Origin of the sequence: Peribacillus sp. NPDC096448, from assembly GCF_044762675.1 — a bacterium.
GTDB classification, from domain to species: domain Bacteria; phylum Bacillota; class Bacilli; order Bacillales; family DSM-1321; genus Peribacillus; species Peribacillus frigoritolerans_B.
Genome location: NZ_JBIWEU010000001.1, coordinates 1 through 57,671, shown reverse-complemented (window position 1 = coordinate 57,671; position 57,671 = coordinate 1). Strand labels below are relative to the sequence as shown.

At 43.0% G+C, this 57,671-nt stretch carries 54 protein-coding genes, 1 riboswitch and 1 other annotated feature; of the genes, 18 read left to right on the top strand and 36 right to left on the bottom strand.

The genetic code is table 11. From position 1 onward, the window contains the following. Positions 1-50: 50 nt before the first annotated feature. Entirely contained in the window at positions 51-3,410 is a 3,360-nt protein-coding gene (gene dnaE / locus ACIQ0C_RS00270; RefSeq protein ID WP_403055841.1) for a DNA polymerase III subunit alpha, read from the bottom strand. A gap of 183 nt (positions 3,411-3,593) precedes the next feature. Here dnaE and ytrH point away from each other — a divergent pair, with 183 nt between their 5' ends. Both ytrH and ytrI read left to right on the top strand, forming a co-directional pair. After that, positions 3,594-3,929, top strand: a complete 336-nt coding sequence (gene ytrH, locus ACIQ0C_RS00265; protein ID WP_034309135.1) for a sporulation membrane protein YtrH — start codon at positions 3,594-3,596, stop codon at positions 3,927-3,929. Beyond that, positions 3,926-4,429, top strand: coding sequence for a sporulation membrane protein YtrI (ytrI, locus tag ACIQ0C_RS00260; RefSeq protein WP_402835306.1), 504 nt, complete (start codon positions 3,926-3,928; stop codon positions 4,427-4,429). Before ytrH ends, ytrI begins: the two co-directional genes overlap by 4 nt. A 74-nt stretch (positions 4,430-4,503) precedes the next feature. Here ytrI and ACIQ0C_RS00255 read toward each other — a convergent pair whose 3' ends face one another. Further along, positions 4,504-5,448 carry a DHH family phosphoesterase gene (locus ACIQ0C_RS00255; protein ID WP_403055838.1) on the bottom strand — a complete coding sequence of 315 codons (945 nt, stop codon included), beginning with the start codon at positions 5,446-5,448 and terminating at the stop codon, positions 4,504-4,506. Between the two features lie 168 nt (positions 5,449-5,616). Between ACIQ0C_RS00255 and ACIQ0C_RS00250 the strand changes: the two genes are divergently transcribed. Then, complete coding sequence (locus tag ACIQ0C_RS00250; RefSeq protein WP_403055835.1) at positions 5,617-5,919, top strand: YtpI family protein; 303 nt, start codon at positions 5,617-5,619, stop codon at positions 5,917-5,919. A 27-nt stretch (positions 5,920-5,946) separates the two neighbouring features. Here ACIQ0C_RS00250 and ACIQ0C_RS00245 read toward each other — a convergent pair whose 3' ends face one another. The 3 genes from ACIQ0C_RS00245 to ACIQ0C_RS00235 all read right to left on the bottom strand — a co-directional run bounded on the left by ACIQ0C_RS00245 (position 5,947) and on the right by ACIQ0C_RS00235 (position 8,436). Next, the gene (locus tag ACIQ0C_RS00245) at positions 5,947-7,266 is read right to left on the bottom strand and encodes a DRTGG domain-containing protein (RefSeq protein ID WP_034311452.1); all 1,320 of its coding nucleotides are present in this window, start codon (positions 7,264-7,266) and stop codon (positions 5,947-5,949) included. Positions 7,267-7,337: 71 nt separating this feature from the next. After that, complete coding sequence (locus tag ACIQ0C_RS00240) at positions 7,338-7,562, bottom strand: hypothetical protein (RefSeq protein ID WP_133349657.1); 225 nt, start codon at positions 7,560-7,562, stop codon at positions 7,338-7,340. Between the two features lie 193 nt (positions 7,563-7,755). Further along, the gene (locus ACIQ0C_RS00235) at positions 7,756-8,436 is read right to left on the bottom strand and encodes a metal-dependent hydrolase (RefSeq protein WP_402835309.1); all 681 of its coding nucleotides are present in this window, start codon (positions 8,434-8,436) and stop codon (positions 7,756-7,758) included. Between the two features lie 120 nt (positions 8,437-8,556). Between ACIQ0C_RS00235 and ACIQ0C_RS00230 the strand changes: the two genes are divergently transcribed. Together ACIQ0C_RS00230 and ACIQ0C_RS00225 are read left to right on the top strand one after the other, a co-directional pair. Further along, entirely contained in the window at positions 8,557-9,654 is a 1,098-nt protein-coding gene (locus tag ACIQ0C_RS00230; RefSeq protein ID WP_403055832.1) for a M24 family metallopeptidase, read from the top strand. Positions 9,655-10,544: 890 nt separating this feature from the next. Continuing rightward, the gene (locus ACIQ0C_RS00225; RefSeq protein WP_076366253.1) at positions 10,545-10,979 is read left to right on the top strand and encodes a universal stress protein; all 435 of its coding nucleotides are present in this window, start codon (positions 10,545-10,547) and stop codon (positions 10,977-10,979) included. A gap of 59 nt (positions 10,980-11,038) precedes the next feature. Here ACIQ0C_RS00225 and argH read toward each other — a convergent pair whose 3' ends face one another. Together argH and ACIQ0C_RS00215 are read right to left on the bottom strand one after the other, a co-directional pair. Then, positions 11,039-12,418, bottom strand: coding sequence for an argininosuccinate lyase (gene argH, locus ACIQ0C_RS00220; protein WP_403055829.1), 1,380 nt, complete (start codon positions 12,416-12,418; stop codon positions 11,039-11,041). Further along, positions 12,415-13,620 (bottom strand): argininosuccinate synthase, encoded by a 1,206-nt coding sequence (locus tag ACIQ0C_RS00215; protein WP_402835313.1) that lies wholly within the window; start codon positions 13,618-13,620, stop codon positions 12,415-12,417. The genes argH and ACIQ0C_RS00215 overlap by 4 nt, the downstream gene beginning before the upstream one ends. Before the next feature lie 213 nt (positions 13,621-13,833). Here ACIQ0C_RS00215 and ACIQ0C_RS00210 point away from each other — a divergent pair, with 213 nt between their 5' ends. Continuing rightward, positions 13,834-14,148, top strand: a complete 315-nt coding sequence (locus ACIQ0C_RS00210) for a hypothetical protein (protein ID WP_402835314.1) — start codon at positions 13,834-13,836, stop codon at positions 14,146-14,148. 57 nt (positions 14,149-14,205) lie between these two features. Here the strand turns inward: ACIQ0C_RS00210 and ACIQ0C_RS00205 are convergent, their stop codons facing one another. From ACIQ0C_RS00205 to ACIQ0C_RS00190, 4 genes are all read right to left on the bottom strand, one after another. Then, positions 14,206-14,718, bottom strand: coding sequence for a MogA/MoaB family molybdenum cofactor biosynthesis protein (locus tag ACIQ0C_RS00205; protein WP_402835315.1), 513 nt, complete (start codon positions 14,716-14,718; stop codon positions 14,206-14,208). Then, complete coding sequence (locus tag ACIQ0C_RS00200; protein ID WP_403055826.1) at positions 14,715-15,557, bottom strand: EcsC family protein; 843 nt, start codon at positions 15,555-15,557, stop codon at positions 14,715-14,717. The genes ACIQ0C_RS00205 and ACIQ0C_RS00200 overlap by 4 nt, the downstream gene beginning before the upstream one ends. Positions 15,558-15,784: 227 nt before the next feature. Next, a complete protein-coding gene (locus tag ACIQ0C_RS00195; RefSeq protein ID WP_403055823.1) occupies positions 15,785-16,990 on the bottom strand; it encodes an acetate kinase in 1,206 nt (401 codons plus the stop codon). Between the two features lie 178 nt (positions 16,991-17,168). Continuing rightward, positions 17,169-18,155 (bottom strand): class I SAM-dependent methyltransferase, encoded by a 987-nt coding sequence (locus ACIQ0C_RS00190; RefSeq protein ID WP_403055820.1) that lies wholly within the window; start codon positions 18,153-18,155, stop codon positions 17,169-17,171. Between the two features lie 502 nt (positions 18,156-18,657). On the opposite strand from ACIQ0C_RS00190, the gene ACIQ0C_RS00185 reads away from it, so the two are divergent. Continuing rightward, complete coding sequence (locus ACIQ0C_RS00185; protein WP_095390785.1) at positions 18,658-18,969, top strand: hypothetical protein; 312 nt, start codon at positions 18,658-18,660, stop codon at positions 18,967-18,969. A gap of 169 nt (positions 18,970-19,138) precedes the next feature. Here the strand turns inward: ACIQ0C_RS00185 and tpx are convergent, their stop codons facing one another. The 5 genes from tpx to sppA form a co-directional block, all read right to left on the bottom strand. Beyond that, positions 19,139-19,639: a thiol peroxidase gene (tpx, locus tag ACIQ0C_RS00180; protein ID WP_034309176.1), complete on the bottom strand. Its 501-nt coding sequence runs from the start codon at positions 19,637-19,639 to the stop codon at positions 19,139-19,141. Positions 19,640-19,819: 180 nt separating this feature from the next. Beyond that, the gene (gene ytfJ, locus ACIQ0C_RS00175; RefSeq protein WP_403055817.1) at positions 19,820-20,320 is read right to left on the bottom strand and encodes a GerW family sporulation protein; all 501 of its coding nucleotides are present in this window, start codon (positions 20,318-20,320) and stop codon (positions 19,820-19,822) included. A 15-nt stretch (positions 20,321-20,335) separates the two neighbouring features. Next, entirely contained in the window at positions 20,336-21,028 is a 693-nt protein-coding gene (locus ACIQ0C_RS00170; protein WP_403055814.1) for a DUF2953 domain-containing protein, read from the bottom strand. Between the two features lie 99 nt (positions 21,029-21,127). Continuing rightward, positions 21,128-21,667, bottom strand: a complete 540-nt coding sequence (locus ACIQ0C_RS00165; RefSeq protein ID WP_402835321.1) for an RDD family protein — start codon at positions 21,665-21,667, stop codon at positions 21,128-21,130. A 13-nt stretch (positions 21,668-21,680) separates the two neighbouring features. Further along, positions 21,681-22,682, bottom strand: a complete 1,002-nt coding sequence (sppA, locus tag ACIQ0C_RS00160; RefSeq protein ID WP_403055811.1) for a signal peptide peptidase SppA — start codon at positions 22,680-22,682, stop codon at positions 21,681-21,683. A gap of 206 nt (positions 22,683-22,888) precedes the next feature. On the opposite strand from sppA, the gene ACIQ0C_RS00155 reads away from it, so the two are divergent. Beyond that, entirely contained in the window at positions 22,889-23,689 is an 801-nt protein-coding gene (locus ACIQ0C_RS00155) for an NAD kinase (RefSeq protein WP_402835490.1), read from the top strand. A 36-nt stretch (positions 23,690-23,725) separates the two neighbouring features. Here the strand turns inward: ACIQ0C_RS00155 and ACIQ0C_RS00150 are convergent, their stop codons facing one another. From ACIQ0C_RS00150 to ACIQ0C_RS00130, 5 genes are read right to left on the bottom strand one after another with little or no spacing between them, the layout of a single operon-like run. Then, positions 23,726-24,496, bottom strand: coding sequence for a TatD family hydrolase (locus ACIQ0C_RS00150; protein ID WP_403055808.1), 771 nt, complete (start codon positions 24,494-24,496; stop codon positions 23,726-23,728). A 17-nt stretch (positions 24,497-24,513) separates the two neighbouring features. Beyond that, positions 24,514-25,257, bottom strand: coding sequence for an ABC transporter ATP-binding protein (locus ACIQ0C_RS00145; protein WP_403055805.1), 744 nt, complete (start codon positions 25,255-25,257; stop codon positions 24,514-24,516). Next, positions 25,241-26,023: an ABC transporter permease gene (locus tag ACIQ0C_RS00140; RefSeq protein ID WP_402835325.1), complete on the bottom strand. Its 783-nt coding sequence runs from the start codon at positions 26,021-26,023 to the stop codon at positions 25,241-25,243. Before ACIQ0C_RS00140 ends, ACIQ0C_RS00145 begins: the two co-directional genes overlap by 17 nt. Then, complete coding sequence (locus ACIQ0C_RS00135; RefSeq protein WP_034309193.1) at positions 26,020-26,304, bottom strand: thiamine-binding protein; 285 nt, start codon at positions 26,302-26,304, stop codon at positions 26,020-26,022. Before ACIQ0C_RS00135 ends, ACIQ0C_RS00140 begins: the two co-directional genes overlap by 4 nt. An 11-nt stretch (positions 26,305-26,315) precedes the next feature. Beyond that, positions 26,316-27,311: an ABC transporter substrate-binding protein gene (locus tag ACIQ0C_RS00130; RefSeq protein ID WP_403055802.1), complete on the bottom strand. Its 996-nt coding sequence runs from the start codon at positions 27,309-27,311 to the stop codon at positions 26,316-26,318. Positions 27,312-27,444: 133 nt separating this feature from the next. Next, positions 27,445-27,554: riboswitch (TPP riboswitch) on the bottom strand. Between the two features lie 314 nt (positions 27,555-27,868). Here ACIQ0C_RS00130 and ACIQ0C_RS00125 point away from each other — a divergent pair. Then, positions 27,869-28,696: a protein-glutamine gamma-glutamyltransferase gene (locus ACIQ0C_RS00125; RefSeq protein WP_402835327.1), complete on the top strand. Its 828-nt coding sequence runs from the start codon at positions 27,869-27,871 to the stop codon at positions 28,694-28,696. Positions 28,697-28,772: 76 nt separating this feature from the next. Here ACIQ0C_RS00125 and rarD read toward each other — a convergent pair whose 3' ends face one another. The 7 genes from rarD to ezrA all read right to left on the bottom strand — a co-directional run bounded on the left by rarD (position 28,773) and on the right by ezrA (position 38,489). After that, a complete protein-coding gene (gene rarD / locus ACIQ0C_RS00120; RefSeq protein WP_403055799.1) occupies positions 28,773-29,702 on the bottom strand; it encodes an EamA family transporter RarD in 930 nt (309 codons plus the stop codon). Positions 29,703-29,782: 80 nt separating this feature from the next. Continuing rightward, complete coding sequence (locus ACIQ0C_RS00115) at positions 29,783-31,384, bottom strand: amidohydrolase (protein ID WP_403055797.1); 1,602 nt, start codon at positions 31,382-31,384, stop codon at positions 29,783-29,785. A 153-nt stretch (positions 31,385-31,537) separates the two neighbouring features. Further along, positions 31,538-33,121, bottom strand: coding sequence for an acyl-CoA synthetase MbcS (mbcS, locus tag ACIQ0C_RS00110; RefSeq protein ID WP_403055794.1), 1,584 nt, complete (start codon positions 33,119-33,121; stop codon positions 31,538-31,540). 811 nt (positions 33,122-33,932) lie between these two features. Continuing rightward, a complete protein-coding gene (locus tag ACIQ0C_RS00105; protein WP_309077266.1) occupies positions 33,933-34,139 on the bottom strand; it encodes an alpha/beta-type small acid-soluble spore protein in 207 nt (68 codons plus the stop codon). An 82-nt stretch (positions 34,140-34,221) separates the two neighbouring features. Then, positions 34,222-35,433, bottom strand: a complete 1,212-nt coding sequence (gene thiI / locus ACIQ0C_RS00100; RefSeq protein WP_403055790.1) for a tRNA uracil 4-sulfurtransferase ThiI — start codon at positions 35,431-35,433, stop codon at positions 34,222-34,224. After that, positions 35,430-36,578, bottom strand: coding sequence for a cysteine desulfurase family protein (locus tag ACIQ0C_RS00095; protein WP_403055787.1), 1,149 nt, complete (start codon positions 36,576-36,578; stop codon positions 35,430-35,432). Before ACIQ0C_RS00095 ends, thiI begins: the two co-directional genes overlap by 4 nt. A 216-nt stretch (positions 36,579-36,794) precedes the next feature. Continuing rightward, the gene (gene ezrA, locus ACIQ0C_RS00090) at positions 36,795-38,489 is read right to left on the bottom strand and encodes a septation ring formation regulator EzrA (RefSeq protein ID WP_402835332.1); all 1,695 of its coding nucleotides are present in this window, start codon (positions 38,487-38,489) and stop codon (positions 36,795-36,797) included. Between the two features lie 168 nt (positions 38,490-38,657). Between ezrA and hisJ the strand changes: the two genes are divergently transcribed. Continuing rightward, entirely contained in the window at positions 38,658-39,461 is an 804-nt protein-coding gene (gene hisJ / locus ACIQ0C_RS00085; protein ID WP_403055784.1) for a histidinol-phosphatase HisJ, read from the top strand. 12 nt (positions 39,462-39,473) lie between these two features. Here the strand turns inward: hisJ and refZ are convergent, their stop codons facing one another. Then, entirely contained in the window at positions 39,474-40,118 is a 645-nt protein-coding gene (gene refZ, locus ACIQ0C_RS00080; RefSeq protein WP_402835334.1) for a forespore capture DNA-binding protein RefZ, read from the bottom strand. A gap of 154 nt (positions 40,119-40,272) precedes the next feature. On the opposite strand from refZ, the gene ACIQ0C_RS00075 reads away from it, so the two are divergent. After that, positions 40,273-40,752 carry a GAF domain-containing protein gene (locus ACIQ0C_RS00075; protein ID WP_402835335.1) on the top strand — a complete coding sequence of 160 codons (480 nt, stop codon included), beginning with the start codon at positions 40,273-40,275 and terminating at the stop codon, positions 40,750-40,752. Positions 40,753-41,225: 473 nt separating this feature from the next. Then, a complete protein-coding gene (gene rpsD, locus ACIQ0C_RS00070; RefSeq protein ID WP_137018135.1) occupies positions 41,226-41,828 on the top strand; it encodes a 30S ribosomal protein S4 in 603 nt (200 codons plus the stop codon). Positions 41,829-41,924: 96 nt separating this feature from the next. Here rpsD and tyrS read toward each other — a convergent pair whose 3' ends face one another. Then, positions 41,925-43,181, bottom strand: coding sequence for a tyrosine--tRNA ligase (gene tyrS, locus ACIQ0C_RS00065; RefSeq protein ID WP_403055781.1), 1,257 nt, complete (start codon positions 43,179-43,181; stop codon positions 41,925-41,927). A 66-nt stretch (positions 43,182-43,247) separates the two neighbouring features. Continuing rightward, positions 43,248-43,464: a binding site (T-box leader), on the bottom strand. A gap of 149 nt (positions 43,465-43,613) precedes the next feature. Here tyrS and ACIQ0C_RS00060 point away from each other — a divergent pair. Continuing rightward, positions 43,614-46,643, top strand: coding sequence for a transglycosylase domain-containing protein (locus tag ACIQ0C_RS00060; protein WP_403055778.1), 3,030 nt, complete (start codon positions 43,614-43,616; stop codon positions 46,641-46,643). 129 nt (positions 46,644-46,772) lie between these two features. Here the strand turns inward: ACIQ0C_RS00060 and acsA are convergent, their stop codons facing one another. Next, on the bottom strand, positions 46,773-48,491 hold the full coding sequence (gene acsA, locus ACIQ0C_RS00055) for an acetate--CoA ligase (RefSeq protein WP_403055775.1): 1,719 nt from the start codon (positions 48,489-48,491) through the stop codon (positions 46,773-46,775). A 338-nt stretch (positions 48,492-48,829) separates the two neighbouring features. On the opposite strand from acsA, the gene ACIQ0C_RS00050 reads away from it, so the two are divergent. The 3 genes from ACIQ0C_RS00050 to ACIQ0C_RS00040 are packed head-to-tail and all read left to right on the top strand — an operon-like array spanning position 48,830 to position 51,313. After that, a complete protein-coding gene (locus ACIQ0C_RS00050; protein WP_402835339.1) occupies positions 48,830-49,462 on the top strand; it encodes a GNAT family N-acetyltransferase in 633 nt (210 codons plus the stop codon). A gap of 26 nt (positions 49,463-49,488) precedes the next feature. Beyond that, complete coding sequence (locus ACIQ0C_RS00045; protein ID WP_214748659.1) at positions 49,489-50,139, top strand: acetoin utilization AcuB family protein; 651 nt, start codon at positions 49,489-49,491, stop codon at positions 50,137-50,139. Then, positions 50,132-51,313 carry an acetoin utilization protein AcuC gene (locus ACIQ0C_RS00040; protein ID WP_403055772.1) on the top strand — a complete coding sequence of 394 codons (1,182 nt, stop codon included), beginning with the start codon at positions 50,132-50,134 and terminating at the stop codon, positions 51,311-51,313. Before ACIQ0C_RS00045 ends, ACIQ0C_RS00040 begins: the two co-directional genes overlap by 8 nt. A gap of 91 nt (positions 51,314-51,404) precedes the next feature. Here ACIQ0C_RS00040 and ccpA read toward each other — a convergent pair whose 3' ends face one another. The 5 genes from ccpA to ACIQ0C_RS00015 all read right to left on the bottom strand — a co-directional run bounded on the left by ccpA (position 51,405) and on the right by ACIQ0C_RS00015 (position 55,982). Next, positions 51,405-52,409 carry a catabolite control protein A gene (gene ccpA / locus ACIQ0C_RS00035; RefSeq protein WP_403055769.1) on the bottom strand — a complete coding sequence of 335 codons (1,005 nt, stop codon included), beginning with the start codon at positions 52,407-52,409 and terminating at the stop codon, positions 51,405-51,407. Positions 52,410-52,790: 381 nt separating this feature from the next. Continuing rightward, positions 52,791-53,867, bottom strand: coding sequence for a bifunctional 3-deoxy-7-phosphoheptulonate synthase/chorismate mutase (locus ACIQ0C_RS00030; RefSeq protein WP_034309244.1), 1,077 nt, complete (start codon positions 53,865-53,867; stop codon positions 52,791-52,793). A 530-nt stretch (positions 53,868-54,397) separates the two neighbouring features. Continuing rightward, on the bottom strand, positions 54,398-54,724 hold the full coding sequence (gene ytxJ, locus ACIQ0C_RS00025; RefSeq protein WP_063594411.1) for a bacillithiol system redox-active protein YtxJ: 327 nt from the start codon (positions 54,722-54,724) through the stop codon (positions 54,398-54,400). Positions 54,725-54,852: 128 nt separating this feature from the next. After that, positions 54,853-55,425, bottom strand: a complete 573-nt coding sequence (locus ACIQ0C_RS00020; RefSeq protein WP_403055765.1) for a YtxH domain-containing protein — start codon at positions 55,423-55,425, stop codon at positions 54,853-54,855. Positions 55,426-55,472: 47 nt separating this feature from the next. After that, entirely contained in the window at positions 55,473-55,982 is a 510-nt protein-coding gene (locus ACIQ0C_RS00015; RefSeq protein WP_076364648.1) for a DUF948 domain-containing protein, read from the bottom strand. Positions 55,983-56,211: 229 nt separating this feature from the next. Between ACIQ0C_RS00015 and ACIQ0C_RS00010 the strand changes: the two genes are divergently transcribed. Both ACIQ0C_RS00010 and ACIQ0C_RS00005 read left to right on the top strand, forming a co-directional pair. Continuing rightward, positions 56,212-57,324: an aminopeptidase gene (locus tag ACIQ0C_RS00010; protein WP_403055761.1), complete on the top strand. Its 1,113-nt coding sequence runs from the start codon at positions 56,212-56,214 to the stop codon at positions 57,322-57,324. A 90-nt stretch (positions 57,325-57,414) separates the two neighbouring features. Then, positions 57,415-57,671 (top strand): helix-turn-helix domain-containing protein (locus ACIQ0C_RS00005; RefSeq protein WP_403055758.1); only part of this gene is annotated, 257 nt, incomplete at its 3' end.

The following is a 57,671-nucleotide window of genomic DNA, read 5'->3' as shown; positions in this document are numbered from 1 at the left end:
CCACAGCGGCCTGTTTTCAATATAACATAACTATTAAAGTTGTAAAACAGTTATTCTTTCTTGTAAACCACATTCCCTTTTCCGACCAAGTCAAATAATGCCTGCATCAATCTATCTGTAGGATTGACCCAATCCCAATAAGATAGCTGTACATAGCGGTTTTCCCTCTCGTAAAAAAGCATGACCTTGGTTTCACCGCTATGCTGCATTAAAATTTTTTTTATTTTTTGCAGTGTATCCTTCGTTTGCTTGTCAGCCTCAATTTTCAGGAATATCGTCCCGTTTTTTTCCTCTTTCATCTGCTTCACTTTTTCAAGAGGGTACACGTTCCTGATCAGGAGCTGTGTTTTTCCATCCCGTTCTTCCAATGTCCCTTGCAGCATAACGAGTTGTCCATGATTCAAGTCAGCAGAGTGGTTTTTATAAACATTTGGAAAAACGACCGCTTCAATATCCCCCTCTTCATCACTGACGCTCAAGAAAGCCATCACATCGCCCTTTTTTGTCCTTATGGTTTTAACCGACGTAATGTATGCGCCAAGTAAGACTTTTGATTCCTTTTTATTGGTAGCTTCATCTATGGTCAAACAGCCGAAGTGCTGAAAAAGTTCTCTGTAGCTTGTCACCGGATGATTCGATAGATAAAGCCCCAATGCGCTTTTTTCCAATGAGAGTTTGTGCTCGATTGGGATGGGCTCGACCCGGTTGTATTTCGGTTTGAGTGAAAACTCGCCATCCGAAAACATATCGAATAGGTCATCATCCGGATTAACCAATTCCGTATGATCGATCGCTACGTCCAAGCTCGCCAACAACGTTGCCCGGTCTTCACCGAATTCATCAAATGCACCTGAATGGACAAGCGCCTCCAGCACTTTCCTATTTACGATTTTTCCCGAAACGCGCAAACAGAAATCGAATAAATCAGCGAACTTCTTCTGCCTCCTCGCAGCAAAGATTTCTTTTAATACAGTCCCGCCTATCCCTTTTATGGCTCCAAGGCTATAACGGATCCCTTCCTTTTCCGGTAAGAACGGGTAACCGCTCCGGTTAATCGAGGGAGGCAGAACCGCTATCCCTTTCTTTTTTGCTTCACGGATATATTGCGAAATCTTATCATCATTCCCGACGACCGAGGTCAGAAGTGCTGCCATGAAATATTCCGGATGGTGGGTTTTCAAGTAACCCAGCTGATAAGCGATGAAACTATATGCCACCGCATGGCTTCGGTTGAATCCATAGTTAGCGAAGCGGACAATCAAGGAATAAATCTCATCTGCCGTTTTTTCGGAGTATCCTTGTTTCAATGCACCGCTCACGAAATGCTGCCGCTCTTGATCCAGAACATCCTTCTTCTTCTTCGAAACGGCACGACGGAGCAGGTCAGCCTCCCCTAATGAAAACCCGGCTAAGCGGGAGGCGATTTGCATGATTTGTTCTTGATAAACGATGACCCCGTATGTAGGCTCGAGGATATCCTTCAAATCCTCGTGCAGGTAATCAATCGGGGCAAGTCCATGTTTTCGCTCGATGAACAGCGGTATATTTTCCATCGGACCTGGACGATACAGGGCATTGACCGCGACGATATCCTCGAATCGGTTCGGTTTCAGCTTGATCAATACCTTTCGGATGCCATCCGATTCAAATTGGAACACTCCGGTTGTTTCGCCTCTCCCTAAAAGGGCCAGCGTCTCGGGGTCATCCATCGGAATATGGGACAAGTCGAGCTTTTTCCCTGTTCCCTTTTTGATGTTATTTAAAATATTATCAATGAGCGTTAAATTGCGGAGTCCAAGAAAATCCATTTTAAGAAGTCCCAGTTCTTCGAGAAGGTCCATTGGATATTGAGTCAGATGGATGCCGTCATGCCCTCCCTGAATCGGGATATGCTCGGTCAGTGCCTGGTCACTGATGACGACGCCGGCGGCATGTGTCGAAGCATGGCGAGGCAGTCCTTCAAGCAATAACGCGGTTTGAAAAAGTTTTTGATTCAGGTCACTCTCATTAACGAATTCCCTGAGCCTTTTCGATTCCTTGAAAGCCTCGGGAAGCGTGATGCCCAGACGGCCTGGAATCATTTTCGATACCGCTTCCTGTTCCTTTGAATTCAGGCCGAAAACACGTCCTGTGTCCCTTAACGCAGCCTTGGCAGCCAATGTTCCGAATGTAATGATCTGTGCTACATGAAGTTCCCCGTACTTCTTCGCGACATAAGCAATCACTTCTTCACGGCGGTTATCCGGAAAGTCAATGTCGATATCCGGCATCGAGACACGTTCCGGATTCAGGAAACGCTCGAACAGCAAGGAATGTTCGATTGGATCGACATCCGTGATCGACAGCACATAAGCGACCATCGATCCAGCGGCCGATCCCCTTCCAGGACCAGTCAGGATTTGATGGTCCTTAGCGAATTTCATGAAGTCCCAAACGATTAAAAAGTAATCGCTGAATTTCATCTTGGTGATGATATCCAATTCATATCGCAGGCGCTCTTCATATTGAATGGATGGCTCCGGCACTCTTTTCTTCAGCCCTTGGAAACAGATGGCCTCGAGCATTTCCTCGGCTGTGGCTCCATCTTCAGTAGGGTACTTAGGCAGCAGTGAACGATGAAATGGAATTTCCAGATTGCATTGCGCGGCAATATGCAGTGTATTTTCCAGTGCATCCGGTCTGTCATGGAATAGTTCTGCCATCTGAGCCCGGCTTTTCAAATAAAATTGATCGGATTCAAGAACCGTATGCGTCTCATCCGCAAGCTTGTCGCCATTTCCAATTGCCAATAAAACTTCATGAGCGAGTGCATCACTCTCGTTCAAATAATAGACTGGATTCGTCGCGACAATCTTTATCTCTAAATCTCTCGCCAACTGGCTTATGGCTTCGTTACCTTTTTCCTCATCCGCAATCGAAAGTCTCTGTATGGACACATAAAAGTTATCATGACCAAAAATTTGCAGAAATCGCCCGGCTGCCTGTTCGGCTTCTTCAGGATTTTCTTCTCTCAATAGCGTTTCTATTTGCCCCTCTGCACCCGGTGTGATTGCAATCAAGCCCCGGGAATAGGCTTTAAGCCAATTCATTGGAATGCCTGACGGGGATTTCGTTTTTATGGCACTGCTTATTTTAAGCAGGTTTTGATATCCTTGCAGACTCTTTGCCAATAAAAGAAGTCCATGTGGCGTTTCCCGTTCATCAAGGACATCCGCAAGTATGCCGATGATCGGCTTTATACCCTGTCTCTTGCATTCTTTATAAAAATAGACCGAACCGTACATAACATTTCGATCGGTTAAGGCAAGACTTGTACAGCCGTCCGCTTTCGCTTTGGCCACAAGTTCAGTGATCTTCACCGTACTTGTCAGCAGGCTGTATCCGCTCTGAATATGGAGATGAGTATACACGTTTTTTCTCCCACCTTTGTAAGGCATGTTTCTTTTCATTATAGTGTTTATTTCAAAAAAAGAAAATATGTTCTCATTACCAATGGGCAATTTAACTTCCTGATTTCCTGCGACTATCATATTACCTCTGAACATCCCATATAAATGGAATAGAAGAATATCAAGAAAAAAGGATGATGATATATGAATGAAGCCTTTGTTCCAGCCTTCCTCAACAGCTTTTTCATATCGCTTGGCGTATTGCTTGGCGGCTCGATAATCGGGGGCCTCGCCGCTTTTTTTACTGGACAAGCCCCGATGACAACTGTATTCCGGCTGTCGGACAGCCTTCGTATTTGGGCGATTGTCGCCGCGATCGGGGGTACTTTTGATATGGTCTATAATTTCGAACGCGGTATTTTCCACGGGGAAACGAAGGATATAGTCAAGCAGGTCCTATTGATACTATCTGCACTTGGAGGGGCACAGACAGGGGCACTGATCATAAACTGGTTCACGCAGGAGCATATTTCACCATGAGGATCCCTCCCTATCACCGGTCTCCAACCTGGCAGCGCTTTTTTGCAGGAGCCGCACTTGGCGGATTGATCAGCTGGGTGATTTTCTTTTATATGCATGGTGTCCAGCAGGAGAAGCAGATCCGGACCCTTCACGAACAAAGAGAAGAGATCAAGGATTTAAACGGGAAAATCGCAATTTGGGAGCAGGATTATAAAAAATTGAACGAGAAAAACGAGGAAATCCTGACGATTCAGGAAGTGGAAGTAACGATAACGAATGAAAAATACAGTCTGGACCAGCTGAGCATTGCAGAAGCGGAGGATGTGATTGAGGACGACCTATCCTCTCTTCTCGCCAAAGATGTCGCCAGTGTCTATGACGGAAAGGTGCTTTTGAAAAAATCCATAGAAAATAAGATCGTGACCATCAATAAAAAGCGCTATCGACTTGAAGTCGTTGAAATCATGTTTTATACGAAAATGAATATAGAAATCAAACTAAAAAGGACTACTTCGTGAATGTTGAACTTAATGGGTGAATACCCACCAAATTTAAAGACCAAATCATTTGCGATTTGGTCTTTAAGTTTTTTTCATTCAGCTTCCGCTTTATTCAACTCTTCCATGTCGGCAAGGATATTATCCACTTCATCCCAAGAATAGATCGAAGCCCCTGCTGCAAACGGGTGGCCTCCTCCGTTATATTTACGGGCAATCGTATTGATGATTGGTCCTTTAGAACGGAAACGGACTCTGATTTCTTGTTCTTCTTCAATGAAAAAGACCCATGACTTAACATTTTTAATCGAACCGAGCGAGGAAACGAGCTGAGATGCCTCGGATGCAGAAGCATGGAATTTTTCAAGTATATCTTTCGTGATGATCATTTTCCCCGTTCCATATGGAAGGATTTCAAAATGCTGCAGCACATATCCATTCAACCGGACTATGCTTTCCTCGACGTCATACATCTCCTGATATAACTGCGGGCGGGAGAACGAATAGTGAATCAATTCACTGGCATAGGCAAATGTCTTTTCAGTCGTGCTTTGGAATAGGAAACGACCTGTATCGCCAACAACGCCTGCATATAGGAGGCGTGCCGCTTCATCACTCATCTTCAAGCCCTGTTCTTTACCGAACTGGTAAAACTCGTAAATCATTTCACTTGTGGAACTTGCCGATGTATCGACCCAACGCATATCCCCATATGGATCTTCATTAGGGTGATGATCGATCTTAATCAGCTTATCCCCCGTCGTGTACCGTGCATCACAAATCCGGTCCGTATTTGCGGTATCACAAACGATGACCAAAGCACCTTGATATGTTTCATCCGAAATCACATCGAGCCTTCTTAAGTAATTCAATGACGGTTCCTCTTTCCCGACCGTATAAATTCGCTTTTCGGGGAAAGATGCTTTCAGGATTTCCGCCAATCCCCCCTGTGAACCATAAGCGTCCGGATCTGGACGGACATGACGATGGAGAATGATAGTATCATAACGCTTTATATCTGCTAATATTTCAGCTTTCATATAGATCTCTCCTTAACATATGTATTATCGAGCCTTATAAAGATGATATATTTCATTTAATCAAAAAATTGCGGAAATAGGAAGACTCATCTTGTTTACTGTGGCATTCTCTTTCATTTCCCGCTACAATAAAAAGGTACATATGTTAAATTGGGGGAATTTCAAACGATGCCTATTCTTGTCACCTTGATCGTTCTTTCACTAGGGGTCTATCTGTTTTATAAACTCAAATCGGCCCGAACCAAAATGCCGATGGAGAAAAAGTGGATTTCAGGGAAGTCTTCCATTGCCCTTGGTGCGTTTGTCGCACTATTCGGAATCAATCAGCTTTTTCTATTCCACACGACCATCACTTATATCATTGCCGCCGTTTTCATTTTCGTTGGCATATTCAGTATTTGGGGCGGCTATAAAATGTATAAATTTTATTTGCCGCATGCAATCGAAGAAGCTGCAAATCAAAAAGGATAATCGAATTTCGATTATCCTTTTTATTTTTCATGATCGGTCCAGCAATTGGCAAGTCAACATTGCCTTGCCGACAAGTTTGCCTTGGTTAAACACCTCGACATCGACTTTTCCGAATTTACGCCCTACATCAAGGACCCGCGGATGGATTTCAAGCGTACTGTCGATTTGGACTGGCTTGATGAAGTAGATCGTCATGTTTTCCACGACCAAGTCACCGCGCTTATAGCTTCGAAGTGCACGATTTGCCGAGTCGGTGACCAATGTCGTGAACACACCGCTTGAAATGGTACCAAGGTAATTGGTCATCTGTGGGGTGACGCCATAGTTATACACTTCCTCGCCCTTGCCACGATTCGAAGTCATCACAAGCTGGCTGGTGATCGTATCGTCGATCGTTTCGCCGACCTGAGGCTGCCTTTGACTCATTTGCAATGCCTTCAGCACATCCTGCCTGCTCACGATTCCCTTTAGGATATGACTGTCATTCACGACCGGGATTAACTCAATCCCTTCCCAAACCATCATATGTGCAGAAGATGCCACACTCATTTTATCGCCTACGGTCATCGGGTTTTTCGTCATCACCTTATCAATGAGGGTCATCTCTTCCTGTCCGATGATATCTTTTGATGTGACCATTCCTTGAACCTTCATATTGTCATCGACAACAGGGAAACGGCTATGCCCTGATTCCTGATTCAGTTCATGCCAGGTCTGAACCCGGTCACCCACTGTCAAAAAGGTCGTTTCCTGTACGGGTGTCAAAATATCCTCCACCAGCAAGATTTCCTTTTTGATCAATTGGTCATAAATAGCCCGATTGATCATCGTTGCGACGGTAAACGTATCGTAACTCGTTGAGATCACTGGCATCTCCAATTCATCGGCTAACCTTTTAACGGGCTCTTCGGTATCGAATCCCCCGGTGATCAGCACCGCTGCACCCGCTTTTAACGCGTGCTCATGGGCCTGTGTACGGTTCCCGACGATCAGCAGGTTTCCTGCCCCTGTATATCTCATCATGGCATCCAGCTTCATCGCCCCGATGACGAATTTATTTAATGTCTTATGAAGTCCCGTTTTCCCGCCAAGAACTTGTCCGTCAACAATATTGACTACCTCTGCGAAAGTGAGCTTTTCAATATTCTCTTTTTTCTTTTTCTCAATACGGATCGTGCCTACCCGCTCAATCGAGCTCACGTATCCCTGATTCTCCGCCTCTTTAATTGCCCGGTATGCCGTACCTTCACTAACATTCAATGCCTTCGCAATTTGACGGACGGAAATCTTCTCGCCGACAGGGAGCCCATCGATATGTTTTAATATTTGTTCATGCTTTGTAGCCAAGCGCTTCACCCTTTTCACGGTATTCCTATTCTCCATTATAAGGTCAAAGAGCCCAGTTTATCAAACAACTACTAGTATTGGCGCAACCTTTTGTATTCCAGCTGGCGTTTTACCTTTTGTTTCTTAGGAGAATATAATATGCCCGTCAAGTTTCCAGCTACCGCCAACAATGCAAACAACAGCCAGGATCCGGCAAACAGACTCTCCAGACCGCCACTTTCCAACGACAAACGCGGCACGGCATAATACAGCATCACACCGCATAAAAGCAAACACAGTAATAACCTCTGTTTCATCCAATCCCCCCTTTTTTCATCTATTCATTTTATGCCTGTAAAAGGAAAAAAGACTTGGCTGCTGAACGTGACTTTACTTTCCTATTGCCGGAATCATTTGTTAAAGGCAATACTGCAGGGAAATCTTTCATTTCGGTCGGCTCCCCCCCTCAATCCACATAAAAAACGGAAGCCATGCAGGCTTCCGTTCCTTTTAAAAGTCTATTTCATCCCCGGCTTCCATGATCAGTCCATTTCCATCTTCAAGCAAGTCGATGAATTTTTCAGGATCCTGTTTAATGACAGGGAAAGTATTGTAATGAATCGGCACGACTTGTTTGGCTTGAAGGAATTTCGCTGCAAGTGCTGCATCTTCCGGGCCCATGGTGTAATTGTCGCCGATTGGCAAGAATGCCAAGTCAATCGGATGTCGTTCGCCTATCAGTTTCATATCGGAAAATACCGCTGTATCCCCTGCATGATAGATCGTTTTCCCTTCTATCGTAAGCAATACGCCAGCAGGCATTCCTAAATAAATGATTTGCCCCTCTCCGTTATTGAATCCCGTTCCATGGAATGCTGGCGTCAGTTTCACTTTTCCAAAGTCGAACTCGAAAGCTCCGCCGATGCTCATCCCATGGGTCCTGACTCCTTGGGCACCCAGGTAGTCGGCAATCTCTGCAATGCCGATGACAAGCGCATCATGCCTTTTTGCCAATTCAACCGTATCACCGACGTGGTCATTATGGCCATGTGTTAAGATGATCACATCCGGTTTCACATCTTCGACCTTCAAATCGGTCAATTCGTTTCCAGTAATGAATGGATCGATTAAAATCGTTTTACCATTCGTTTCAACTTTTACAACTGCATGTCCATGAAAAGATACTTTCATTTTTGATGCTCCCTTCCCATACCCACTAATTTTATTTAAGTAGCTTTCTTAGGCCTTTCCCATTTACTATACTTTTAAATATTGCTAAGGTAATTATATCTTATTAATGGAGGTATCGTCATGAATGAACGTTTGACAGAACTACAAAATTGGCTACAGGCGAATGAGGCTGAAGCCGCTTTACTTACATCTACAGAGAGCATCTTCTATTTGAGCGGGTTTTTTAGTGATCCTCATGAAAGACTGCTGGCACTTGCCATTTTTGCAAATGCCGAACCATTCCTTGTCTGCCCGCAGATGGAAGTTCCGGATGCTAAACAGGCTGGATGGGATGGAGATATCATCGGTTACACCGACATTCAAGATCCTTGGGAAAAAGTTAAGAAAGCAGTCGAGGATCGCGGTTTAACCATTCATACAATGGCCATTGAAAAAGAGCATATGAATGTGGAACGTTATGAAAAGGTCCAACAACACTTCGGAGCACCGAAGCTCGTTTCAGCAGAAGAAAAACTTCAAAGGATGCGAATGATCAAATCGGAAGATGAAATGGTCAAAATCCGTGAAGCATGCCGCCTAGCCGACTTTGCGATTGAAGTGGGTGTCAGCGAAATTCATGAAGGTAAAACGGAAATGGAAATCCTTGCAGCGATAGAATACGAATTGAAAAAGGCCGGAGTCAGCCAAATGTCTTTTTCCACCATGGTCCTGACTGGTAAAAATGGCGCTTCCCCGCATGGCATACCAGGGAATACGAAAGTTCAGCGCGGCGACCTTGTCCTCTTTGACCTGGGCGTCGTTCATGAAGGGTATTGCTCTGATATCACTAGAACGGTTGCTTACGGAGACATCAATGATAAACAGGCAGAAATATATGAAACTGTACTTAAAGCACAAGAAGCTGCCGTTGCAGCCAGTAAACCTGGTGTATCCTGTTCCGAGATAGACTTGACTGCCAGAAACATCATCAGGAATAAAGGATACGGTGAATTCTTCCCGCACAGGCTCGGCCACGGACTTGGAATCAGCGTCCATGAGTATCCATCCTTGACTGAAACGAATTCCCTCGAACTTCAATCCGGAATGGTTTATACCATCGAACCTGGCATATATGTTCCGAATGTTGCAGGCGTCAGGATTGAAGATGATCTACTGATCACCGATACCGGCTGTGAGGTTTTGACCAAATTCCCGAAGAGCCTGCAAATCATAAAGTGATAATGCATTCATTTAATATAACAAAATCCGAATACCCCCGCCTTCATTTAAGACGGGGGTATTTATTCAACATATCAACTAATCGGTCCGCAGTTCATACTTCATTGCTTGATCACTGCCGTCAAACCAAATGACCAGCCATTCACCTATCTATTCTTATGATTCCCCTCTCGTCACCGAGATAATAAACAACATTATCTTCCTCTTTAAAATATTCCGTTTCTGTTGGAGACCCTAAAAGCGTGAACACTTCATCTTTTGCCATACCTATCAATTCATGTTCATTGATTAAGTCATCTACCAGGTAGACTCTTCCTTTATCATCGTTTAACCATCTTTCAGTGGTGAACCTTGATTCATATTCATTTACCCCTAACCTAAAAGCACAATAAATATAGAAGAGAAAAGCCTTGATATGACCATAAATCTATTTTTGATTTTTCTTTATTTTCCTTATCGGTTTATTTCCATGAAATCCATTGAAAAAATAGTAAAAGAACAAATGGAAGCAGCAGTGCTGCTATACTCATTAAACTGATGAAGCATGTACAAAATTGATGAAGAAAATATAAATGAAATAGATCAATCCATACAAAAGCGCACGTATAAAGATAATGCATAGTTTACGATTCTTGAAACACTCATAGAAAAAAACTCCCCTCTCACATTAAGTGTTACCACAAATATACAATTAAGGTAAAAAGGAGCGATTTTTCGTTCCTGCAATGATTCATTACATCATAATGAGGTTGGAATCATATTGTTTCATTTGTTGATTTCCAGATCATTGGTAAAAACATTCGCTAATTTGTTACAATTGAAATCAGTCAGATTAGGTAAATCATTGTATAATAGGAATGAAATAGAAGGAGGAGATTCACTTGAATAGTATAGATTATAAAAATATTCTTGTAGCAGTGGATGGTTCGGAAGAAGCAGAGTGGGCCCTAAAAAAGGCAATCTATTTAGCAAAACTCAGTGACGCTACCCTTGTGCTCACGCATATCGTGGATACAAGGAATTTCCCTACTGTCGAAGCTTATGATATGACTATCCGTGATCACTCTGAAACCTTTGCCAATGAGCTATTGGACAAGTATAAAACGGAAGCCATTGCATCCGGGATTGTAAAGGTCCAAACAGAAGTTGCCTATGGTTCTCCCAAAGTTCAAATTCCAAGGGATTTAGCGAAAAAGCATTCGATCGATTTAATTGTATGCGGTGCAACGGGCCTTAACGCAGTCGAACGTTTCCTTATCGGGAGCGTGTCGGAAGGCATCGTTCGCCATTCTAACTGTGATGTAATGGTCGTGCGTACGAACTGATAAAAGAAAATGATATATAAAAAGCTCGTTCGCCAAATTGGTGAACGAGCTTTTTCCTATTATTCACTTACCAGTTTTTCCGCTTTTTCAATCGCTAGCAAGACTTGGGCAAAGCCTGTACCGCCCGCGCTGTTACGGCGTTTAACTGCCTCATAAGGATTTAATGCATCATAAATATCTTGATCAAACAACTCGGAAGCTTCCTGGAATTGTTCAATGCTCAGGTCCATTAAATAGCAGCCATTCTGGACACAGAACAATACAAGCTTCCCGACCACTTCATGCGCCTCACGGAAAGGCATACCCTTTGAAGCCAGGTAATCAGCTAATTCCGTCGCATTCGAGAAGTCATTTTTTGTTGCTTTTTCCATTACTTCCGTTTTCACTTTCATCGTTGAAATCATGCCGGCAAATATTTTAAGTGAACCAACAATGGTCTTAACCGTATCAAAAACGCCTTCTTTATCTTCTTGCATATCTTTGTTATAAGCAAGCGGCAGTCCTTTCAAAACAGTCAATAATCCTGTTAGGTTCCCATAAACCCGTCCTGTTTTACCACGGATCAATTCCGCCATGTCAGGGTTTTTCTTTTGCGGCATGATGCTGCTTCCCGTGGAAAACGCATCATCCAATTCTATGAATTGGAATTCCTGGCTTGACCAGAGAATGATTTCTTCGCTGAAACGGGATAAATGCATCATCATTGTCGCACTGTTGCTCATGAATTCAATGGCAAAATCACGATCACTTACCGCATCAAGGCTGTTTTCGTAAATTCCCTCAAACCCCAATAGCTCCGCACTGAGGGCACGGTCAATCGGGAAAGTCGTCCCGGCTAATGCCCCAGCACCCAATGGGGAAATGTTGATCCTTTTGAAACTCTCGGTGAAGCGCTGCTTATCACGCTCAAGCATCCAAAAATAAGCCATTAAGTGGTGGGCAAATGAAATAGGCTGTGCACGCTGCAAATGTGTATAACCCGGAATTAGTGTTTCCACATTTTTCTTGGATTGTCCCAAAATCGCTTTTTGCAAATCATTGATGAGTTCCAGAATCACTTTCGTTTGGTTCCGCATATACAGATGAAGGTCGGTTGCAACTTGGTCATTACGGCTTCTTCCTGTATGAAGCTTTCCGCCAACCGGACCGATTTCGCTTATTAGCATACTTTCCAGGTTGAGGTGGATATCTTCCATCTCAACCTTAAAAGTCAATTCACCCTTCTCAGCTTTTTCCTGTAAACTTTTCAGCCCCGCAATGATCTGATCCGCATCTTCTTCAGGTAAAATGCTGCATTGCTTTAACATGGTTACATGAGCTAAACTGCCTTGAATATCTTCAAGGACAAGTTCCTGGTCAAAGGAAATGGAAGCTCCAAATTCATCTACCCATTCTTCGGCAGATTTCGTGAATCTTCCTCCCCAAAGCTTGCTGCTCACACTGTCACCTTCTTGTTATTGACCATGCTGTTCACTTTCGTTGGAAGTCCCCATAACTTAATGAATCCAACTGCTGCATCATGATCGAATTCGTCTGCTTTTGTATAGGTAGCCAATTTTTCGTCATATAGGGAGTACTCGGATTTTCTTCCTTCAACAATCGCATGACCTTTGAATAGTTTCACACGGACCGTACCCGTTACATTCACTTGTGTTTCTTTCAGGAATGCAGCCAAAGCTTTTTGAAGCGGAGAGAACCAAAGTCCCTCATAAATCAATTCAGTCATTTTCTTCTCGATCACCGGTTTGAAGTGAGCCAGTTCTTTTACAAGCGTGATATCTTCAAGTTCTTTGTGTGCAGCTATCAATGTCATCGCACCAGGAGCTTCATAGACTTCACGTGATTTGATTCCTACTAATCTATTTTCAACGTGATCGATACGTCCAACTCCGTGTTTGCCGGCAATTTGATTCAACTCGACGATCAGGTCAGCCAATTTATAGTTTTTATCATTCAATGTAACCGGCACACCTTGTTCAAAACCAATCTCGATGATATCGGCAGTATCTGGCGTACATTCAAGGCTTGCAGTCAAATCATATGCCTCTTCCGGCGGAGCTGCCCAAGGATCTTCCAGAATCCCGCATTCATTACTTCTTCCCCAAAGGTTTTGGTCAATCGAGAACGGGCTCGCCATGCCAATCGGAACTGGAATGCCATTTTTCGCTGCATATTCAATCTCCTCTTCACGAGACCATTTCCAGTCACGAACAGGTGCTAGAACTTGCAAATTAGGGTTCAAGGCAGAGATGGATACTTCGAAACGCACTTGGTCATTTCCTTTTCCCGTACAACCGTGCGCAACGGCTACCGCGTTTTCCGCTTCAGCCACTTCCACTAATTTCTTCGCGATCAGCGGACGTGATAAAGCCGATACCAATGGATATTTCCCTTCATACAAAGTATGCGCCTGAAGAGCCGTCAATGCGAATTCATCAGCGAATTCGTCCTTCGCATCAATGACATATGAACTTACCGCACCAACAGTGATCGCTTTTTCTTTAATGAAGTCCAAATCTTTTCCTTCTCCGACATCCAGGCAGCATGCCACAACCTCGTACCCTTGATCTTGTAACCATTTAATTGCAACGGAAGTATCCAAACCTCCGGAATATGCTAAAACAACTTTTTGATTTTCCATTTCCATCGTCCTTTCGTGTGAATAAAAATTCATCGTTTGTTATTTTTATTCAATCTATGATTAGTACTTTATCATCTTTATTAATGGAATACAAGGGGTATTTTAAAGATTTTGCTAAATAATCCGCTAATATTTTCAAGGAATTTACACATTGGCTGGTTCCGCGGGAATATAGTAAACTAGGAGTATGATAAATCGAAAAACGGAGGGCATATGAAAGAACTATTTATCTATGATGAAAGGCTCGGCATCTCAATTCCCGATTTGAATCTGGAGTGGGATGAATATACAAAAGGCGAGCAACAGCAAATACTCGTACATTGGGAGAATATCCGCGGAAGCATCCCGGACCGCATCAAGGAACTGGAATCCACGATTAACCGTAAGCAGTTTCGGCTCTCCGATGAGAGTAATTTCGCCAAATCATGCCAGCTCAATTCCGAAATTGCGGAACTTGCTTCCATCATCAATGATTTATGGCTTTGGTATCGTGCCAATCAAGCCGTGACGGAAAAGATGCATAATTAAGGCCTATTCCATGCAAAAAAAGCCACAGTTTAAAACTGTGGCTTTTTTGCATCCCTCTTATAAATCCTTGCGAAGTTCACCGACGACATGTCCCAATTCCGGAAGAATCAATTTATTCATCGCAAGCCGAACCGCCCCTGATGAACCTGGCGTGGAAAAAACTGCTTTGTTGTTCACGACTCCGGCAATCGCCCTGGATAGGATGGCAGCCGAACCGATATCCTCTTGATAGCTGAGCATACGGAAAATCTCGCCAAAACCGGGAATTTCCTTGGTCATCAATTCTTTGACCGCCTCGATCGTTACATCCCTTTTGGCGATGCCAGTGCCTCCATTTGTTAATATGACATCGACCGTGCCGCTTTGGCTGCCAGAAGTGATCGCATCCTGAATCGCTTTCCGCTCATCTTTAACGATTACATATTCCGTCACTTCATGACCACTCGATTTCAATAATTCCTTCATCAGTGCTCCGCTTTTATCCGTTTCTTCATCACGCGTATCGCTGACGGTTATCACCATGCAGCGAACTGCCTCCGTGACGGCTTTTTTATGATTTTTGACACTCATTCTCCATCAGCCTTCTTATTCAGTAAATAACGATATTGATAGAATTTCTGGGCAAATTCACTTACATTCCGGGTCATTTGATAATTGGATCCAGCCCCGATGGCCATGCTGATGAACGGTATGCCCCGAACCAGTTTTTTCCGGAAAACAGTAATGGATAATGCTTTCAACAGCTGCTTGAGCGGCTGTTCCATCCAGGTAGGGTTTGTCAGTTCTTCGATTCCTAAATAAAAATAGTCATCTTCTGCGGTCTGGACCTCGCGGATCAATTCTTCCCAGGCTATTCCTTGGAGCCTCTTTGGCATCGCACCTGCATTGAATACCTTAAGGGCCAGCATCATTTCAAACGGTGTATTCACCTCGACACCATAAGACATTGCAATCAGCTGTACGATCCTGACATTGATGACCGTCATGGCCGGAATATCGCTCCCCAGCAGAAGCAGGCCTCCTGATCCGCTCATCCCGCCTTGTGCAAATGAATATAAGCGATGCTTAGCGATATGCTGATTGGCTATGTAATTCAACTGATCGATCGATAAGTGATTCAAATCACTCAACGTTTCGATTTCTTCATTAAACACGCGCGCAGATGCTAAAATCCGCTCTCTTGCATCTATTTGAACTTGTGAGCTCTGAACCATTGCATGCAAATGAAAAAGCCAAGTATCAAGCTTTTCGAAAAACTGTTGTTGGACGTTTTCCGGAAGCAGGGCAAACCCCTGCTCCAACCATTTATCATACAATGCAGCAAGATCCGTTGGCTCATATTGATAAAGTTTTTCCTGCCATTCACTTATTTCATTCCAAACTTTCATTTCCCGGTTCGTGAATTCCATGCATCAAGCCTCCTATGTACAGAATTGGTGGATTCTCCCTTAAGTATACCATAGAAGGAAGCTTATCAGAGAATAGATGATGGCGATCCAGCGTTCATGGGTATGGATTGCACGGACATAAAATCCATGAGCAGGCGGATTCCGATAATAAAATTTGATATACTGCATTCACTGGAAAGACCCCTTACCAGAGAGATATGGAGATCATTTTTTTAAAAAACAGGAAGTCATGTTTTCCAAGTTTCGTTCAAAGCTATTTTCACGGTATCCCTGACAATCATGATTTCTTCATTAGTTGGGATGACCATGACTTTCACAGGGGAATAAGGTGCATTGATGAACGCTTCCTTGCCCTTGGTTCGATTGAGATCCTTATCCCAATATACCCCCATGAATTCAAGTCCTTCCAAGATTCGCCCCCTAATCGTTTGACTGTTTTCACCGATGCCCGCTGTAAAAATGATGCCGTCCACACCTCCCATTTTAGCTGAATAGGAGCCTATGTACTTGTGAATCCGGTCTGCAAATACTTTAAGTGCGAGTTCTGCCCGCTCATTTCCTTTATCCGCTTCAACTTGAATATCGCGCAGGTCGCTGGAAAATCCGGAAAGGGCTAGCATGCCGCTTTTCTTATTCAGGACATCAAGCACTTCATCTGCTGTTTTTCCCGTCTTCTCCATGATATAAGGAATCAGTGCAGGGTCGATGTTCCCCGAACGCGTTCCCATGGTAACACCGGCCAATGGTGTAAATCCCATTGATGTATCAATTGATTTGCCGCCCTTTATGGCCGTAATGCTTGCACCATTCCCTAAATGGCAGGATATCAGTCGAAGCTGTTCAATTGGGCGGCCAATCATTTCGGCGGCACGCAGCGATACATATTTATGTGAAGTACCATGAAACCCATACTTCCTTATTCCGTAATTTTCATAATATTCAAGAGGTAAACTGTACAAATAGGAACCTGCTGCCATCGTTTGATGGAAGGCAGTATCGAATACCGCAACCGCTGGGACATCATCAAGTATTCGCCTGAAGGCTCGGATCCCGGTGATATTGGCAGGATTATGAAGGGGCGCCAACTCGGAAAGCTTTTCGATTTGCTCTATTACGTCCTCCGTGATCAAGACCGAGTCACTGAATACCTCACCGCCATGCACCACCCGATGCCCTACACCATCTATCTCTTCAAAGGAGTCAATGATGCGATGGTCAATCAGCTTTTTCAATAAAAGCCCTACAGCCACTTCATGATTGGGTATATCCATCGTTTCAGAAACCTGTTCGCCTTCGACACTTAAAGTGAATGCGGAATTTTTCAAGCCGATTCTTTCTACAATACCTTTTGTAATTACTTTTTCACAAGGCATCTCAAAAAGCTGAAACTTCAATGAAGAGCTGCCCGCATTAATAGCCATGACTTTTGACATCGATCCCGCTCCTTTACTCTAAGTTAGTTCTTCAATGTTCATCTCAATGAAACGTGCAGTGTATTGTACAATCTTATCATGGCAAGCAGTTTCAACCAAATAATAATGAAAAATTGCAAATTATCACTTTTTCAACAAAAAAAAGAAAGCCAATGCCTGCAGCATCAGCTTTCATTGACTATTTTTCCTCTTTAAACCAATCATCCATCTGTTGCATGACAGACCTTGTCGCTTCGAAATCCGACAACTTCGGAAGTTGTACGAGCAATGCCTTCTTCGGAGCTTCGATACCCTCTTTTTTCTTTTGAAGGATCAGGATGCTTTTGGCAGCCGCTTCACTCTTGAACATGGAAAGCGGCAGTTGCACCATCCCTTGGATATGTGTATGCTTCTTCAGGAAATCATTGAGTTTCGGAGCTTCCTCCGAGACGAACAGGTTATTCGGGACAATGAAGAATAGGTGTCCGCCATCCTTCGCGTGTTTAACACCTTGTTCAATAAACAAATGATGTGCATATGAATGGCCCTTATCGGCCTTCAATTCATATTCAGCTGCACGCACATCATTCGGGTAATAACCAATCGGCAAATCACTGACCACGACATCTGAAGGATCGATGAAAAGCGGCTCCAAGCTGTCCTGATTGAAAAATTCAAGCGGGTGTTCTTGCAGGTTGGCACCTGCATAAGCTAGCCTGATCAATGTTTCATCAATCTCGACACCATATGAAGCGATGTTTTTATCAGTAAGTTGATTCATGATCGCAAATAGTAAGTTCCCCGTCCCAATGGCTGGATCGAGCATGACTATCTCTTTTTGGTCCTTGGTGAATTTACCGACTAAATAGCTGACGAACATGCCGACTGCATCAGGGGTCATATGATGATTCGGCTGGACGCTCTGCTGCATGCCTTTTAAAATTGCAAGCTGATACGCTTTACGGATTGCTTCCTTCTCATATTTCTCTGGTGAAAAATCTGCATAATGCTTCGCTAACCTTTTCTTCGATACTTCACTGATTTCCTCCTGCAGGACTTTACCTTGGAAGAAATTCTCGCCCGTTTCACCCAGGGCATCCAGATACGTACATGATAGTTCACTTTGCAATATTTGAGCTGTTTCATCAAATTCATAAAATAATTGTTCAACTGGGGTAGACTTCACTTATTAATTCCTCCTGTTTGCTTCTGTCCCTATTTTAAAGGTAAGAAGAAAGAGATACAAGCCGTACGTCCTGCTCATCATTCTTTGTATGTTTAACATGCTGTTTTCCGTTTTGAAAGTCCGCATATAACGAACTCGCGCGAGCAACTCTTTTTCAAAATTCAGGCGTAAATAAAAGGTATGTAGGGCTGTTGCCCTGTATTAGGTATGGTTTCTATCTAAATTTTATTACAAAGTTGATTGGAACGTAAGGCGCGAGACTCCTGCGGGAAAAGCGTGTCCAGGGGAGACCCCGCACAGTTGCATAGGCGCCGAGGAGGCTTCGGCGGACCTCCCTCGGAAAGCGAGTGCCTGGGAGCGGAAATCAACGTCCAAATTGTACAAGCCAAGAAAAAAAACTATGACAAACTCGATGAAAATGATTTTGTCTGCAGTTTTTTATTACTTGGATAGGCTCAATGAATGCCCAAACGGAATACCATGCATGAGGTGGTGATTATATATGGATAATCAATATCAAAACTATCATGGGCAGGTTAATCCGATAAATCAGCAACATGATATTCAGTCAGCAGATGAATTTAACAGGCAACAACAGGGGTTTCAACAAGGGTTTCGACAAGGGTTTCGACAAGGGTATCGCCAAGGGTATCGAGAAGGATTTCGAGCAGGGCAACAAGCGGGGTTTTTCCCAGGACCAAGACAAATGCCGTCGTGGCCTAATGAAATTGACATAAAAGTTGGAACACCTAATGGTCAAGAGTGGTCTGGCAAGGTTGTTTTACCACAAAATGGTCCGACTTTCGAGCCTTGACTGAAGCCAGCATATAACTCGTCAACAGAAAAGAACTGAATCGGCCGACACTCAGAAATTAATATAACCACAACTCAATTGAAAATTAGAGCCTAAAACAACTAACATCAAAATCAACATTAAAACAAAAAACCGGGCACATTGCGCCCGGTTTCTTAGAATTCGCATCTTATTTTGCCGCTTTCGCCGCTTCGATGGCACCTTCGTAATTTGGATGGTTGGTACCTTCGCTCACATATTCCACATATGTGATTTCATCAGAGCTGTTCACAACGAATACAGAACGGGCCAATAGACGAAGTTCCTGCATGACGACACCATATGCTTCACCGAATGAAAGGTCACGGTGATCGGAAAGGACTTGAACATTGTCCAAGCCGCTGGCAGCACACCAGCGTTTTTGCGCGAAAGGAAGGTCGTTACTGATCGTCAGTACTTTCACATTATCCAATTTTGCCGCTTCTTCATTGAATTTACGTGTCTGTGCATCACATACGCCTGTATCCACGGATGGAACAACGCTGATAATGCGGACAGAACCTTTGGAGTCGCTTAAAGTAACCGGTGATAAGTCATTAGCCAATACTGTAAAATCAGGTGCTTTGTCCCCAACTTTTAGTTCTTGTCCCACTAAAGTGATCGGGTTGTTTTTAAATGTAACTGAAGCCATTAATAATTCCTCCCTTTTCTGCTATATGTACAAGCATAATGATATTTGTTTTGCCGGAATTTTGCAATTAATTGAATTAGGAAATGTGAATGTTGCTTGCACATGTCCGACATCCAAGCTTTTTTTGGTGTAATGGAAGACTTCAGCAAAAAGAAAAACTCGGCGGATGCCGAGTCGCAATTAGAAATCTATATCCTGTTTAGGTTGTTGGTACCTCTTTACAGCTGGCTGACTGCCGCCTTGGTTTTGATTACTGCCTTGGTTTTGATTACTGCCTTGCTTTTGATTACTGTCTTTCTTGGATAGCATGGACTGTATCTTATCGACGACTTGAGGAGCTAAATCCATCATTTTTTCGAGAAGGTGCGTCCCTTCATCGAGATGAATCATTTTCACTCCATGGGAACCGACAATCAAAAAGGCAATTGGTGTTATGGAAACCCCACCGCCGCTACCGCCGCCAAAAGGCTGCTTGGAACCACCTTGCTGTCCTTGATGGTTTCCATCCATCACAAATTCGCTGCCACCGGCTGCAAACCCAAATCCCACTTTGGATACGGTTAAAATGACACTTCCATCAGGAGTTTCCACCGGATCCCCGATGATCGTGTTCACATCGACCATTTCTTTAAGATTTTCCATCGCTTCTTTCATTAAACCTTGGATTGGATGATCTGACATTTAAATTCCCTCCACTTAGAACGATTGTTTATTGGAATCACCTGAAAGCTTCGCTAATTTTCTCGACTTGAAATGCGGCTTTCCGCCTTTCCAATAACGAAGCAGTTTTATTCCAGTCACCATAGCCTGCCCGATTCTGAATTGTAATATGCAGGAAATCGACGTGTTTGCCTGCCATCTCTGAAAGTCTGGTGTAATGGAATAGGAGGGCATGATCCGAAAGTTGAAATAGGTTGTCAGCAAACCGATGATGGAACCTTTAAGCGCCCAGCATGCACCAGTTAAAACACCGGTGTGTGCAGCGTTTTTAGTACCGACCTTACTATGCCAGGTGAATTTTTTGACTTGGACTTTCCCGGCGAATTGACGGACGATCTTATGAAATCCGATAATATGCTGAAGCATCTCCAGAATGTCTGCGAATCCGTCACGCAAATCTTCGGCTGTATTCTTTTTCTTTTCTTCCTTTTTTGTTTTTCCGTTCATTTCTTGCTCTTCCTTTACTACTGCAGTGGTCGAGTCATCTTCCATTTTGATGACCGGAACCTTGAATGTATAGTGAAAAAGCCCATACCAAGCGGATAATTTAATATGTATTAGGTCATTCGTTTGGACACGTTTGTAATCGATGGACACTCTTACTTTAGTGAAAACAACAATAAGCAGCACCAAAATGAGGATACCTATAATCAACAAAAGCCACTTCATGCACCCACACCCCTTCAGCCTATCATTATCGGCATCTGCAAAAAAAATAAACCTGCAAAAGCGAAAATCACGCTCTTACAGATTTATGAATGGAAGAAATCATCTTCTGATCAACACAACGCCCGTGTCTGCAAAGACATCATGCAAAGCCTGTTTCTTCGGTAATAGGCCTGCCAAGAGATAGCCAATCCAAGTGACCTTTGAAATATAGCGGCCAATCAGCTCTCTGAACAATATCGTACCCCATGAAATGGTTTTTTTCTCTTCCTTCAATGCAACGACTTTCAGTCCAAAAATCATCTTGCCAAGGGTTTGGTTCAAGAATTTGGTCATCAAAACAAAATATAAGAAGAATACGACCCCCGTTAAGAAGCCCTCTGCGGAGAACCAGAGGTCATCTGTCCCTTCATAAAATTTAAAGATGGGATGAATCAAAATCCGGTTCAAGCTTCCGATAACCAGTAAATCGGCTAAATAGGCCCAAAACCTCATCCAAAAACCAGCAAAATGCACTTTCTTGACTTCGTCATCATCCACTGCCTTTTTGGCTGTTGTAAATTCCTGCTGAACGGGAACCTCTTGATCTGCCATTAGATTGGATGAAGCGATTTGTTCATTATTTTCATTTCGTTCCGTCATCAATTCAGCCCCCCTATTCCGCATACAAATACATTAGGCGTGGAGAATTTGAAGAGGAAAGGATTTTTGTCAAGACTGCCGTTTCCACATCATTTCCCAACATTTTTTGCGCACCCATACTGAATAATGAACCGAAGCCTACCTCATCTGTATAACGGATAACTTGAGCATCCTTTTTACCGATATCAGTTTTCATAGCGGCAATTACATCATCCAAATGGCCGAAATCATCGATAAGATGGTTTTCTATAGCCTGGCGTCCATCATAAATGCGTCCATCGGCAATTTCCCTTACTTCCTTCTCTGTCATACCGCGTCCGTCTGCAATGATTTTTACAAATTGATCATAGGAATTATCGATCATTTCTTGGAGTATTTCACGTTCTTCGCCTGTCATTTCCCGGGTTGGACTCATAATATCTTTGTGTGGTCCGCTTTTGATGGTTTGGAACTCAACACCATACTTCTTGGCCAATTTCTCGTAATTATAACCCTGCATGATGACTCCAAGTGAACCCGTCATCGTCTCTGGGCTTGCATAAATCTTATCGGCTGGTGCAGAAATATAATATCCGCCTGAAGCCGCCATAGACCCCATTGAAACATAGACAGGTTTTTTCACTTTCTTGATATCAAGGATCTTTTCATGAATCTCTGCACTTTCGACGACACCGCCGCCTGGAGAATTCACCCGAAGGATGATTCCTTTGATATCATCATTTTCCTCTGCCATCTTCAGCTTATCCATGAAGGCACGGTGATTGTATGTTGTTGAACTAAGTAATGAGGCTTCCCCTGTATCTTGAATCGTGCCCTCTACATCAAGTACGGCAATAACATTAGTGAAATCATCGCCTTCTATGACTTCCTCGTAAAATGCACTTTCGGAAGCAAATAATTCATCAATGATATTTTCCGTATCCGCTGTAAATAGAGTAGTGGCCGCCCCTACAGCAATAGAAACAAAAAATAAAACGGCTGCGATTCCAAGTGCCGCCCAACGCTTTCCATTCATCTGTTTTCCCCCTTAAATATATGTATCCTTCTTACCATACGAACTAATAACAAAAATGTTTCATTCCATGATAAACTAAGATATATAAAATTGTAGCAAAGAATCCTCTAATTGGAAATGCATTGGTCCATTTTGCACAATTTGCATGTATCGTAAACAGGATAAAGAAAGCCCTTTCATCACCATACATACTAGGGGGGAACATGATGAACACTCGAAGGAATATTTATTTTTTCCATGCTCCTAATGCAGAGATGCTAAGCAAGGTTGAATACTTGTCAGACTTGGCGAAGCAACATTCGTATGAAGTCATCCAGGATTTCACAAAAGCAAACATCATCGTAAGCATCGGTGATGACGGCACATTCCTGCAGGCAGCCCGTAAAACCGGGTTCAGGGATGATTGTTTATATGCGGGCATTTCCACCACAGGTAACTTGAATATGTATTGCGATTTCCACTTGGAAGATACGGATAAAATGATTGATGCCATGACAAGGGAGCAAATCGAGGTGCGTAAATATCCAACCATCGCTATCCAATTGGACGATCAGCCCTCCTTTTATGCCCTTAATGAGCTCAGTATCCGGTCTTCGATCACCAAAACGTTCATCATGGATATCTTCATTGATCAACTCCATTTTGAAACTTTTCGCGGGGACGGGATCATCATTGCGACTCCGACCGGAAGCACCGCCTATAATAAATCGGTCAATGGGGCCGTTGTCGATCCCCTCCTCCCTTGCTTCCAAGTGAGCGAGCTTGCTTCCATCAATAACAATACCTATCGGACCCTAGGTTCCTCATTCATCCTTAGCGGCGCCAAGACGTTGACCGTCCACCTTGAACAAAACGGACCAAGCTATCCGATCATCGGAATGGACAATGAAGCGTTAAGCATCAATCATGTCGAAAAGGTAAAGGTCCGGTTAAGCGGTAAAGTCATCAAGACCGTTAAGCTAAAAGACAATTCCTTTTGGGAAAAGGTTAAAAGGACCTTTCTCTAAACGAAATAAAGGTACCGGATATGATAACCGGTACCTTTATATATGATAAAAATCTTTCGTATTTTGATAAAGGATTTCATAGACATCCCCAATCGGCAATCCTTTAATTGAAGCAATTTGACGTACACTGTCATGCATCATGCCGGGATGGGTCCATTTCCCATTGAAAACCCCTTCAAACGGCCATGGTCCATCCGTTTCTATCATCATCAGCTTAAGTGGGTATGCCGAAACTAATTCCTGTATTTCCCTCTCATAACAAACATCTGGTGTAATCGAAATGCGGTAGCCCTTTTCGGCCATTCTTTCAACTGTCCGGATATCGCCTTTAAACCAATGAAAGTGTGCCTTCGTGATTTGATGCTTATCCAAAAGGTCGCAAACGATGGGTGCATCGTCATGGACGGCATGAAGGATAACCGGCTTTTCAACCTCTTTAGCTAAGGCCAGGAACCTCTCCAGTATCACTATATATGCTAAGTTATCAATATCGGGATTTTCCTGCCTTAAGTAATAGGGCAGCCCAACCTCACCTATGGCAACCATAGCTTGACTATGTTCCCGCATCCAGCTCAATAATTCGTACACTTCTTCATCACTCGGGAGGGGCTGCTCTGGATGAAAACCAAAGGCAGGCTTAATTCGTGAATCTTTGAGTGAAAGCTGATAATTGTTAATCGAAGAAGCCAAATTCATGGAAACAGTCAGCAAGGATTCCAACTGAACCTTTTCCATGTCATTCAGGATCTGCTTCCGCTTAACAACATCATACTTATCCAAATGGATATGGCTGTCGATGATTCTCAAATGTAATCGCCTCCTACTTAAGTAGTGAAAGTTGGCTTGAGTGCTGCATATAATTCTCTCTTCAAATGAAAAAACTCATCACTAAGAAGCTGTTCTTCTCTTCTTGGCCTTGAAAATGGAACTTTCACTTCTTTGATGACAGCAGCCGGTTTTGCTGATAACACATAAATTCTATCTGATAGGAAAACCGCTTCATCTATGCTGTGAGTAACAAAAAGCACCGACCTCCGATTTTCTTCCCAAACCGACAACAGCCATTTTTGCATTTGCAATCTTGTCAGTTCATCCAAGGCAGAAAAGGGTTCGTCCAGGCACATCAAGTCCTGTGGACTTAAGATACTCCGAATGAATGCGGCCCTTTGCTTCATGCCTCCAGATAATTCATGCGGATATGCTTTCTCGTACTCTTCTAAACCAGCTTTCATCAAAAGGGATTTTGCCTTTTCTTTATCTCTGATCCCAGCAATTTCACTTCCAAGCAAAACATTTTCCAATACCGTTCTCCAAGGTAAAAGGGAAGGCTGCTGAGGCATATAGCTGATATGGCCCTTTAAGCCATTTATCTTTTTACCATCCAGTGAAATGATGCCATGATCAGGCTTCAAAATGCCGCCGATCAAGTGGAACAATGTACTTTTACCGCTGCCCGATGGCCCGAGGATCGTAACAAATTCCCCATCATTCACATGGAAATTCATATTCTCTAATATATTCTGTTTACCATCGAAAGAATAGGAGACGTCTTTAATTTCGAGCTTCATCCTTTTCGCCCTCCTTTCTCTTCCAAGAAACTAAGTATTTCTCCAGGAAGGTGATGATTCCAAAAAAGATCAGGCTCATTCCCATAATGATGAAAATGGCTACAAACACCCGATCTGTCCTGAACGCTGAAGAAGCGAGAGTCATATAAACACCAATCCCCGATTTTGCCCCAAGCCATTCCGAAATAACAGCACCCATTACACTATAAGTGGCCGAAATTTTCAGGCCGGAGAAAATGAACGGGATCGAGTGAGGAAGTTCCAGCTTCCAAAATAACTGGCTTTTTCCCGCTCCCATCATCTTGAAATAATGCTTAAGCTCGTATGGTGTCTGGCGAAAACCGTCCAATGATGCAACCGCAACCGGAAAAAAACATACCAGCGAAATCACGATTAACTTAGGCAGCATGCCAAAGCCAAACCAGATCACCAATAGCGGCGCCAAAACAATGATAGGTATATTTTGTGATAGTATGAGCAGAGGATAAACCGCGTCCTTCACACCTGGAAAAAGGTGCAGAATTGCCGCGATCAATAAGCCGATGCAGCTTCCAATAAAAAAACCCGACAACGCAAGCTCCGTTGTGGATATAAGGTGTCCGTAAAGATTGCGGGACGACTCAATTCCTTCAATAAAAATGGCCGATGGAGCGGGAAGCAGCCATTCTTCGACTTTCAATAAGACTGTCACTGACTCCCATACTATCAGCAACAATAATAAAAGAAAGAAGGGAGCCCCCTTCTTCCAAATTCCCCTTCCGATCATGCCCGATATTTCTCCGTTAACGTATCCATCGTAATCCCGCTTGGCTGATATAATATTTTCACTTGGGAAATGACATTCGGCGATCCTATTTCAATCATTCTTACATTCATTTTTTCTATCACGGCAAAAAGTTCGGAAAGCTCACCCTCCATTGTCGTTTCAAGCGGGTGAACCTCATACTTGACACCTGATTCTTCAATGATCTTGATTGCTTCATCGACCATAGGGATGACATTTTCCCCTTTAGGAATAATTTGTATGCTAATTAATGAGTTGGCCATTGCATTTCCTCCTATTTTGGTAAAAATTCATTGGTAAATGCCTTTTCAGGATCGAAATCACCTTCAAGAAGCTTATTTTCAGTCATCCAATCACTGTAATTCTTCCAAATTTCAAGCTTTTGTTCACCCCATCGCGGAGCATCATCCTGATACTTGTCTGCAAGCCACTCCTGGCTTTTCTTTACTAGTTTTGCATCAAGATCCGGTGCAGACTTAATTAACATGCCTGCTGCATCATCAGGATTCTTAATCGCATACTGGTACCCTTTCGAAGCTGCATGAACGAATGCTTTAACAGTCTCGGGATCTTCTTTTATCATCTTTTCATTTGTAGTCAAAACAGGCGTATAGTAATCAAGCTTATCAGAGTATTCGGTTAAGTAAACCATATTAAGCTTTTCATTTCGCAACTCAGCCTCAATGCCTGTCCAACCATAATAAATCCAGGCAAAATCTATATCCCTTTTAACCGAAGTGAAAAAATCCATGTCTCCTGTATTGACTATGTCCACTTCATTTACATCCGCATTTTCTTTTTTCATGAGTGAATCAATTATGGCCTTTTCAACCGGAGATCCCCAGCCACCATACGTTTTCCCTTCAAAATCCTTGGGAGTTTTAATGTCCTTTGCCTCAGGGGAAGCGAATCCCGAGGTATTATGCTGGATGACAGCAGCTACCGAAACAATCGGCACGCCCTGCACGCGGGCCTGCGTTATGCCCTCCTGGTAGCTCACGCCAAATTCAGATTTCCCTGAAGCGACAAGCTTATCGGCTCCAGCTTCACCTGGCATGATAATTTCCACATCAAGACCTTGATCTTTAAAATAACCTTTTTCCTTGGCTACATACAATCCAGTATGGTTTGTATTCGGTGTCCAATCGAGCACGACCGATACCTTTTTTAATTCTTCATTTTTAGATGCTTCTTCTTTTTCATTAGTTCCGCCTGCTCCGCATCCAGCCAAAAGGAACAACGAAGTTAACAGTGGTAAGAATTTATTCAAGTCATTATCCTCCTACACATCTTATAAGTTCCATATGCCGGAACATAATGGGGCTCCAGGGTCTATTCAAATACTGGATAAAAAAGCAAAAAACGCCCGAAGATGAATTCGGACGTTAACATACAAAACAGAAAATCAGTAATAATATGTTCCCTCCGCTGGCATCATCCAGATCAGGTTCAAAGAGTCAGCATCTAAAGGATGCAATCTCAGCCAGCAGTACTGGCCCCCCTACATTTCTCGCACATATGAACTTTTCTCTCTCATTATATCAATTCATAGGGAAAAAGGAATACTAATTTGCTTCTTATCACTAATTGGAAAGGTATTCCTGGCACTTTAGGATATCTAGCAAAACAGCTTTTCGAACGAAAATCATTGGAAGCAAACTAAGTCTGCCTCTTTTCATTCCAATCATTCTTGGCTGCAACGGTGGCGGACACGTTCCAAATAGTCATTTCTTTGCAAGCATTCATATAATGTGCATTACCTGTAGACATTTTTGTTTACTGGTTTTATTAAACCCTTAATTTCATAAGCAAAAGGTGGATATGATCATGATAAAGATTAATCAAAAATGGTTAGATGTCAGTCAAATCCAACCAGGTACAGCATCTGCTAAATCGCTTGAAACTCTTCAATGCTTGGCGGAAGATTCTAACGTTTTTGAATACCGGAACTTTGGGGATTTCAATTTCGAGATACAGCTGAGGAACCGAGTCATACAGGCAGCTATTGCGTTGGATAAAAGCGGTCCGGAATTTTCCACACTTGAGGAATCTCAATCCAATCAACAATATTGGCACCTTTCAAAGGATGGCACCTTTACCCTTCAGCCAGGGATTCTCCCCCATGCTGCACTCGTTGACATTTTCATGAATGGAAGGCTTTATGCCTTCGAATGCGGGACAGCGATAGTCGTCACTTTTTTAAAGGCGATTTTGGATTTAATCGGCCCTAGGAATTTCGACTATCTTTTTTCAGATCTATTTTTATATGATTGGCGCCCTCCAAGGAATATGGCTCTTATCGTTCACCAAGGACGGGATTATTTACCAGGTGATTGCGTTTACTTCAAAAACCCTGATCACGACGAGGCAACTCCTGAATGGCAAGGTGAAAATGCGATATTATTAGGAAATGGCCTCTTTTATGGCCACGGGATCGGGATTACCACTGCACAGGGAATCATCAATGAATTGAATAGCAATAGAAAGCCGTACGCCACCATATCAGCATTCCTGACAACGCATATCATTTTCCTGGATAGTTCCTTCTATAGACAATTCCAACAAAATTTCCCCCGTGCAAAGCCCGGTAACAGTCCTGCCAGCCTTTCCGATTGTATTGTTTCTGAAATAGGTTCGAAGATATACCTCTCATGACCCTTTAGTTCCCATGCCGTAAAACCACCGGCATAAAAAAATGCTTGGGGAGAGATCTCCCAAGCATTTTTTCTTTTCACGCCCCAATATTCCCTTTGCCTTTGAACCTGCGGGCACTTGCCTGACCCCATTTCGTTATGGATAGTGTATAAACAGCCAAGGCTGACCATATGAACAAAAAGGCTAAAAGATGTGCTTTGGTGAAACTTTCATGATAGACGAATACCCCGATCAATAAAGATAAGGTCGGAGCGATATACTGAAAAATGCCAAGCATCGATAACGGGATCTTCTCCGCCCCTTTTGCAAAATATAAAAGAGGCAATGCCGTGGCAATACCGCCGCCCACCAACAGCAAGCTTGTGCTCCCATCTGTAAAGAATTGCATTTCTGACCGGTTCATCAAGTATATCAGGTAACCCAGGGCCAGGGGCGTTACCATCATCGTTTCGAGCGTCAGCCCGATCGCCGATTCGGCCTTGATCATTTTTTTTGCCAGACCGTATAATCCAAAGGTCATGGCCAAAACAAGAGAGATCCACGGGATCGTGCCGAAATGAATGCCAAGGATCAAGACTCCGATTCCTGCAAGCAGGAATGAAATGATTTGGGCCCCGCTCAATTTTTCTTTTAAGACTATCACTCCCAATAGTACACTGACTAGCGGATTGATATAATATCCAAGGCTCGTGTCGAGGATGCGGCCAGAGTTAACGGCCCATATGAACACTCCCCAATTAGCTGTAACAAGCAGTGAGGCCGTTAGTAATGCCGTAAAGAGTTTCGGATTTCCCATTATGTTTTTGACATAATTAAGAAACGCTTGCCATTTTTTCATGAACATCAATAAAACCAGCATGAACACGAAAGACCATAATACCCTCTGAGCTAAAATTTCTATTGCACCGACTCCCTGAAGGAACTTCCAGTAAATCGGCACAACTCCCCACATCATGTAAGAAAGGGCTGCATAAATCGCCCCTTCTTTTTGTTCATCCACTTTCATAACAAGCCTTCTTTCCATTTACATTCCTTTATCTAATTCCAACTAACAATTTTGTATTTCCATTTCTTTTTTTGCAACTGTTAATTTTTATCATACATGATTTTGTCATCAATGACCGTCATGACCGCCTCAGCTTTCAGGAGATCATCCGGCGCAACAGCAAAGACATCCAGATTAAACACGGTAAAATCGGCATCGTACCCTTTATTGATCACACCGCGGCGTTTTTCCTGCCCGATTGCTGCAGCACTCCCCTTGGTATACAGTGCGAAAGCCTCGTAAACGGAAAGCCTTTCACCCAAGCCATATACAGTACGGTCCTCACTGTTGATTTTCATCCTTGTGACAGCAGCATGAATGCCCAAAATCGGATTTAAGGGTTCAATGGGTGCATCCGATCCCCCCGCACAAATGATGCCCAAATTCAAATAGGTTTTCCAGGCATAGGAGAATTCCAACAGATCGGCAGGAACCTTTTCTTCCACCCACGGAAAATCGGATGGGACGAAACCCGGTTGGATATCAAAGATTACCGGCAGCTTTGCCGCCCGCTCCAACAGCTCCGGCCGGACAATCTGCGCATGGATGAGCCGGTCCCTCTGTCCCTTTTTCGGGGGGAGGGCTTCAATTGCATTCAAGACATATTCAAAAGCGAGATCGCCAATCGCATGGACAGCAATCGGCATTCCGGCAGCCCTTGCTTTTTTCACCCATTCCTGAAGCTCGTTTTCAGTGAATATCGCAACTCCATTCGTATTCTTTTGATCTACATAAGGTTTGCTCAACAAGGCTGTGCGTCCGCCTAAGGAGCCGTCGGTAAATATCTTCATGCTATCGAATTTGATGTATCGCGTACCTTTCTGATAGCCGCCGCCTGCTGCCAGCATTTCTTCAAACGCTTCGTGATGGACGAGTAAGTTGGCGCGAAAGGCCATTTCCCGGTCCTCGATTACCGATTTAAACGCCTGATATGTCGGCATGAAGCCATTGTAGTAATGGAGGTCCTCAGTATGTACGCCAGTCAAACCTAGCTTATATGCGTCTTCTATGGCCTCTGTGAGCGCGTTTTCGATATACTCTTGATCAATGCCGGGAAGGCTGTCTAAAATAAGGTTCTGCGCCTGACTTTCTTTAAATAGACCATTTAAACGTCCGTCAGGATATCGGCAGATCACCCCGCCTGGAGGTTCTTTTATATCTTCTTTAATATCCGCTTCCAAAAGGGCGCGCGAATTGACCACCAAGGCATGCCGGCAGATCCTTTTCAATACGATGGGATGATCTGCCGAAATCGCGTCAAGCTCATCCCGTAATATCAATTCAGGGCTCGGCCATTCATTTTCATTCCACCCTTCGGCAACGATCCACTTTCCGGCCGGGGTCTTTGAGCACTTTTCCTTCAAGGATTTCATGATCGACTCCCTGCTATCCATCAAAGAGAGGTCTAAACGAAGCAGCCTTTCACCATGCCCGACCAAATGAAGGTGACTATCCACTAACCCCGGAAGCATCGTTTGTCCTTTTAAGTCGATTTCCCTGGAAATATTGCCGGCATATTCATTTTTCAAATGGTCCAGGCTGCCGGTATCAACAATTACCCCCTTTTCAGTGTATACTGCCTCCACTTGATCATTTTCTTTAATCATCGTATAAATCGACCCATTGAACCATAACGTTCCCATTCCAGCTTTACACTCCTTATTAAATGATTGTTACTGTGCAGATATGCAGTAAGTGTACCATCTCATATCACGAATTCCCATATTTATGCTTTTACCCAAGCCCTTGCCAATAAAAAAAAGCCAGCCTTGGAGGCTGACGGTCATGCATTTCGATCAATTATTAAGGAGTGCTTCTTCCCTTTTCCGTAAATCCACCCGTTTGATTTTACCTGATGTCGTTTTGGGCAGCTCTTCTAAAAATTCGATTTTCCTTGGATATTTATATGGGGCAGTCAATTCCTTCACGTGCGATTGAAGCGTCTTGATCAAGTCCTGGCTGTTCGGATCGATATCATCCATCAAGACGACATACGCCTTGACCACATTTCCCCTTATTTCATCTGGACTTGCTATAACGGCACACTCTTTAACATATGGATGCTTAACGAGTGCATCTTCCACTTCAAACGGTCCGATCGTATATCCCGAGCTGATGATGATATCATCAGAACGGCCCTCAAACCAGAAATAACCATCTTCATCCTTTTTCGCTTGATCGCCGGTGATATAATAGTCCCCACGGAATTGCTGCGATGTCCGCTCGGGATCTTTAAAATATTCTTTAAAGAGAGCAGGTGTATCGACATGTACGGCAATATCCCCCACTACGCCTGGAGAACAGGGTTTACCGGAATCATCGATGATTTCGACATGGTTGCCCGGAGTCGGTTTGCCCATGGAGCCCAATTTAATATCCATGCCTTTCGTTACACCCACCAATAGGGTATTTTCGGTCTGCCCATATCCATCACGCACTTCAATCTGGAAATGGTTTTTAAAGACCTCGAACACTTTTTGATTTAAAGGCTCTCCCGCTGATACAGCACTATGAAGATGGGATAAATCATAGTCATCAAGGTTATCCACCTTTGCAATCAATCGATACTCGGTTGGTGTGCAGCATAATGCATTCACTTTGTAGTCCTGAAGCAGCTGAAGATATTTTTTCGCCTCGAACTTCCCATGATAGGCAAGGCCTGTCGCTCCTGTTCCCAGAACCGCCAGGAAAGGACTCCAGATCCACTTTTGCCACCCTGGGCCTGCAGTTGCCCAAACGACATCCGTTTCACTTATGCCGAGCCAGTTTGCAGCAGACGTTTTCAAATGGGCATAAGCCCATCCATGTGTATGGACGACCCCTTTTGGATTCCCTGTCGTTCCGGAAGTATACGATAAGAATGCCATATCCTCACTCTTCGTGTCGGCCATGGTCAGCTGATCGGATTCCTCATCTGCGAGCTCATTTAAATCCAGCCAATTTTCGATTCGTTTTCCGATTGAAAATTTCAGGAGGCTTTCCGCTCCTTCTATTTCATTCAATTCATCAGTATATTCATGATAACTTATGATTCCTTTGACATCACCATGGTTGACCCGATACTGCAAGTCCTTTGCACGAAGCATTTCAGAACAAGGTATGACAATCATGCCAATTTTCAATGCGGCTAAATACACTTGATAAGCTTCCACCAAACGAGGGATTATGATAAGGACCGTGTCACCTTTACCCAGTCCTTTTTTCTTGAAAGCATTTCCAATTTTATTTGCACTTTTTAATAAATTCTCATATGTAAGTTGTTTTTTATCTCCGGTTTCGTTCTCCCAAAGTACGGCAACTTTACCTGGATCTTTTGCATAACGTTCCATTTCACTCACTAAGTTGTAATGTTCCGGAGCCAATAAGTCTTCACGCTTCATATTCTTCCCTCCAATTATGAACTCTTAGTACCTACTCATTATACAAGAGAATTCTCTAAAATTTCTATTTATTTTTACAAATAAGTAAAGAGAGCAGGTGTAGGAATCCGCTCTCTTTAGCCTGTAGACAACTCAAAAGTGAGTTTGCCTGTTTTTTTCTTTTTAAAAAATTCCAGCTGATTTCTGAAATCCGCTCCCTTTCCGCCGACTGCGTGCCAAGCCTCATCAAAGCAAGCGTCTGTGGGGTCTTGGCTAACCAGTTTTTCGGCAGGAGTGTCGCAAATCTCTTCAATCCAATAAAGGTTACAGTAAAAAACAGGAAGGATTAACTTGTCTTGTTTTAAAAGCATGGCTCGGCATTAGAGCATTCCGAACCTCCAATAGTAGATAAATTCTAAGAAAGCGAATTTGCCTGCGTTTTTCCTAAAAAAAACATTCCAGTAGATTGGAACGAAAGGCGCGAGAATCCTGCGGGGAAACGTGTCCAAGGGAGACCCTACAGGCGCAAAGAGCGCCGAGGGTCATTCGCCCGCGGAAAGCGAGTGCCTGGAGAGGAAATCAACGTTCAATTTTACAAACCCTCAAAAAAAGTTCCAACTGTTTTCAGAAAATCCTATGAGGTTTCATATTTTATAAAACAGGAAAAGATTATGTAGTAAAACAAAGTCTTTTTAATATTGGTCCAAAATTCATTAGATCGTTAGGCCGTTTTTTGAGATACACCGCATTTTATTGGCCGTCCACGAATTAAGTCCGCAAACTAAAAGAGAGCGGGTGTTGGAACCCGCTCTCTGTAGCCATATTTATTAAATTATCTGTTGAAACCTCCGCCTAATTGTTGTTCAGCCATTTGAACAAGGCGTTTTGTGATTTCTCCACCAACTGAACCGTTAGCGCGAGATGTTGTGTCGGCACCAAGTTGTACGCCGAATTCTGTAGCGATTTCAAATTTCATTTGTTGTAGAGCTTGTTCAACTCCTGGTACCAATAATTCGTTTGAGCTGTTGTTGTTTGCCATGTGTGTTTCACCTCCTTGTGATTATAGAGTGTGTTAAAACACATGGCTTCATTCGCACATTTCTATTGGTAATTACAGGATATTAGAATAAGTCTTCCAGCGCTTCTTCCTTATCGAAAGTCTGGCCAGGTTTAACCGTTATTATTTCTGTTTCGGAGACCGCTTTTTCAATCAAGGATTCAAAGTCGACAAAGCTTTCATAGTAATTGACTTTTTCACGTTTCGGTTTCGTTTTTGGGCTTGCCGGCGTAAAGACCGTACAGCAATCCTCGTACGGCAGATTGGATATTTCAAAAGTATCGAGCTCTCTTGCTATTTTGATGATTTCTGTCTTATCCATGGTAATCAGCGGACGCAGGATCGGTGTATTCGTCACCTCATTGATGGCAAACATGCTGCTCATCGTCTGGCTCGCAACCTGTCCAAGGCTTTCACCGGTGATCAGTGCCATGGCTTCTTCCTTTTCACGGATTCGATCGGCGACCCGCATCATTAAACGACGGGTTGTAGTCATTGAGTAGTTTTCCGGAATTTGTTTTTGAATCAATAATTGGATTTCCGTAAAAGGAACGATATGCACTTTCATGCTTCCATTTATTTCTGCCAGCTTGCCCGCCAAATCAATGACCTTTTGACGTGAACGTTCGCTTGTGAACGGTGGGCTGTAAAAATGGATCGCTTCCACGTCCAATCCCCGTTTCATCGAAAGGAATCCTGCAACAGGGCTATCAATCCCGCCTGAAAGCATCAGCATCGCCTTCCCGCTTGAACCGAATGGAAGACCGCCTGCCCCCTGGATGATTTCACCTGTCAAATACACGGCTTCGCGTCTCACTTCTACTAACAGGTTCAAATCAGGGTTCTTTACATCCACTTTTAAATCTTCTGTATTTCGGAGCAAATGCCCTCCGATTGCCCTGTTAATTTCATCGGTATTATATGGAAAATCCTTATCGGCGCGTTTTGTCGTGATTTTGAACGTGTTTACCTCTTCAAGAGTATGATTAAGGTAATACAAAGCTGCCGTTTTCATCACTTCCAGATCACGTTCTATTTTTATTGCAGGGCTTAATGACTGGATTCCAAAAATACCCTTCAATCGGTCAATGACCGGCCTATGGTCCGCACCGTTCAGGAGAACGTACATCCGTTCCCGATTGGCTGTAAGCACTACGCCTTCTATATCTCTTAAACTCCAGCGGATATGTGCTTTCATTTTGTCTACAAAGCCTTTACGGTTTCTTTTTTTAGTGGAGATTTCTCCATAACGGATAATTATATGATCAAATTTCATTTAGCAACCCTCATTATTTTTTCTAAATTAGCGACTATTTTCTGAATCGCCGCCAGAACTCGCTTTGCTTCTTCCATTTCATTGCCATAGGTAGTACTGATTCGGATGACGCTTTCGGAACGAGCTGAATTATGGAACATCGCATCCACCGTTTTGCTTATCGTCCTTTTTTTCGAAGAACAGGCACTAGTTGTCGAAACATATATTCCTTCCGATTCAAGTGCATGCAGCAATACCTCGGATTTAAGTCCCGGAACGGAAAAATTCACAATATGGGGTGCACCCTCTTCGGGACTGTTAACCAACACCCCGTCCATTTCCTTCAAACCTTTATATAAATAAGTTTTGATTTGCTGAAGCTTATCATGATACAGCAATTGATTGTTCATACTAATACGCAAAGCCTTCGAAAGGGCGACGATTCCCGCAACATTTTCGGTGCCGCTCCTGATTTTCGTTTCCTGATTGCCACCATGGAAAAGCGGATCGACCCGAACGCCTTCACGAACATAAAGGATGCCCGTCCCCTTCAAACCGTGAACCTTGTGGCCGGAAATTGTACATAAATCCACATTGGCTTCACGCAATGATAACGAAACTTTGCCTGCTCCCTGTACATTATCGACATGAAAGAGAACGTTTGGGTATTGTTTTAACAATTTGCCCACTTCAGCAATTGGCTGAATCGAGCCAACTTCATTATTAACATGCATGACGGAAACCAAAATGGTATCTTCCCTCATTACATCCTTAAGATCCGTTACATCAATTTGTCCAAATTCGTTAACGGGAAGATATGTGATCTCATAACCCATTCTCGTCAATGATTGGCATGCATCTTCTACAGAAGGATGTTCAATCGCTGTCGTGATTATGTGTTTGCCGCGATTTCCCTGAGAGTGGGCTGCCCCTTTAATGGCAAGATTATTTCCTTCCGTTCCCCCGGAAGTGAAATATATTTCCGAACTCTTCACCTTTAATAAATCAGCAATCTGCTTTCTTCCAGCGGAAAGCAGTTTTTCGGATTGCACCCCAAGTCCATGAAGCGAAGAGGGGTTCCCGAAATAGTCCGAAGTAACCTTCATGAATGATTCGATTACTTCGGGATATGGTTTTGTTGTTGCACTATTGTCAAAATAAATCATGGGTTCACCTTCCATGTTTTTTTATCTATGATGGTCACTCTACTGAATATAAGTTTAAATGTTGCTGTTGCAACTTCTAATATTAACATAATTGAATTTGAAAGAGAATGTAAAACACTGGTCCAAGGATGATAGATTCCTTCTTCTTTTTAATCCCGGGAATGTTTTAACTTTCCACCTATCTATAAAAAGAAAAAAACCCGCCATGGCGGGTTTTCAGGAAAGGACTTCTTCTATGTTCGCCCCGATTTTTCGTAAACTGCCTGGGTCGACCTTTTCTATGGCAGTGGCTGCCGTTTCCAATGCGGCTTGATATTCATAGCTTCGGAATTTCGCTTCGGCTTCCCTTAGGCTCTCGGCTACCATATCGTGACTGCTTCGATAACGATTTCCGAATTGGATCACCTTTTCCGCCAAATACATATGCTCGATCAATTCCTGGGCTTTTTCGTGGACCTTATTCACCTGTTGAACCGCTTTTTCCAAATAAATATAAACAGCGGCCATGTCCAGCGGCTTTTCTTCAAGTTTACCCTGAACGTCATCCATGCTTTCTTTGGCATCCTGAAGCACCACTTTATACTCTTCTGGAAGGCCTGGAATATTGCTTTTTGAAATTAAACGTCCAGTATCGACCATTTTGCGCTTCAATTCAGCCAGTGAATCCCTGGCATCCATTTCATCTTTTCGTAGAGCCTGTAATTTAACGGTAAAGTCTTTCTGATTTTCCTGTAATTCCTTCAACTGTACTGCAAGCCCCTGCATCTCTTCGCTGATAAGCGAGCTTGCCATCACATTATCCTCCATTTTCAAGACGAGCAATTGATGGCGTTTAGCAATCTGGGCAATCTGCTTTTCCATTTTCCGTTGCGCATCAAGCTCATTTTCCGTCAGATGATACGTGTGTTGAACATGTATGGTTTCAACTTTAAGTTTATCGTTTTCATATTCAAGGTCACTAATCGTTTTCCTGAGAACTTCATCATTTTTCAAGATATACTGTTTTGAAAGTACTTCTTTTTCCAAAAGGTCATAAAGCACCTCAATGCTTTCGCGCATTTCTTTAATGCCTTTTTCCACTGCTTCCGTTTCTGCATTTTCCAATTGTGTTTTATAAAGATCCAGTTCTTCCTCAAGCCGTGATATCTCCTGCTCGAATTGGATATGGCTCAACAGGTACCCCTGTCCTGACATCTCCTCATAACCATCCTTCAATTCATTAAGCTGGGAATGCAGCTCGGATTGGCTATCAACCAATAATTTTGGGAGCATTTCCATTTTAACTGACAGAGCCGCCAATTTATCCTTAATGGAGAGAACAAGCTCCCTCGCATTCAAATAATTGCCGTTCACGGTCTCTTCTTCATATTTCTGAAGGATCTGCAATACTTCATCCAAGGAGCTTTCCAGCTTATCAGCCGCTTTCCCGTAATTATGCCTGTGTGCAAGCAGGGATTTCTTCAGTTGACGGTAGGATTCTTTAATATCCTCAATTTCCAATCGATTCTTTTCCTCACTGCCTACGAGTTCATTCAGTTCGTATAAGATCTTTTTGATCATTTCCTCGATTTCATTCAGCTTGACTGTAATTTTGCGCTGTACCTCTTTTGATTTGCTGAAACGGTATTTATCGACGAATTCCTCGGCATCGAATAATAGCTCTTCGACTTCGGGCATATGATCCGTAATGATGGCGTCCCATTCAATGCGCCAGTTTTCGAACATTTCCTCTGTTTCACCTGTCATGTTCAATTGTTTGACTTTAGAAAGCTCTTCCAGCACGGGGCGGTGCATGATGCTTATTTTCCAGGATTCCAGCCGATCGATTTCTTTAAAATATCTCTTTTTGAAAAAATAACCCCAAATGATGAAAATCAAAATTAATACAATTACCCCAATTATGTAATCCATGGTAAGCCCCCTGTTCTAGTCCTTACAGTCTTGCACGTTTATATATAAATTGTAAAAATGTTAAATTTAATGTTTTTATGATACCATGTTAGCAATAATTTTTGACGAGAAAAATGATTTTTTTGTAGAAAATTGCTACAAATACCTGTTTTTTGGGAGGGAAGGACCATGAAAGCTGACGGTCATGTGCACACTCCGTTTTGCCCTCACGGCTCTACGGATAAATTCGATGAATATATTACGCGGGGAATCGAGCTAGGATTAAAGGAAATCACATTTACGGAACATGCTCCATTGCCACGAAATTTTCAAGATCCTACGCCTGAAAAAGACAGCGGCATGGACGCTGCCCTGCTCCTGGATTACTTTCAAGAGCTCTGCGTACTGAAAGAACGCCATAAAGACAAAATCCTGATCAAAACAGGTCTGGAGGTTGACTTTATAGAGGGGTATGAAAAAGAAACAAAAGAATTCCTCGACGAAATCGGAGAATTCCTTGATGATAGTATACTTTCCGTCCACTTCATCAAGCATCAAAACAGTTGGCATTGTATCGATTTCAGCGAAAGTGGGTTTGGTGAGATTGCCAATGAACTAGGTTCAGTGGACTCGGTTTATGCCAAATATTACGATACACTGGAAAAATCAATAGAATCTGATTTAGGCATTTATAAACCAAAACGGATCGGGCACATTACGCTTGTCCACAAATTCCAGCATCGATATCCGCCGGCATCGAGTTTTGACGAGCGTGTTTACAAGGTTCTCGAAATAATCAAGGATCAAAGATATGAACTGGATTATAATGGAGCTGGGCTTGTAAAGCCGCTATGCGGTGAACCCTACCCTCCTGAACGATTTGCAAAGCGTGCAATAGATCTCGGCATTCCGCTCATTTACGGTTCCGATGCCCATCAGGCTAAAGATTTGGGTCAGGGCCATCAGGCACTGATTGCAGGGTTTAATGGGTAACTTGTATACACTTCAGCCCCGGCCAGCTAACAGTGGCTGCAGGTCTTCGGCAATGAAAAGGGTATCTTGCAGAAAACGTCCGACTTCATTGGCATACATATTCGTGTAATAGGCTTCCTGCGGGAATACATGAAGCACATCCATCGCATAATGGGTATGCAGGACAGGGGCCGTCAATAATCCCTTCAACTGCAGCATATACATGGGAACGGAAACCTGTTGGAAACTCCTGCTCTTGATTCCTTGTTCCAAAATATATTGAAAATAAGATTTTTCCTTTGTAAAATAAGTCGAATGAATTTCGCGGTTTAAATTGGAATCGAGTGAAGATTCCCCATATATGAACCGTGCAGCAAGGAAGTTTTCCCTCTGGAAAGAGAGGATATCCTTTACAAGGTTCATCAAGCAATGCTGCGGGCCTTTATGTTCAAGCAGTGTCATGTTCGTCTCAAGGACCAGGATATATTCTTCTAAATAGGAAGTGAAACAGAATTCCAGCAACCCCTGCTTATTCTTGAAATAGTAGGCAATATTGGCAGCGTTCACTTTCGCTTTATTCGCAATATCCCGTATGGATGTAGCATGATAGCCTTTTAAATGAAATAAATGCAATGCAGCTTCCACAATGGCTTGTTTCGTTGGCGTCTGGCGATTCATTCAGGCAATCCCTCGCTTTCTTTGAGACAAGTCTTGTGGACTACTTCTTCACGGAAGAGCCTGAATCCTTTAGTAAGTTATCGACAATTTCCCAACAAAGGAGCATCATGATTAGAAAGTGCTGTAAAAATTTGAGGAAGACGGGTGAACGCTTTTGTTTAATGTCGAAATGTATCAAGGAAAAAAAGAAAAAAACTATGAACTGGTCCAAAAACAACTACTTGCCTTAATCGAAGATGAAACGAACCGGATAGCCAATTTAAGCAATGCGGCAGCTTTACTTAATCAGTTTCTCGATGAGATTAACTGGGTTGGTTTTTATTTATATGAAGAAGACCAATTAATACTAGGACCCTTCCAGGGGCTACCAGCCTGTGTCCGCATTCCAATGGGCAAGGGCGTATGCGGGACTTCAGCAGCAACTGAAAAAACCCTGCGCATTGCGGATGTCCACCAATTCCCTGGACATATCGCCTGCGATGCGGCATCAAGATCTGAAATTGTCATACCGCTCATGAAGGATGGAAATTTGCTCGGTGTCCTCGATATCGACAGCCCGATAACGGACCGTTTTGACGAAATGGATCAGCAAGGACTGGAGAAATTCGCTGAAATCCTTTCCAATCACCTATAAAAGTTAAAGGGAGCGGCATTCCTTGCCTGCTCCCTTTATTACAGGACTCCATGTCCATGTCCCCTGCCCTTTCCTGAATTCTTCTCAATATATAACGCTTCATCAGCCCTGTTTCCTTAGCATCATTTAACCGTGAAATGCAAAGGCTCCCAAATAATGCCGGAAACCATCCGTAATTTTTGGATTCATTATCTCATTATAAAATTGCATTTTTCCTGCCGCCATTCTCTATTCCTTAATTAATCACAACTGTCCTTGACTCATTGAGCAGAATATTATACAATACTCTTTGTGTAAAATATTGCAGCCTATGTGACAGCCTTTATGTTCTCATTTTGTTCCTCAATACGGAGGTGTATCTCGTAACCCTCTGCTGCTAGGGCGAAGGTACATGAAAACAAAATGGTCATGATCGTACATTCACACGGTTTTTATTTTACCAAAATAAAAACATTTAAAGGAGGAGTCATCCTATGGCTCGTTATACTGGCCCAAGCTGGAAACTATCCCGTCGTTTAGGAATTTCCCTAACAGGTACTGGTAAAGAATTAGAAAAACGCCCTTATGCTCCAGGACAACATGGTCCTAACCAACGTAGAAAAATTTCTGAATACGGAATGCAACTACAAGAGAAACAAAAACTTCGTCACATGTACGGAATCACTGAACGTCAATTCCGCACAATGTTCGACCGCGCTGGCAAACTTAAAGGTGTACATGGTGAAAACTTCATGATTCTTCTTGAATCACGTCTTGACAACCTAGTTTACCGTCTTGGTTTAGCTCGTACGCGCCGTCAAGCACGTCAACTTGTTAACCACGGTCACATCACTGTAGACGGAAGCCGCGTAGACATTCCATCTTACAAAGTGTCTCTTGGACAAACAATCGCAGTTCGTGAAAAATCACGCAACTTCTCAATCATCAAAGAATCAGTTGAAGCAACTAACTTCGTTCCTGATTTCCTTACTTTCGATGCTGAGAAGTTAGAAGGTACTTTCACTCGTTTACCAGAACGTTCTGAATTGCCTGCTGAAATTAACGAAGCTCTTATCGTTGAGTTCTACTCTCGTTAATAACTTCAAAGCCCCCATCCTTGGATGGGGGTTTTTTTGCACCTAAACACCTTTGCATGACAAAGCCCGGCTGAGTTTCAGCCGGGCCTTGAACAATCATTTCACTAATGTGTATTTCTTCTTGCCGCGACGAACGAGGATGAACTCCCCTTCAATCTTGGCAGCTTCCGTCACTACATATTGCAGATCGGTCACTTTCTCCCCATTTATGGAGATTGCCCCGTTCTGGATATCTTCACGGGCTTGACGCTTTGATGGCGAAATTTTCGCTTCAACGATTAAATCGACCAAACTGATATCTTCCTTGCTTTCACGTTCGAAGCTAGGGACATCTTTAAAGCCCAATTTGATTTCCGCTGCACTTAAATTCTTCACCTCACCGCTGAATAGGGCGGCAGAGATTTTGATTGCTTGGTTAAGAGCTTCCTGACCATGAATCAAACGGGTCATTTCTTCCCCTAAAGCTTTTTGCGCTTTACGCAAATGCGGTTCGTTTTGTACGGATTGCTCTAACTCTTCAATCACCTCACGAGATAGGAAAGTGAAGAATTTCAGGTATTTCACGACATCTGCATCAGCTGTATTGATCCAGAATTGGTAAAATTCATACGGAGTCGTTTTTTCCGGGTCAAGCCAAATCGCTCCGCCTTCCGTTTTACCGAATTTCGTTCCATCCGCTTTCGTTACGAGCGGGATCGTCATACCGAATGCTTTGGCATTCTCATCATTGGATTTCCTGATCATTTCAAGGCCTGTCGTAATGTTGCCCCATTGATCACTGCCGCCAATTTGCAATTTACAGTCGTAATTGCTGTATAAATGACCGAAATCAATTCCTTGTAAAATCGTGTACGCAAATTCAGTAAAGGAAATTCCCGTATCCAAGCGGGAAGCAACCGTATCTTTTGCCAGCATGTAGTTAATGCCGATGTATTTCCCGTAATCACGCAAGAACGTAACCATATCGATTTTACCTATCCAGTCATAGTTATTGACCATGACTGCACCATTTTCACCGTCGAATTCAAAGATGTGGGATAGCTGCCCTTTTATGCAGTCTGCATTATAAAGCACTTTTTCCAGCGTTTGCAGCTGACGTTCCTCTTTTTTACCGCTTGGATCACCGATGAGTCCTGTCGCACCGCCTACAAGCACAAGGGGACGATGACCGTGCTGCTGGAAACGGCGCAATGTCAAGAATGGCAATAGATGTCCGATATGCATACTATCCGCAGTTGGATCGACACCACAGTATAAAGAAATTTTCTCTTTTTCCAAAAGGCTCTTAAAACCCTCTTCATCCGTTTGTTGATAAATAATCCCTCTCCACTCGAGGTCTTTAAGCAATTCCATTAAATATTCCTCCTCCATCTTAGAAAAAACCCGCAAAAAGCACACAAAAACGCCCCTTCATAAATATGAAGGGACGAATGAATTCGCGGTACCACCCAACTTGAGGACATAACATGCCCTCCGCTCAAGACGAATAACGGTCGTCAGCCGTTTCCTGCTACTAATCATTTCACAGCAAATGCTCCAGGAAGTAATTCATCATACCATTTGTACCGATTTCCACTAACCACCGGCTCTCTGAAACAGGGATAGTCTGACTACTGGGTCCTATCATCGCGATCATTTAATCATTTTATAGTTGTTAATAAACTTTTATCATACATAAGAATCCTTGTCAACATCACCCTTACAGATTATAGAAAAATAAGAAAGATGCCCTTTCCCCTACCTGTTATATGCTATAATATATGTGATTTCAGGGGGTATGATACGATGAATAATAATCAAAAAGATAGATTTCAAACAGTCTGGAAGCAGCTGACCCGTTTTTTCCAAAGTGAAAAAACACATAAGAACGCACGGGTTACATACCAAGTCATTTGGAATTTAACACTGATCCTCATTATTGTCGGGATCCTAGGATTCTCATTCGCCGGCGGCGTCGGAGCCGGCTATTTCGCTGCCCTCGTCAATGATGAGCCAGTGCGCTCAAAAGAAGATTTGAAAAAAGACATTTACAATTATGAAGAGACCTCTGAAGTATACTTTGCAGATGAAGTATACTTGGGCAAGCTTAAGAGTGACCTTGAGCGTGAAGAAGTGTCCATCGATAAAGTTTCCGAGCATCTTAAAAATGCAGTCATCGCTACAGAAGATGAGTATTTTTATGAGCATGACGGGGTTGTCCCAAAAGCCATCCTGCGTGCGATTTACCAGGAATTTTCGAATGCAACCGTCCAATCGGGGGGTAGTACATTAACACAGCAGCTCATTAAAAACCAGGTCCTGACCAACGAAGTATCGTTTGAACGGAAAGCAAAAGAAATCCTTCTTGCGCTCCGGGTCGAAAAGTTCTTTGAAAAAGAAGAGATTTTGGAAACGTACTTAAACGTCTCCACTTTGGGACGAAACTCTTCAGGCCGTAACATCGCTGGGGTCGAGTCCGCCGCTGAAGGTATTTTTGGCGTGGAGGCCAAAGATCTGACACTGCCCCAATCAGCCTTTATCGCTGGATTGCCGCAAAGTCCTTTCGGATATACACCATATACCCAGAAAGGAAAATTGAAGGAAAATCAAGAGCCCGGCATCAACCGGATGAAAACCGTTTTAAAGCGGATGTATAGTAACGGGTACATAACAAAAGAAGAATATGCTAAAGCAAACGCATACGACATTACTAAAGACTTTATCGGTAAAACGGAGATGCCATCCGAGAAATATCCATGGCTCACCAATGAAATCGAAAAACGCTCCATCAAAATCCTCTCTGTCAGTCTGGCAAAAGAAGATGGATATGAAGAGAAAGATTTAAAGGATAAAGATTTAAAAGAACAATATGTAGCACTTGCCGATCGTAAGCTGCGTCAAAACGGCTATCAGATCTATACGACGGTCAATAAAAAGATATATGATAAAATGCAGGAAGTTACGAAAAACTATCCGAATTTCGGATACGATAAAGCGGGCGAGCCCGTTGAAGCCGGGGCTATTCTAATCGAAAATAAAACAGGAAAAATCATCAGTTTCGTAGGTGGCCGTGATTTCAAGCGGAAACAGACGAACCATGCAACCGCATCATCACTTCGATCAAACGGATCAACGATGAAGCCTTTGCTCATATATGGTCCAGGCATCGAGCTAGGAAAGATCTCACCTGGCAGCGTATCGGCCAACGTGCCGATCTCCATTCCAACAGGCGGCAAACCGTGGCGTCCAGGAAACTATGGCGGCGGTAGCTATACTGGGGTAACGACAGCCCGTGAGGCACTGAAGAATTCCTATAATATCCCGGCAGCGCTCTTTTACATGAAAATAATCAACCAAGGTCCAGCTTCCTATTTGGAAAAAATGGGCTTCTCCACCGTGACGAAAGGGGATTACTCCAATCTTGCCATGTCATTAGGTGCGATGGAAAAAGGTGTAACCGTTGAAGAAAACGTCAATGCATATGGCACTTTTGCCAATTCAGGAGAATTCGTCGATGCCTATATGATCGATAAAATCGTATCGAAAGATGGCGATGTCATCTATGAACATAAAGTGAAACCAGTGGATGTTTTCTCACCACAAGCCGCTTACTTGACACTTGATATGATGCGTGATGTCGTGAACAGCGGGACGGCCGCTTCGGTCAGGAACCGACTCGCTTTCTCAAGTGATTGGGCAGGTAAGACCGGAACTTCCCAAAACTATTGGGACGCTTGGTTCGTCGCAACCAATCCAAATGTATCATTCGGTACATGGCTCGGATATGACACACCGAAGTCCTTGCAAGGGACGTATAATGGTCTGGAATATAATAAACGTAATATGTATTATTGGGCAGATCTGATCAATGCCGCCTATAAGGTCGACCCTAAACTCATCGACCCCGATAAGCGATTCGAAATGCCTGGCGGAATTGTCAGCCGTTCCTTCTGTGGCGTTTCAGGACTGCTGCCTTCAAGCTCATGCCAAAAAGCCGGGCTTGTCAAATCGGATTTATTCATCGCCAAATATGCTCCATCCAGAGCGGATGATAGTTTCATAGATGGACAATATGTATCAGTCGGCAGCAAACGCTACGCAGCCCTTCCGCAAACGCCTGGTGAATTCACAAGCGGCGGGTTCATGTTGAATCCCGATTCCTTTGCAGATATCGGTTTGAAATATGTCGATGACCCGGGATCCGTGATTCCCGGAGCCGAAAAATCAGGAAATGTCGTCGGGGCGACAGCGAAATTGAATGATAATGGCAAAACACCTGATCCCCTATCCATAACGATCAGTAACGATAAGATTACATGGGGCTTGCATCATGAAGGAGATGTCGTCGGTTATCGTGTCTACAAAGACGGCAAAAAAGTGGCGAGCATCAACGCTGGGGAGAATCTTGTTTACAAAGTCGGCTCTGGCGGATCTTATTACGTAACTGCCGTCGACATTGTCGGAAAAGAATCAGCTCCTTCCCGACATGTTGAAAGCGGCGCTAAAAAGACAGGTTCAAAAGAAGATTCCACAAAAAATAAAGATGATCGTGCAAAAGATAAAATAGTTAACGAAATTAAAAAAACAGACTCAAAAGAAGAGAACGGTTCAGATAAAAATACAGATACAGATACAAATAAAGAAAAACAACCAGAGAAAGAGAAAGATAAAGAAACAGATAAAGAAACAGGAACGGATGAAGATAAAGAGCCAGCTCAAGACAAAGATCAAAACAAAGAGAATACAGAAAAAGAAAATCAAGAGGCCGACAAAGATCAAGGCACAGTCAATGATCAAGAGCAAGACACGGATAAAGCTGAAGAAGAGGAAGAATGACACTCTTTCTTGAACTAAAACAGGCTGTCGGGTAACCCCGACAGCCTGTTTCCTTATAATCTCCCAAAAAGGCATCCATAAGTGAATGGATGCCTTTTTCATTCTCAATAATCAGGATGACCCAGTTTCTCAATCCTCCATCGATGATAAATCACCGGTTGGCAAATCAAGTTCCCAAGCTTTCAAGACACGGCGCATGATTTTACCGCTTCTTGTTTTAGGAAGTTTATCCCTGAATTCAATTTCACGGGGTGCCGCATGTGCTGCTAGACCGTGCTTTACAAATGTACGAATTTCCTCAATCAACTCATCGTTCGCATCGTATCCGTCACGAAGAGCGATGAACGCTTTGATAATTTCCCCCCGAACCGGATCCGGCTTCCCGATGACCCCCGCTTCAGCTACGGCTGGATGCTCGACCAACTTGCTTTCCACTTCGAAAGGTCCGACTCTCTCCCCTGCCGTCATGATGACATCATCAACACGGCCTTGGAACCAGAAATAACCATCTTCATCCATATATGCTGAATCTCCGGAAACATACCAATCACCTGGCATAAAGTAAGATTCATATTTCGCTTCATTCTTCCAGACTGTCTTCATCATCGAAGGCCAGCCTTTCTTGATGGCAAGGTTCCCCATCCTATGCGGCGGAAGCTCGTTCCCTTGATCATCCACTATTGCCGCTTTCACGCCAGGAATCGGTTTACCCATCGAACCCGGTTTGATTTCCAGGCAAGGATAATTGCAGATGACCTGAGCCCCGGTCTCCGTCATCCACCATGTATCATGGATCCGGTGATTGAATACCTTCATTCCCCAGCGCACCACCTCCGGGTTCAACGGTTCACCGACACTTAAAATATGGCGGAGATTGCTTAAATCGAAACGCTTAACGATTTCATCACCTGCGCCCATCAGCATCCTGAAGGCTGTCGGGGCACTATACCATACCGTGACACCAAAGTCCTCCAAGGTCTTGTACCAGGATTCAGGCTTGAACCGCCCGCCTACAACGACATTCGAGGTCCCTGTAAGCCAAGGTCCAAAAATCCCGTAAGACGTCCCTGTCACCCATCCAGGGTCCGCTGTGCACCAATACACATCCTCATCCTGCAAATCAAGGACCCATCTTGCCGTTTGATAATGCTGGATCATCGCATTATGAACATGAAGCACCCCTTTTGGTTTGCCTGTGGAACCGGAGGTATAGTGAAGGATCAGACCGTCATTCCGATCCACCCATTCAATGTCGAATTTTTTGTCGGCTTCTTTTAACTTCTTATTGAAGTGATGGTACTTTCCTTCTTCTTTTATATTTTCCCCCACCAAGAAAATATGCTTTAAATGGGGTAATTCATCCACTGGGACGCGCGGCAAAAGTTCAGGTGTCGTCACAATCACACTTGCCTCACTATCCTCAAGACGATCCCTTATGGCGCCTTCCATGAAGGCTTCGAACAACGGCCCTACGACCGCTCCCGTTTTAATCGCACCCAACAATGCAAAATAAAGCTCCGGGGAGCGAGGCATGAAGATGAAAACACGATCACCTTTTTCCACATTGGCAATGTTCTTGAACACATTGGCCGCTTGGTTCGTATAATCTTTCATTTCCTTGAATGTATACTTTTCATTTCTTTGATCGTCTTTGTAATAAAGGGCCACTTTATTCCTTTTGTATGTTTCGACATGGCGGTCAATGGCTTCATATGCAAGATTCACTTTACCGGTTTCAGACCAGGAGAATTCCTTTTCCGTCTCAGACCAGTCAAACTTATTGTATTTTTCATCATAATTCTTTAAATTGAAATTACCTTCCACTACTGGCAACGCTTTCACATTCATACGACAAACTCCCCCTTCATTCGGCTCTATATTTTTATTATAGTATAAGAAACGAATTATCTCAATTTTTAAAATATTAAACACTTCCATATTAGGGAAATCCCTTCTTGGTGAATTTTGAAAGTTACTGGAATATTGTTATGGTCAAGGTGAATCCATATGATGGCCGGGAAAGAAGAAGCACTGTAACAAAAGCGTCTTGAACTTTCTGAATTATGCCCCTTGTTTTCATGTATAATTTATATAAGCTTTCCATTCGGTAAGTTTTTAAAAGCAATGATTCGTATACTCCGGAATGCGAGATTGTAAGATTACTACATAACAAGGGTGGTGAAAGAATGGAATATAGTAAGACCTTTTACACTAAGGAACTGCAGACATTAAGCGGAACGCTCATCATCGAGGGGCCGTTAAGCGGCGAAAGAATGTCCGCTTATGAGTTTCACGAAGACTTGGTCGCCTTTCGCCCTCCTGCTTTGCAGCATAAAGCGTTAATAGAGATTGCAGACTTGCCTGAGGGCAGGATCTTCATCGCCCGTGAAAATGAAACAATCGTGGGTTATGTGACTTACTTATATCCCGATCCCTTGGAGCGCTGGTCGGAAATCAAGATGGATGACCTGATTGAGCTTGGTGCAATCGAAGTCATCCCTAAATACCGGGGTGCCTCCGTCGGAAAGAACCTAATCCGCCTTTCAATGGAAGACGATTCGGTCGAAGACTTCATCATCATCACCACTGAATACTATTGGCATTGGGATTTGAAAGGGACAGGGCTGAATATTTGGGACTATCGCAAGGTCATGGAAAAAATGATGAGTGCGGGTGGCTTGGTTTACTTTGCAACAGATGATCCAGAAATCAGTTCCCATCCGGCCAACTGCCTGATGGCCCGAATTGGCAAAAGAGTCCCGCCGGAGTCCATCCAGAAGTTCGACCAATTGCGTTTTATGAATCGGTTTATGTATTAAAGAGGCGAGGAAGAGGAGGAAGGAAAATGATTGTTGAAACAATAATGAATGAGGATATCATCACTCTCACTCCAACGGATACCATCCATAGCGCTGTCTTGATCATTAAGGAGAAACGAATTCGCCATATACCCATTGTCGATGACAGCTTTCAACTTGTGGGATTAGTCAGCGACCGTGATATTCGGGATGCTGCCCCTTCTATTTTCCGTACCGAAGAATACAAAAATGATTTACAAAAACCACTATCAAGCATCATGAAAACGGAAATAATCACGGGGCACCCGCTGGATTTCGTGGAAGAAATCGGGGCTGTTTTTTGCGATAACAATATCAGCTGCCTTCCAATCGTAAAGGGAAGGAAGTTAGTGGGCATCATAACGGGCTCTGATTTACTTCATTCATACGTTGAATTGACTGGAGTCAATCAGCCCGGTTCCCAAATCGAAATCAGAATCCCGGATAAGGCAGGTTCCCTTCATGATATTGCCCATATTTTCAAAAGGCGCAATACGAATATCCTGAGCACCCTTGTTTATCCTGAAAAAAATGGAACCGATTATAAAATTCTTGTAATTCGTGTACAGACGATGAATCCATTTATGGTGGTGGAGGATTTGAAGAAAGAAGGCTATACCGTTTTATGGCCTAGTCTACCGGGGATTTCACATGAATGATACATCCCTTTTCGTCTATTCGGATGAACTTCTTACCTACAAATTCAACGATGAGCATCCATTCAATCAAAAACGGCTTAAACTCACGCTTGATTTATTAAAAAAACACCATGCCATCAATGATGACCAAATTATCAAGCCCAGAATGGCTACCGATGCAGAATTGGAACTGATCCATGATCACCATTATGTAAACGCTGTCAGATTGGCGGGCCAGGGAAAGCTCCCCCATGAAAAGGCAGTAAATTATGGACTAGGAACAGAGGATACCCCTATCTTCCCCAACATGCACGAAGCAAGCGCCTTGCTTGTAGGCGGAACTTTGACGGCTGTGGATGCCGTCATGACCGGTCAATCCCTGCACGCACTTAATCTTGGCGGTGGCCTGCATCACGGTTTCCGTGGGAAAGCCTCAGGCTTTTGCATTTACAATGATAGTTCGGTCGCGATTAAATACCTGCAAAAGAAATATGGGGCGCGTGTCCTGTATGTCGATACCGATGCACATCACGGTGACGGAGTCCAATGGTCATTTTATGATGATCCCGATGTATGCACCTTATCCATTCATGAAACGGGGCGCTACTTATTTCCCGGCACCGGAAATATTAACGAGCGGGGCCAGGGAAAAGGCTACGGCTATTCATTCAACATCCCGGTCGATGCGTTCACTGAAGATGAATCCTGGCTCGAATGCTATAGGACTTCCTTTAAAGAGGTCATTGAATTCTTCAAACCGGATGTCATATTAACGCAAAACGGAGCCGATTCCCATTATTATGATCCGCTCACACATTTATCTGCCACCATGAAGATTTATAAGGAAATACCAAAGTTGGCACACGAAATGGCCCATAAGTATTGCGAAGGACGGTGGATTGCAGTAGGTGGCGGCGGATATGATATATGGCGCGTCGTTCCGAGGGCTTGGGCGAGGGTCTGGCTTGAAATGACGAATAATGATATTTCAGGTCCCCTATCAAAGGAATGGCTCGATCGCTGGCAGCCTGAGTCCCCTGTTCCCCTACCGAATGAATGGGATGACATGGAGGATATATACGAACCCATTCCGAGGAAGCCTGAAATTACCGAGAAGAATGCCCTGACGCTTGAAAAGGTCCTTTATCCCATCCGGTCTTCCAAGCAAACAGCGAAAAGCAATGAACAAAGTTGACCAAAAGATCGTTGAAAAACGATCTTTTTTGGTTTGGTAATACATTTGGGGAACAAAAAGAGAGTGCCCTCGGGACACTCTCCAAACCAGTTCATTTCGTTGATTGACGGTTTTCAATCCGATGCGGCAGGATCACTTTTTCAAGACCTTCCTCCACTTGTTCTTTGTTCATCAACTTTGTAAGAAGCCTCATCGCAACCGCACCAATGTCATATAAAGGTTGAACGATCGTCGTGATTTGCGGACGCACCATCAATGTCAATCTTGTGTTATCGAAGCTGATCACTTCAAAGTCTTCCGGCACATTATACCCTTTGTCCTGTGCGGCATGGACAATTCCAAGCGCCATTTCATCAGCACCGGCGATGAATGCCGTCGGTCTGTCTTTAACTTCCAGGTACTTTTCAAAAGATTCAATTCCTGAATCATATGTATAATCACCTTCAACAATATACCTTTCATCAAATGAAAGACCAGCTTCCTTCAATCCCCGTTTATATCCAGTCAATTTCATTTCATTAATCAGCGCGGAAGGGTTTCCGCTTACAAAAGCGATATGCTTGTGGCCTTTATTAGCAAAGAAGGTCACTGCGTCGAATGCCGCCGCCTCATAATCAATATTAACCGATGGAACTTGCCCGCTTTCATCCACCGAACCTGCGAGAACGATTGGAACCGGTGAATTCTTAAACTCTTTGACATGCTCATCGGAAATGTTGCCGCCCATGAATACGATACCATCCACTTGTTTTCCAAGCATCGTATTCAGCAAATGGAATTCCTTATCTATATTCTCATCAGAACTGCTTAGAATGATATTGTATTTATACATGGTGGCTATATCTTCTATGCCCCGTGCCAATTCGGCAAAAAAGATGCTCGAGATATCCGGGATGATGACCCCGACTGTAGTCGTTTTCTTTGAAGCAAGTCCCCTTGCCACTGCATTGGGACGGTACCCCAACTTTTCAATAACATCGGAAACTTTCTTCCTTGTTGCAGGCTTTACATTTGGATTCCCGTTAACTACGCGGGAAACGGTGGCCATGGAAACATTCGCCTCACGCGCCACATCATAAATGGTTATATTATTCATTCATCCATTCCTCCATTTCTTTCATTTTCCCCATAAAAGACCCGAATTATTTCGAAAAAAAATCTTTTATGCGTTTTTCTCTATAAGGAAGATTATTTTAGGAACGATCTGCCTAACAAAAAAGCAGTCCTACTCTCTTCTCAGTCAAATATTCAATACCCTATTCAAGTATAAAATTCACATAGATATCACTTTATGTATGACCCAATCTTCCGAACAGTTCTCATTCTTGTTATTTATCATACGATAGTCGAATCTTTCCTGCAATCCAATAGTGCTTATTTCGAAGCTTTTTCTGCAAAAACTAGTATTTTACCATTAAAAAAAGCCCTTGCCAAGTTGGTAAGGGCCGTAAGTAGATCATTTAAAGACTTTCTTAGCTTATACAGTTACCCAGTTCAAACGTTTAATTTCATCGTAGAATTCATCAAATTGTTTGAAGTCCATTTGCTGTGCAGAATCCGATAGAGCAACGGAAGGATCTGGATGCACTTCAGCCATAACACCGTCAGCACCGATTGCAAGAGCCGCTTTAGCCGTAGGAAGCAAGAGATCGCGACGTCCAGTTGAATGGGTTACATCAACCATGACCGGTAAATGGGTTTCTTGTTTTAAAATCGGTACAGCAGAGATATCAAGTGTATTTCTAGTTGCTTTTTCGTATGTGCGGATACCGCGTTCACAAAGGATGATGTTGCCATTGCCCTGCGACATGATGTATTCCGCTGCATGAATGAACTCTTCAATCGTTGCAGCCAGTCCGCGTTTTAAAAGTACTGGTTTATTTACAGCACCTGCCGCTTTTAGCAAGTCGAAGTTTTGCATGTTGCGCGCCCCGATTTGGATGACATCGATATGATCGATTGCCGCTTCAATATCGTTGGCACTCACGATTTCACTGATGACAGCCAAGCCGTATTCATCAGCAACACGTTTAAGTATTTGTAAACCTTCCAAACCAAGTCCTTGGAAGTCATATGGAGATGTACGTGGCTTAAAGGCACCGCCGCGCATCAATTTCAAACCTTTAGCTTTAATGACTTCCGCCACCGCAGCTGTCTGTTCATAAGATTCAACGGCACATGGTCCGAAAACGAAGCTAGGGATCCCGTTACCTACCAATTCACCCTTAATGTCGATGATAGTGTCTTCAGCCTTTTGTTTTCTTGATACAAGAAGCGTTTTCTTCTGATCATCTTTTTGCAGCTCCAAGCCCAATTTAAAGATTTCTTTGAAAATATGTTTAATCGAACCAAGATCAAGCGGTCCTTGATTATTGGCTTCGATAAGATCCAGCATTGTTCTTTCACGGACCGGATCGTAACGGTTTACACCTTGTTTTTCTTTAACGCGACCAATTTCCTGTACAAGTTCAGCACGTTGATTAATAAGATGTAATAACTGAAGGTTCACATCATCCAGTTGATTACGAAGTCCATCAAGCTCTTTGTTGCTCATTACAAATCCATCCCTTCGTTTTTTAAAATAGAAATCGGTTCAGCGGACTTATACTAAAAAAAATCCCATCTGGATCCTCGAACATCCACCCCGATTGTTTTATCAATGAAAAATTTAGAATATTTCATGTATGATAAAATCAATTATAAATGAAGTGTCCAAAAATGTCACTATATTTTTCTTTAATAATTAAACGCTTTTAAGCATTAAAGTTATAAATGCATAAAACTAGGTGCCACTCATGCAAGAAACTGAATATTGAAACACGATCCGTTGTAGGAATTATATTGGAAATAGAACAGGAAAGCTATCATTTAATTGATAATTTCTCTCAAGATCATAGGGAAATGTTTAAATCTTCTGTCACTTGTCTGAGCCATCGAGAAATGTTTAAAGAGTCTTTGTGTTAGCCAAATGAACAGGAAGGGCATCCCTAGAAAAGGTTTCCCCAGGATTAAAATCCTTAGGCCCACCAATCATTGGAATAATAAGAGGCCGGACCCCCTACAAAAGGGATCCGGCCTTCAAATTCATTCTGTAATGGCCTTGCTCAATGAATCATATGTAATCCGCCAATGAGATTCATTCCAGACAGGTTTTCCACTTTTAAAAAGGATGGCCTGAGGTGATTGATGTTTGACATCAAATGTTTCTGCCACATAATTGGATAGTGGACGAGCTTCCTGGACGGCTAAATAGGCCGTTTTAAGTTGTTCGTTCCCTAAGATGTACCTCTCATATTGTTCAAATGCTTCAGCACTTACAGGGCATGTTACGCTATGCTTGAAAAGCAGGAATGTATCCTCTTTTAAAAGCTCATTGAATTGTTCTTCTGTTTCGATTTTGCTCATGACCATAAAGCAGTCTCCTTTCCTTGTCATATAAATTTTACCATCAAAAAGGCGATGAAGCCATCGAAGCACTTCACCGCCTTATTCTTCGTCCCTTAATGCCTCTTCATTCCCATTAAAGGAATCTAAGGAGTTTAATTTTTTAGTTTACTCTCCGTTTCATCAAATGCCTTTTTCGCTTCATCAAGTTTTAATTTTGCCGCATTCTTGTTTCCGCTTGTAGGATCTGCAGGATTATTTTCCGGGTCATTTCCATTAGCAAAGTTCGTTTCGACTGATACGATAGGAGCATCGGTAGTTCCGGTTACATCAATATCCTTATTGCTTGAATTCGTTGTATCATCAGCAGCGTCGCCGTTCTCTTTTCCCGTTTTCAGGCTCTTCACTTTGTTGACGATATTTGAAGATTTATTGGAAACGATTTCCGTGACTGAGCTTGTTTTTTCTTTTGCAGTATCAGCAAGGACTGTACCTTTTTCCATCGCCGTTTGTCTTAATCTTTCTGTTTTCTCTGAAATGTTTCTAGCTTGTTCATTGAAGTCATTCCTTAATTCCTTGCCTGTTTTCGGAGCCATGAACAAAGCTGTAGCCGCTCCGATCATCCCGCCGATCAAGGCGCCAATCATAAAGTCCTTAGAATTGATCGAGTCGCGTTCGTCCTCATATGATTTCTGATAGTCCTTTGTCGGAAATTCTTTTTGAGTCATAATACATTCCCCTTTCAATTTTCAGTTCATTTTTATTTAACTAGATTTTATGATCTGGAACGTAAAAACCTTTTTTTAGGTAAGTTATCTGTTTCCAGCGCTTCCCTTTCTAACTCTGCCCTTTCAGTTGGGGTCGGGGCTGCCTGTTTGCTTCTGGCCTTCCATTTGTCCCTGATCTCCATGGCTACATTGCTCCATTGTACAATTTGTGAGATTCTTTCTTGATTATTATCAATCTCAGCCTGCACTTTATGGGAAACCTTTTGGATGGAAGAATTAAAGCTAGAGATGGATGTACCTACATCCTTCACCGCATCCACCACCGTGTTCAGGTTTTCTGACTTTTGCTGCAAATCTTCAGCCAACGTATTCGTTTTATGTAATAACTGAGTAGTTTCGAGCGTTATGCCCTGCATTTGGCTCTCTAGTCCTGTCAGCGTCCGGGCCACACTGTCCAGGGTAGTTTGAAGTGATGTCAGTACCTTTGTTAGAAATATAACTAGTACCAAAAAAGCTATCGCTGCAACAGCAGCACTTACGTATAAAATAATCTCCATTGGAACACCTCCGAAAAAAATCGACTTATTTAATAGCTGTTAGATATTAATTACCCCTTCCCTATTATTATAAACGTATTTATTTTTTCAATATACCCTATCAAACCCTAATCTGGAAATATTGTTGTCTGCATCCATTTCCTCCGCGAAATTCATAGGTGACACTTATGGCAGGAAATCGGGTATGATAGAAAAGATAAGTCGAATTTAAACAATGGAGGTATTTTTTATGAAAGATCCCAGAATTGGTACATTGGCCAAAAACTTAATCAATTATTCCGTGAAGCTTCAAAAAGGTGAAAGAATCTTGATCGAAAACTTTGGATTGCAGCGTGAACTTGTTAACGCACTTGTGAATGAAGCCTATGCAGCAGGTGGTTACCCATTCGTCCTGTTAAAGGATCACCAAGTGGATCGTGCCTTGCTGATGGGTGCCAAAGAAGAACAGTACAAGATGATGGGTGAGTTTGAAGCAAACGTAATGAACCAGATGGATGCTTATATCGGGCTTCGTGCCGGGGATAATATCAATGAACAATCCGATGTCCCTTCAGAGAAGATGGCGATTCATGGACAGACAATCGGTAAAGTACATAGAAATATCCGCGTGCCAAAAACAAAATGGGTCGTACTTCGCTACCCGACAAATTCCATGGCCCAATTAGCCAAAATGAGCACAGAAGCATTCGAAGACTTTTATTTCGAAGTCTGCAACCTCGACTATGGCAAAATGAGCGCAGCAATGGACAACCTTGTTGAATTGATGGATAAAACGGATAAGGTCCGCTTAACTGGGCCCGGTACGGACCTAACCTTCTCCATCAAAGACATTAAAGCCATCAAATGTGCGGGTGAGCTGAACATTCCTGACGGTGAAGTATATACGGCTCCAGTTAAAGATTCCATCAATGGAGTGATTTCGTATAATACTCCTTCCCCTTATCAGGGTTTTACTTTTGAAAACGTGAAGTTAACATTCAAGGATGGAAAAATCGTTGAAGCGGTTGCGAATGATACGGAACGCATCAACAAAATTTTTGATACTGATGAAGGCGCACGATATGTCGGTGAATTTGCAATTGGTGTAAATCCTTATATTCTACACCCGATGCAAGATATCCTCTTTGATGAAAAAATTGATGGAAGTTTTCATTTCACTCCCGGACAATGCTATGATGATGCCTATAACGGAAACCATTCAGACATTCACTGGGACCTGGTCAATATCCAGCGGCCTGAATATGGCGGCGGGGAAATCCATTTTGATGACGTCTTGATACGCAAGGACGGACGCTTCGTTTTACCGGAACTGGAAAATTTAAATCCAGAAAATTTAAAATAACATAAAAACCAATAAAAAAACGACCAACCCGCTACTTGAACTGCACCCCAATTGTTAGACACCATCTAACAATTGGAGGTGCTATTTTTTATGACAAAATATTCATTAGAGTTGAAATTAAAAGCTGTCCTTGCTTATTTAGAAGGAGTTGACTCATTTAGAACTGTCGCGAATCAATTTAATACCAGTTTGACTCCTTTAAAGCATTGGGTGGCGCATTATAAAGAACATGGTATAGAAGGGCTAATGTCTACCTATACAAATTATGATATTAGCTTTAAGATGGATGTACTAAACTATATGAACGATTTTGGAGTGTCTAGTACCCATGCAGCTGCTGTGTATAA

Bases quoted from the DNA above. Each gene is read 5' to 3' on its own strand.
- ytrH (WP_034309135.1), top strand. From the start codon at position 3,594: ATGAATGAAGCCTTTGTTCCAGCCTTCCTCAACAGCTTTTTCATATCG.
- ytrI (WP_402835306.1), top strand. From the start codon at position 3,926: ATGAGGATCCCTCCCTATCACCGGTCTCCAACCTGGCAGCGCTTTTTT.
- ACIQ0C_RS00255 (WP_403055838.1), bottom strand. From the start codon at position 5,448: ATGAAAGCTGAAATATTAGCAGATATAAAGCGTTATGATACTATCATT.
- ACIQ0C_RS00250 (WP_403055835.1), top strand. From the start codon at position 5,617: ATGCCTATTCTTGTCACCTTGATCGTTCTTTCACTAGGGGTCTATCTG.
- ACIQ0C_RS00240 (WP_133349657.1), bottom strand. From the start codon at position 7,562: ATGAAACAGAGGTTATTACTGTGTTTGCTTTTATGCGGTGTGATGCTG.
- ACIQ0C_RS00235 (WP_402835309.1), bottom strand. From the start codon at position 8,436: ATGAAAGTATCTTTTCATGGACATGCAGTTGTAAAAGTTGAAACGAAT.
- ACIQ0C_RS00230 (WP_403055832.1), top strand. From the start codon at position 8,557: ATGAATGAACGTTTGACAGAACTACAAAATTGGCTACAGGCGAATGAG.
- ACIQ0C_RS00215 (WP_402835313.1), bottom strand. From the start codon at position 13,620: ATGGAAAATCAAAAAGTTGTTTTAGCATATTCCGGAGGTTTGGATACT.
- ACIQ0C_RS00210 (WP_402835314.1), top strand. From the start codon at position 13,834: ATGAAAGAACTATTTATCTATGATGAAAGGCTCGGCATCTCAATTCCC.
- ACIQ0C_RS00205 (WP_402835315.1), bottom strand. From the start codon at position 14,718: ATGAGTGTCAAAAATCATAAAAAAGCCGTCACGGAGGCAGTTCGCTGC.
- ACIQ0C_RS00200 (WP_403055826.1), bottom strand. From the start codon at position 15,557: ATGGAATTCACGAACCGGGAAATGAAAGTTTGGAATGAAATAAGTGAA.
- ACIQ0C_RS00195 (WP_403055823.1), bottom strand. From the start codon at position 16,990: ATGTCAAAAGTCATGGCTATTAATGCGGGCAGCTCTTCATTGAAGTTT.
- ACIQ0C_RS00185 (WP_095390785.1), top strand. From the start codon at position 18,658: ATGGATAATCAATATCAAAACTATCATGGGCAGGTTAATCCGATAAAT.
- tpx (WP_034309176.1), bottom strand. From the start codon at position 19,639: ATGGCTTCAGTTACATTTAAAAACAACCCGATCACTTTAGTGGGACAA.
- ytfJ (WP_403055817.1), bottom strand. From the start codon at position 20,320: ATGTCAGATCATCCAATCCAAGGTTTAATGAAAGAAGCGATGGAAAAT.
- ACIQ0C_RS00170 (WP_403055814.1), bottom strand. From the start codon at position 21,028: ATGAAGTGGCTTTTGTTGATTATAGGTATCCTCATTTTGGTGCTGCTT.
- ACIQ0C_RS00165 (WP_402835321.1), bottom strand. From the start codon at position 21,667: ATGACGGAACGAAATGAAAATAATGAACAAATCGCTTCATCCAATCTA.
- sppA (WP_403055811.1), bottom strand. From the start codon at position 22,682: ATGAATGGAAAGCGTTGGGCGGCACTTGGAATCGCAGCCGTTTTATTT.
- ACIQ0C_RS00155 (WP_402835490.1), top strand. From the start codon at position 22,889: ATGAACACTCGAAGGAATATTTATTTTTTCCATGCTCCTAATGCAGAG.
- ACIQ0C_RS00145 (WP_403055805.1), bottom strand. From the start codon at position 25,257: ATGAAGCTCGAAATTAAAGACGTCTCCTATTCTTTCGATGGTAAACAG.
- ACIQ0C_RS00140 (WP_402835325.1), bottom strand. From the start codon at position 26,023: ATGATCGGAAGGGGAATTTGGAAGAAGGGGGCTCCCTTCTTTCTTTTA.
- ACIQ0C_RS00135 (WP_034309193.1), bottom strand. From the start codon at position 26,304: ATGGCCAACTCATTAATTAGCATACAAATTATTCCTAAAGGGGAAAAT.
- ACIQ0C_RS00125 (WP_402835327.1), top strand. From the start codon at position 27,869: ATGATAAAGATTAATCAAAAATGGTTAGATGTCAGTCAAATCCAACCA.
- rarD (WP_403055799.1), bottom strand. From the start codon at position 29,702: ATGAAAGTGGATGAACAAAAAGAAGGGGCGATTTATGCAGCCCTTTCT.
- ACIQ0C_RS00115 (WP_403055797.1), bottom strand. From the start codon at position 31,384: ATGGGAACGTTATGGTTCAATGGGTCGATTTATACGATGATTAAAGAA.
- mbcS (WP_403055794.1), bottom strand. From the start codon at position 33,121: ATGAAGCGTGAAGACTTATTGGCTCCGGAACATTACAACTTAGTGAGT.
- ACIQ0C_RS00105 (WP_309077266.1), bottom strand. From the start codon at position 34,139: ATGGCAAACAACAACAGCTCAAACGAATTATTGGTACCAGGAGTTGAA.
- thiI (WP_403055790.1), bottom strand. From the start codon at position 35,433: ATGAAATTTGATCATATAATTATCCGTTATGGAGAAATCTCCACTAAA.
- ACIQ0C_RS00095 (WP_403055787.1), bottom strand. From the start codon at position 36,578: ATGATTTATTTTGACAATAGTGCAACAACAAAACCATATCCCGAAGTA.
- ezrA (WP_402835332.1), bottom strand. From the start codon at position 38,489: ATGGATTACATAATTGGGGTAATTGTATTAATTTTGATTTTCATCATT.
- hisJ (WP_403055784.1), top strand. From the start codon at position 38,658: ATGAAAGCTGACGGTCATGTGCACACTCCGTTTTGCCCTCACGGCTCT.
- refZ (WP_402835334.1), bottom strand. From the start codon at position 40,118: ATGAATCGCCAGACGCCAACGAAACAAGCCATTGTGGAAGCTGCATTG.
- rpsD (WP_137018135.1), top strand. From the start codon at position 41,226: ATGGCTCGTTATACTGGCCCAAGCTGGAAACTATCCCGTCGTTTAGGA.
- tyrS (WP_403055781.1), bottom strand. From the start codon at position 43,181: ATGGAATTGCTTAAAGACCTCGAGTGGAGAGGGATTATTTATCAACAA.
- ACIQ0C_RS00060 (WP_403055778.1), top strand. From the start codon at position 43,614: ATGAATAATAATCAAAAAGATAGATTTCAAACAGTCTGGAAGCAGCTG.
- acsA (WP_403055775.1), bottom strand. From the start codon at position 48,491: ATGAATGTGAAAGCGTTGCCAGTAGTGGAAGGTAATTTCAATTTAAAG.
- ACIQ0C_RS00050 (WP_402835339.1), top strand. From the start codon at position 48,830: ATGGAATATAGTAAGACCTTTTACACTAAGGAACTGCAGACATTAAGC.
- ACIQ0C_RS00045 (WP_214748659.1), top strand. From the start codon at position 49,489: ATGATTGTTGAAACAATAATGAATGAGGATATCATCACTCTCACTCCA.
- ACIQ0C_RS00040 (WP_403055772.1), top strand. From the start codon at position 50,132: ATGAATGATACATCCCTTTTCGTCTATTCGGATGAACTTCTTACCTAC.
- ccpA (WP_403055769.1), bottom strand. From the start codon at position 52,409: ATGAATAATATAACCATTTATGATGTGGCGCGTGAGGCGAATGTTTCC.
- ACIQ0C_RS00030 (WP_034309244.1), bottom strand. From the start codon at position 53,867: ATGAGCAACAAAGAGCTTGATGGACTTCGTAATCAACTGGATGATGTG.
- ytxJ (WP_063594411.1), bottom strand. From the start codon at position 54,724: ATGGTCATGAGCAAAATCGAAACAGAAGAACAATTCAATGAGCTTTTA.
- ACIQ0C_RS00020 (WP_403055765.1), bottom strand. From the start codon at position 55,425: ATGACTCAAAAAGAATTTCCGACAAAGGACTATCAGAAATCATATGAG.
- ACIQ0C_RS00015 (WP_076364648.1), bottom strand. From the start codon at position 55,982: ATGGAGATTATTTTATACGTAAGTGCTGCTGTTGCAGCGATAGCTTTT.
- ACIQ0C_RS00010 (WP_403055761.1), top strand. From the start codon at position 56,212: ATGAAAGATCCCAGAATTGGTACATTGGCCAAAAACTTAATCAATTAT.